Consider the following 56,196-nt stretch of genomic DNA (forward strand, 5'->3'; position numbering starts at 1 on the left):
AGGCGGTTGCCACGGTCGAGGCGCTGTCGATGGAAAAATCCGGCGAGGCGCTGGTGCGCTTCACCGCCTGCTTCTCGGACGGCAAGCAGCTTTATGCCGTGCGTTACGCCACCGACCACAAGCCGCCGACGCTTTATGCAGCCCCGATGGCCGGCCCGGCGGGTGCCAAAAGCGGCTATTGTCTGGTCTCCGAACCGTTGAACGACGAGGCCGATACTTGGGTGGAAATCCCGGATGGCAGTGCCGTCAAGGTCTGTCCGGACGGCATGCAGGCGCTGCTGTTCCAGCCGAAACTGCTCGCCGAGGCCGCCTGACCGTCACGCCACGGGTAGCGTGATCCCGAGCTCCAGCCGCAGCTTTTTCGTCAGCCCCGCAGCGACCAGCTCGTAGGAGCGGGTTACATAGTGCACCACTTCGTCCTCGGAAAGCGGTGCGCTCGCCCTGATCTCAACCCATTTGCGCTTGGCGAAATAGGGGGCTTGGCCGATCCCTTCGAGTGCGGTCAGGATCTCGAAACTTTCCTCTGAACATTTCACCACGATGCGGGCCTCGTCGCCTTCGCTCAGAAGCGTGAATACCTTGTCGCCCACCTTGGCAACGTGGCTGTCCCACTGATCGACGAAGGTCGTGCCCGGCAATCTCTTCACCAAGGCATCGAAGCCTTTGCGGGTAAACAGGCTCATCGGTGTGGCTCCTGTGTCAGCTCGGAAGCTTGGACGCGATCAGCGTCGCCAGCCGTCCGGCAACCTCATCCTTTGCAAGATCGGGCCATTCGTCGATGCCCTGAGCGGAAATGATTTTCACGCTGTTGCGGTTGCCGCCCATCACGCCGGTTTCCGGCGAAACGTCGTTGCCGACGATCATGTCGGCGCCTTTCCGCTCCAGCTTGGCGCGGCCGTTTTCTTCGACATTCTGCGTTTCGGCCGCAAAGCCGACAACCAGCTTCGGGCGCATCGCATGGTGGCCGACGGTTTTCAGGATATCCGGATTTTCCGCCAGCTGTAGCGGGGAAGGGGCCTCGCCCGGCTGTTTCTTGATCTTCTGGTCAGCGGAAGACACCACGCGCCAGTCGGCGACGGCCGCCACCATGACGGCGATATCTGCGGGCAATTGCGAGGTGACGGCTTGAAGCATCTCGCTTGCCGTCTCCACATGAACGGTGGTCACGCCGACAGGGTCGGGGATCGTCACCGGGCCGGAAACCAGTGTAACCTTGGCGCCAAGCTTTGCCAGCGCTGCCGCAATAGCATGTCCCTGACGGCCGGAAGACCGGTTGGCAATGTAGCGCACCGGGTCGATCGGCTCATGGGTCGGGCCGGAGGTAACGATCGCCGTTCGGCCTTCAAGCGGCTTTGCGCCCGCATTGAGCAGGTCGATCACCGCGGCTGCGATCTGCAGCGGTTCGGCCATCCGCCCGACACCGGCCTCGTTGCTTTCCGCCATTTCGCCAGCCATCGGGCCGATGAAGGAAATGCCGTCACGCTTGAGAACCTCGACATTGCGGCGGGTCGGCGCCGCATCCCACATCTTCGGGTTCATCGCAGGGGCGACGAGAACCGGCCGGTCGGTGGCAAGCAGGACCGTGCTTGCCAGATCGTCGGCCAGGCCATGCGCCATCTTCGCCATCAGGTTGGCCGTGGCGGGTGCGACGAGAACGAGATCGCACTCACGCGCCAGCCTTATGTGCCCGACATCCTGCTCGTCCTCGCGCGAAAACAGTTCCGTGTAGACATGGCCTGAAGACAGCGCGCCGACGGCTAGCGGCGTGACGAATTCCTGCGCCGATTTCGTCATCAGCGGCCGCACCTCCGCGCCGCGTTCGCGCAGCCGGCGGATCAGGTCGAGGCTCTTATAGGCCGCGATGCCGCCCGAGATGATGAGGAGAATACGCTTGCCGGAGAGTTCCATAGTCTTGCCTGCCATTGAAGTGCCCGGAAGCTAAGACCTTGCCCTCAAAGTTGCAATCGCCTTTCCAGTTGCGTGGTGAACGGGATTGCGTGCGCTGGGGCTCTGGTTTAGCATTTGTCATGGCCGGATGCGGCCAGCCGCCCGCGGTATTTTGCCATGGTGAACGCATCCACCGACCATCATCTTCGACCATCCGGCCAATGATGACGAACGGATCAGCAATGCGGGCCCTGATTTGGCCGTTCGTCCATTGAAAGGATGATGTCATGCGCGATTTCCGCGATGCAAAACTGATGGCAAAAGCCCTGCGCGAGGCGCTTGCCGAACAGAATATCGAACTCTCCCACAGCAAGGCGCTGGAACTGGTCTCGGCCCAATTCGGCTATGACGACTGGAACGTTCTTGCCGCAAAGATCGAGGCAGCCGAACCGACAGAGCGAAAAGACCCGATCTCCATCCAGCCCGCCATCCCGATCTTCCGCATTTTCGATGTGACGAAGGCGATGGAGTTCTATCGGGATTTCCTAGGCTTTGCCGTGGATTGGGAACATCGCTTCGCGCCCACTGCACCGCTTTATTGCCAGATGTCGCGCAGTGGCATGCTGATCCATCTCTCCGAACATGCCGGCGACGCCTCGCCTGGCGCGCGGGTTTTCGTTCCAATGTCGGGGGCCGCTGCATTCCAGAAAGAGCTGATCGGAAAGAACTACCCCTATATGCGCCCGGGATTGGAACAGGCGGACTGGGGGCTGGAAGTCACGGTCATCGACCCGTTCAGCAATCGCATCACCTTCTGCGAGCGCGAGATAAAGCAAAGCTGATCAGTTTGCCTGAACAAGCCCGAAAAGATTGAGGGCGATCGGGGACCGCTGTTCCTTCATCACGGCGATCCCCAGTCGCGCCACCAGCGGCGGCCCTTCTATCGGCCGAAACACGACGCCATCGATTTCGATCTTCGCCAGCGATTTCGGCACGATCGACACGCCGAGCCCAGCCGCGACCAGATTGACGACCGAGGGAATTTGCGGCGCTTCCTGTGTCACCGTCAGCTCGAAACCGGCTTCCTTGCAGGCCTGCAGGATGTCGGTATAGAGGCTGAGGCCCATATTGCGCGGAAAGATGATGAAGGGCTCGCCGGCAAGGCTTGAAAGCTTCACGCGGCTTTGTGCCGCAAGCCTGTGGCCGGCGGGAAGCGCCACCAGCATCTGTTCGTCGGCCATGCGTTTCAGCCGCACGTCTTTCGGATCTTCCAGCCCCGGCCGGATGAAGGCGACGTCGAGCTCACCCCGATTGAGTTTTTCCATCAGCCAGTTGCTGTTCATCTCGATCAGCGACAGGGCAACCTCCGGCCATCGCGCCCGAAACTGCCGGATAATGGTCGTCACGGCCGGGTTGAACGTCGCCGAAGCCGTAAACCCGAGTGTCAGGCGTCCCGTTTCGCCACGCGCGGCCCGTTGAGCGGCCAGTTTTGCGTGGTCGGCGGCGGCAAGCGAGATCCTCGCTTCGGCAAGAAAGGCGATACCCGCTGCCGTGAGTTCCGCGCCATGCGCCACCCGGTGAAACAGCTGCGAGCCAATTTCCGTTTCCAGGTCACGGATCTGCTGGCTGAGCGGCGGTTGACCGATGCCGAGTTTTGCCGCTGCTCTGGTGAAATTCAGTTCTTCCGCGACTGCGACGAAATAACGAAGATGTCGAAGCTCCATATCCAAAACCTATCACGAACGCGTCCTCCATATATTGGACACATGAACGCATGCTGGCTAGATTCCGGGCATTCCAGAAGGTCTTTTTGTCATGCCGTCCGCCGCTGCCAGCCGTCCGTTAGATTCCGAAATCGATATCTTACAACATACCGATGCCCCGCCTCAGACTGATCCTCCCAAGCAATATCTGACGCGCGGTACGCCAGGCTACCGAAAGGCTAGCCTGGCACTTTTCATGTCCGGTTACTCGACCTTTGCGCTGCTCTATTGCGTGCAGCCGTTGATGCCGATCTTCGCCGACGAGTTCAAGGTCAGCCCGGCGATGAGTTCGTTGTCGCTGTCGCTGTCGACAGGCCTGCTTGCAATCGCCATCTTCTGTGCTGCGGCCATCTCCGAACGTTTCGGTCGCCGCAGCCTGATGTTCTGTTCGTTGATGGGCGCCTCGCTCTGCACGCTCGCCTGCGCCATCATGCCCAGCTGGAACCTCATCCTGGTCATCCGCGCGCTGGAGGGCCTGCTGCTTGGCGGCGTCCCGGCAGTCGCCATGGCCTATCTGTCGGAAGAGATCGATCCAAAGGGCATCGGCGCCGCAATGGGCCTCTATATTGCCGGCAATGCGCTGGGCGGCATGTCGGGCCGTGTCTTCACCGGCATTCTTGCCGAGTATCTATCCTGGCGCGTGGCGCTCGCCGTCATCGGCGCTTTCGGCATTGCGGCCGCTATCGGTTTCTTCACCATGCTGCCGCCGTCGCGCAACTTCAAGCCGCGTCGGTCGAACGCCAGCTATCACGTTTCGGCCTGGCTCGGTCACGTCAGACGAGGTCCGCTGGCGCTGCTCTTTCTCATCGGCTTTCTGCTGATGGGCTCCTTCGTCACCATCTACAATTATTCAGGCTTCCGGCTGGTGGTCGAACCCTATCACCTCAACCAGACCGAACTCGGCCTGATCTTCACCGCCTATCTCTGCGGTGTCGGCTCGTCCTGGGTCGGCGGCACGCTGAGCGACCGCTTCGGCCAGTTCCAGGTGATGATGGCTGGCATCATTCTGATGTTTGCCGGGCTGATGACCACTCTGGCATCACCGCTCATCCTCATCATCCTCGGCATCGCCATGCTGACGGCGGGCTTCTTCATGGCCCATGCGGTGGCAAGCGCCCTGATCGGACGCCTGGCGGGAGCCAACAAGGGCCATGCCTCGGCGCTCTACCTGCTGGCCTATTATCTGGGCTCCAGCATCGCCGGTTCGATCGGCGGCAAGTTCTGGAGCGCCGGTGGCTGGTCGGCGGTCATCACCTTTACCGGCATCATGCTGGCGCTCGCTCTGGTGGCCGGACAGACCTCGTATTATCTGAGCCAAAGGAGCCGCTCGGTCAGCTCTTCGCTGCCGGTGCCTGGACCGGCTGAGTAACGAGCTTGAATTCCGCCATTTCCTTTTCGCTCAGATAATAGAGCCGGTCGGGCGGCGTCTCCAGCGCATGCAGCCACAGGCCGGAGCCGATGCCCATCTCTTCCAGATGCCGGGCAACCCGCGCCGTCGTCGATTGCGCGCTCGACATCGCCTGTTCAGCCGTTGGCCGCTCGCGGCTGCCGTTGAACACCTGATGCACGCCGATAACGGCATCCTTTTCTGCGACACGCTCGGTGCCGCCGGCAAAGGCGATAGGGCAGGAGGAGGCGCAAAGCCCGCGCGACGCGATCCGGGTCTGCAACCTCTTCTCCCGGATCAGCTTCGACATCGCAATTGCGTCATCCACCGAACCGCCCGGCGAATTCAGCTGCACGGTCTTCACATACTCCCCACGCGCCTCGATTTCCTGCGCAAACCGGCCCGCCGCACCCGGATCGATCGTCCCTTCCGCCATCAGCATCCCGCCGGGTTTGAGGTCGAAGGTCATCGCCTTGCGCAAAACCTCGCTCGGGCTGGCGGGCTCGATCGGCGGCGCGGCGGGACGCCCGTCGGTCAGGGCCGGCGGTAGCACGGGCTGGTCGTCATGCATCGGGTCGAAACCCGGAAGTTCCGCGTTTGCAGTGGTGATCTCGCGCACATCGATCACCAGAAAACTCGCGGATGCGGCCAGAAGCGCATAGAAGACACAGCGCATCAGCACGCCATCGTCGATCCGGCGGATGGCTTCACCGATCGTCATGCAGCCTGTCCCTCTCTCTGTCCCTGCCGCGTGAGCGCGGGTCGAGATTGGTGATGTTGTTCGGCTCTTCTGCGGTGCCTTCGCTCTCTACCTTTTTCTCCTCTCCCTCGGCTCGCGCGATGGCAGCCTCCAGATCGACGCCGTTGGCCGAAAGCGCACGCTGGATTTCGAGCGCCCGCATCAGTTCCGCCGCGGAGATGCGCTCGGCATAGGGCAGTTTCTCTTCCTGGCGGCGGATGGAAGCGTGTGCGACGGCGAGAATGAAAACCATCACGCCGGGAAGAAGATCGATCGAGATCGCGCCTGCCCAGGCAGGAATGAAATCTTGCGCATAATGCAGCACGGCTTCAGCCGAAGACAAAGGCACGAACCGGCGCTCTCCAACCGGCGCACGCGCGAGAATTTCGTCGGCGGCCTTGGCAAGCGCCTTCGACTGTGCGGCAACCGAGGTCCTGACCGTCGCCATCACCTGATCCTGCCGGTTGACCAGATTGGCATCGCTGCCATCCGCAACAGGCGCGATGAAGCCGAGTGAGAGATCATCGGCCGCGCGGCGGATCGATGGGGCGATCGATGTCTGGGCGAGCGAGCTGATGACGCCGGTCAGTGCCACGGCTTCCGTCGAAAACTGGTCGGCGCGTGGCGCAATCAGGCCGGGTGCAGAGATCAGCGAGCGCATCGTTTCCAGCCGCTTCTGTCCCTGCTCGAAAAGCTCGGACACCTGCTCGCGCGAACCGTTGATATTGGCCTCGAGCGATTTCATCTGCCCCGACATCTGGCTTAGAAGCTGAACGACGCTGCCCGAACCCGTCGTACCGGTCAGCGAGCCGGATTGCCGCTCGACGGCGGCAAGCTGGGTAAATCGCTCCGAGGCGCGCTGGATGTCCGGCAGAAGGCTCTGCACGGCAAGCGCATTCTGGTGGGCGCGGTCGAGATCGGCAGCATAACCTTCGACCGTTTCGGAAAGATGCTGCTCGACGGCGGCCGAGCCGGCAAGTGCCGCGGCATTCAGCCAGCTCGACATGGCAAGGATCATCGCAGCACCAGCCGCCATCACGAACAGCATTGCGGTCTTGCCGGTTCGGCTGGTGATATGCGGGTAAAACCGCGCCATGTAGGACCAGAAGGCATAGATGCCGACCGAGACCGAAACCGAATAGATGATCGCGGCGAAGAACACGCCGGTCGGCGATCCGTCGAGGATCGAGCGGACGCCGAGATAGGTATAGACGCCCGACGCCAGCGCCAGAACGGCAAGCGCGAAACGGGTCATGGTTTCGACGGTTGCGATACCGTCCTTCAGGCGTTGCGTAGGACCCAAGGCCATCGGCAATCTCCGGGAAGAGGAATGTATTCCTTAAAGAGCTATGAAGAACCCGGCGGAATCAAGACGGGACCGTGATGCGGCAATGGCAGAAGGCCGAGAAAATCCGGCTTTCCGGTCAAAAATCCGTTCAGGCCTCAATCCCCTGCATGCCGAAACCACCGAGCGCGAAAAAATCGTCGATCGCGTGAATGGGCGAGATCGCGATCAGCCTTGCCAGAAACGCGTCGGAAGCAAGCTCTTCCTCGATCGCCTCCACCTCGGCGGAAAGCGCCCGGTCGACCGTGTAGAATGCCGCGTGTTTGCGCACCACTTCGTAGATCAGCTCGACTGCACCACCCGGCTTGTCGCCATGAATATCCATCGCCTGCGCCGCCAGAAGCGCCTCAAGCCCGGCAAGACGTCTCACCGCCCGCACCTGTCGCTCGAAACGTTCGACCACGAGCGGCAGAAATGCCGCCTCATCCTCCATGCCGCCGGCAACCACGATCGACTGCGCCGAGACCGGATTGCTCATCGATAGAACGCGCGAATAGATATCGCCGGCAAGCTTGATGATCGGCCCGAAGCCGGTGGCGATCGCGCCCGGTGGCACAAGATTGACCGGCAGGTCGCGCCGCTGACCGTTGCCCAAAAGAACGCAGCGGTTGAAGGAATTGCGCGCCGCATGCGCCATGCACAGCACCGCCGATTCCATAAGCACCGTCACGTCGAGCGGCAGCGATCCGCCCGAGGTCAGCACCCGGCCATCGGCGATCACCGGATTGTCGTCGGAGCGTCCGGTCGCGGCGAGTATCTTGTGGCCGGAAGTCAGTACGCTTTCGAATACGGCACCGAAAACTTGAGGGATCATTCGAAGGCTGAGCGGATCCTGCACATGGGTACCGCTCGGCCAAGCCCAGCCCTGCGAGGCATTCAGCAGCCAGGAGCCGATCATCGCTTCTCGCGCCGTGCCCACATGGGTGACGGCAAGCCAGGGATCGCGCGAGGCACCCATCGCGCCAGCCGCCGCAAGCCCGGTCGCAAGCAGCACGCGCAGCGCGCCGGCCGCGGCTCTGACAGTACGCGCGGCTGCGGCAAAACTGACGGCATTGACGCTGAGCGAAGCGAGACTGTCACGCGGCGCCATGCGCTGCGGTGCAATCCCGGCAGCCGAAAAGGCCTGCAGCGCCGGCATCCGCTTGCCCTGATAGACAGCCTCGCCGACGCCGGTCAGGACGGCGCCGATCTGCCCCATCAGGCCAATGTCTGCGCAACCGATCGAACCCGTGCGGCGAACGACTGGAATGACATCGGCCTCAAGCAGCGCGAGATAACTCTCCACCAATTCCGTCGTGCAGCCGACATAACCGGTCAGCGCGGTATTGACCCGCATTGCAATGGCGTTGCGCACCACCTCTGTCGGAAACGGATCGCCGGTGCCGAAATGATGGGCGCGCACCAGACCGAGATTGAACTGGTCCAGTTCGTCGCTCGACCATTCGACATCCTTCATTGCGCCGACGCCGGTGGTCGCCCCATAGACCGGCATTCCGTCCGCGATCGCCTGTTCGAGCACCGATCGTGCCGCCCGAACCCGCGCCATGCCGTCCGGTTCGGCGCTGACTGCGGCGCGGCCATCGCCGATTACCAGAAGTTCCGCAAAACCGAGCGGTTGCCCGGTCAACTGGATGGGAAATTTCGCCTCGGACATCTGCTTTGCCATTCTCCCAGATTATTGGAAATGCGGCCGCGGGATATCCCGAAATGCGAACGGATATGTCGCGCGAAAACCCGTCAGAGCGTCACGGCGATATAAACGAGCGCTGCCGCAATCACCCACAGCGCCCATCGGCCGTAACGGCTGTGCCGTGCTTCCGCTTTCCCGATCGCTTCCGCCGTCTCGGCATCGAAACGCAGGCCGTTTTCGCTCATATGGACCAGTTCCTGGTGGAACTTGCCCGTCTGGGCCGCAATCTCCGGTGCCGCCTCTGCAAGCTTGACGATCGCCTTCAAGCCATCCTTGACGTCGGACGCGATACGTTTCGGTCCGAGATTGTCGCGGATCCAGTCGCCGACGACAGGCTCGGAAGCCTTCCACATGTTGAAGCGCGGGTTGAGCATGCGCGACACGCCCTCGACCACCACCATCGTCTTCTGCAACAGGATCAGTTCCGGCCGGGTCTGCATCTCGAAAAGATCGGTCACTTCGAACAGCAGCGCCAGAAGCCGCGCCATCGAGATCGTTTCCGCCGGCTGGCCATGGATCGGCTCGCCGATCGCCCGGATCGCCTGGGCAAACGCTGCGACATCGTGATGACCGGGCACATAACCGGCTTCGAAATGCACTTCGGCAACGCGCATGTAGTCGCGAGTGATGAAGCCGAACAGGATTTCGGCGAGGAACCGCCGTTCCTTTTTGCCGAGCCGCCCGGTTATGCCCATATCGACAGCAACGATCGTGCCGTTGGCTTCAACGAACAGATTGCCCGGATGCATGTCGGCATGGAAGAAGCCGTCGCGCAGCGTGTGGCGCAGAAAAGACTGGATCAGCACTTCGGCAAGCTTTTCCAGGTCGTGACCGGCGACACGCAGCGCCTCGACATCGTTCATCTTGATGCCGTCGATCCACTCCATGGTGATCACGTCGCGGCCGGTCCGTTCCCAGTCGACGGTCGGCACCCGAAAGCCCGGATCATCCTTGGTGTTTTCGGCAATCTCGGAAAGGGCCGCGGCCTCGAGGCGCAGGTCCATTTCCATCTTGGTCGTCTGTTCCAGTGTGCGAGTCACCTCGATAGGGCGAAGGCGGCGGCTGGAGGGCAGCAGCCGCTCCTGCATGCGGGCAACCACATACATGCCCTCGATATCATGGGCAAAACGCTGCCGCACGCCCGGGCGCACGACTTTAACGGCAACCTTCTTGCCCTTGACGGTCGCCGGATGAACCTGCGCGATGGAGGCGGCAGCAATCGGCTCTTCAAACGCCGTATAGAGGTCTTCGATTGGCCGGCCGAGCGAGGTCTGGATCGCGTTCTTGGCGGCATCCGTCGGGAAAAACGCCATCCGGTCCTGGAGCATGGCAAGATCGACAGCCCAATCGACGCCGACGACGTCCGGGCGGGTGGCAAGAAACTGGCCGATCTTCACATAGGATGGGCCGAGCCTGTCGACGGCGCGCGTAAGCCTTTCGCTGCGCGCCTGCTTCTTGGCGCGAAAGCGCGCCAGCGGCTCCAGCATCGATTTGGCAAAGCCGACAGCCGGCGGCATGTCTTCGGTCGGAAGCGCGGAAACCACGCCTTCGCGGACAAGGACCCAGCCGACACGGGCGAGCCGGAAATAGGCGCCGATCGTGCTCATGCGCTCAAAGCTTCCAGCCGGAATGCAGCGCGGCGATGCCGCCGGTGTAATTGGTATAGCTCACGCGTGAAAAACCGGCGGTGCGGATCATCGTGGCGAAATTCTCCTGGTTGGGGAATTTGCGGATGGACTCCACCAGATACTGGTAGGGCTCGGCGTCGCCGGTGATCATCTTGCCGAATTGCGGGATCGCCTTGAACGACCACTCTTCGTAAAACTTGTCGAGCAGCGGCATTTCGACTTCGGAAAATTCCAGAACCAGAAGACGCCCGCCACGCTTCAGGACGCGATAGGCCTCGGACAGCGCCACATCGATGCGCGGCACGTTGCGGATGCCGAAGGCGACGGTATAGGCATCGAAGGAATTGTTTTCGAAAGGCAGCGATTCCGCGTTGGCCTCGACGAAATCGAGATTGTCGGAAAGCTTCTTCTTCGCCGCGCGTTCTGCGCCGACGGCCAGCATCGAGCCGTTGATATCGAGCACGGTCGTATGCGCCTTGCGGCCGGAAGCCTCGACGATGCGGAAGGCGATATCGCCGGTGCCGCCGGCAACGTCGAGCGTCTTGTAGCCTTCTTCCTTGCGTGGAGAGAGCGAGGCGATCATCGCATCCTTCCAGACGCGGTGCATGCCGGCCGACATCACGTCGTTCATGATGTCGTAGCGCTTGGCGACCTTGTGGAAGACGTCGTTGACCAGGCCCTGCTTTTCTCCGTCGGCCACCTGGCGGAAGCCATAGGAGGTTTCCATTCCGCCATGGGCGCCGGTTCGGGCTTCGGTCATCGGTTACTCCTTAACGTCTTGTCCTTGAGCCTTCGATGGTAGCGAAACCGATTGTGGATCGCTATGTGGTGGATGGCCCGGTCGGTAAATCAATTGTCCGTCCGGTCTATAGATCACCGGCGCGGTTGTTGAAACAGGAAGTTAGGTATCCATGCCCGAATTGCCAGAGGTCGAAACCGTCAGACGCGGGCTTGCCCCGGTCATGGAAGGCGCGCTCGTGACGCAGCTTCAGCAGAACCGCCCGGATCTGCGCTTTCCGCTGCCGGAAGCCTTCGCCGAAAGGGTCTCCGGCCGCCGCATCATCTCGCTTGGTCGCCGTGCGAAATATCTGCTGATCGATCTGGAAGACGACCTGACCCTGATCAGCCATCTCGGCATGTCCGGCTCGTTCCGTATCGAGGATGAAGTTCAGGGCGACTTTCACCATGCTCGCTCTAAGGACAGCAAGCACGATCACGTCATCTTCCATGTCGAGCGCGACGGAAGAGGGCAAAAGGTCATCTATAACGACCCGCGCCGTTTCGGCTTCATGCATCTGTGGAAGCGCAGCGAACTCGATCTCTACCCGGCCTTTGCCGAGCTCGGCCCGGAGCCGACCGGCAATGCGCTCGATGCCGATTATCTGGCTGGACGCCTGAGCGGCAAGAGCCAGCCGCTGAAAGGCGCGCTGCTCGATCAGACGGTCATCGCCGGTCTCGGCAATATCTATGTCTGCGAAGCCCTGTGGCGATCGCACCTGTCGCCGAAGCGCCAGTCGGGCACGCTGGTCACGCCCAAGGGCAAACCGAAAAAGGAATTGCTGGCGCTGACCGAGGCTATCCGCGCCGTCATCGCCGACGCGATTGCCGCTGGTGGATCGTCGCTGCGCGACCATATCCAGACAGATGGATCGCTCGGTTATTTCCAGCATTCTTTCTCCGTCTATGATCGCGAGGGCGGGGCTTGCCGCATGCCGGGATGCAACGGTACCGTTACCCGCATCACGCAATCCGGCCGATCAACCTTCTATTGTCAGGTCTGCCAGACTTAAGCCGATAACGACTTGGGAGGACACTTCTATGGCTCTTGAAACCGATTTTGAAACCATCCTGACGGAAACCCGTGGCGCGGTGGCGATCATCACGCTGAACCGCCCCAAGGCACTCAATGCGCTGAATTCGGTCGTCATGGGCGAACTGACGGCGGCCCTGAGCGCCTATGACAAGGACGAGAGCGTTGCTGTTGTCGTCCTCACCGGCTCCGAAAAGGCCTTCGCCGCCGGCGCCGATATCAAGGAAATGCAGTCGCTCGAATTCGTCGATGCCTATGTCGGCGATTTCATTTCAGGCTGGGATGCCGTGGCGACTTTCCGCAAGCCGCTGATCGCTGCCGTCTCGGGCTTTGCACTGGGTGGCGGCTGCGAGCTCGCCATGATGTGTGACTTCATCATCGCCTCGGAGACGGCAAAGTTCGGTCAGCCGGAGATAACCCTCGGCGTCATTCCGGGCATGGGCGGCTCGCAGCGCCTCACCCGCGCCGTCGGCAAGTCCAAGGCGATGGATATGGTCCTGACCGGCCGGATGATGGATGCAGCGGAGGCGGAGCGCGCGGGACTCGTATCGCGTGTGGTCGAGGCCGAAAAACTGATGGACGAGGCACTGGCTGCCGCGGCGAAGATTGCGGCCTTCCCGCGTGCCGCCACGCTGATGGCCAAGGAGGCCGTCAACCGGTCGTTTGAGGCCACACTCACCGAAGGGCTGCGTTTCGAACGTCGCATATTCCAGTCGCTGTTTGCCACCTCCGACCAGAAGGAAGGCATGGCCGCCTTTGTCGAAAAGCGCAAACCCGCCTTTTCCAATAGGTAGAGGCTTAAAAAGCGCGTTGACTGGGGCGGGTATTCCCGCTATATGCCCGCCCACAGTTGGGAAAGCCTCTTCACGGCTTCCTCTATTGCTCCCGAATTGCTGGATGATGGGTCGCAGGACCGGCGGCAACGGTGGAGTGTTGGTTCGAATTCGTAGAGAGGCATGAAATGGCCAATACAACTTCGGCGAAAAAAGCGACCCGCAAGATCGCTCGCCGCACCGCAGTCAACAAGGCTCGCCGTTCGCGCGTTCGCGGCTTCATCCGTAAGGTTGAAGAAGCCATCGCAACCGGTGATGTGGCTGTTGCTGCAGAAGCACTCAAGGCTGCTCAGCCTGAGATCGCTCGCGCCGCTACCAAGGGCGTTCTTCACAGCAACACGGCATCCCGCAAGGTGTCCCGTCTTGCTGCTCGCGTGAAGGCACTTTCCGCCTAAGCCGGCTATCAATATCAAAGTTTTAAGAAAGCCTGGTCTAACGACCGGGCTTTCTTTGATTCTGCCTTTTCAATCAATCGTTGTCCGGCTCAATAACGGTTTCGTGTCATATGCGTGACAAGAAAAATGAAGCTTTATTAGTGACTTACGGCGAGTAGTTGCCTTTTTGCCTTCAATCGGCATGGGGCAAATGACGACAAAATTGAGTCAAGCGAATTTTTATTTTTCTTCTGAATCGCGATGGTTGTGACTGGCCAAATTTGAATCCCATTGATTCAACAGCGATTCTTTTCTCGCGCTCCTGCGACATTCAAAACACGCGCCAAGAGTCAACGCCCGGCGCTTAATTTTGGGTAAAAAACGCTGTTGATCTTGCCGGGTGATCCTGCCTAAATGGCTTCCAGCAAGGGGCTCGGGGACAACTTCAGGAGCTTTCGCTGGCAGTCTCAATCACGAGAAGGTCGCGGTGGTTCCATGTTCTTTGCTGCGGGATAAATACTCCCGTTTTCCATAAACTCAGGGTTGCAAACCGAAAAGTGTATGCTTTCCGGCGGCAGTCCTTTTGTGTCCGCGGATCACCTCGGTGGTTTTGTCGGACATCGATGAATGATGTCTCGTACGAGGATGAGGCATCAGGAGATCCCATATTGACCGGTCTGAATGAGGCGGACCGGAAGATGAGTTTCGTTCTGGCGGACGAAGCTGGGAACAATGAGGAGACGAATTAGGGTCCTTCCTTCACGGGAAAGGCCTCAGTGAAATTTAAGACTATGTCTGGCGAAATAAGTTCGCCGGGCTTCCATTCAGAAGGCGGCAAATTAATGCAGATCAATACCGTATCGACACGGGCACTTGGTGATAGCGACCGTGCGCGGCAGGGATTCGATACAGTTTGCTCCCAAGCGGCAGGGGAAACAGCGGAAATGCAGCATGATGCTCTTTTCGAGCGGTTCAGCACGCGATTGAAGGCGCAGGTTGGTCAGGATGTTTATGCAAGTTGGTTCGCGCGTCTTAAGCTTCATTCTGTATCCAAGAGCGTTGTCAGGCTCACCGTTCCGACGACTTTTCTGAAATCCTGGATCAACAACCGTTATCTTGACCTGATCGAGTCTCTCTTCAAGGAAGAAGACAAGGAAATTCTCAAGGTGGAAATTCTGGTCCGTAGCGCAAGCCGGGTCGTGAAGGCTCCGGGCGCTGTTGAACAGCGGCCTGCACCTGTCGAGAACAACACGACGGCCAATTTCAATCGCGCTTCTCAGCCGCGTGAAATCGGCAAGATCGCGGCCTTCCCGGCACCTGTGGCTGCGGCATCGTCTGCAACGCGCAGCGGACAATCCGGCCAGCTCTTCGGTTCACCTCTCGATAGCCGTTACACGTTCGAGACCTATATCGAAGGCTCTTCCAACCGCGTGGCGCTTGCCGCGGCCAAGACGATTGCGGAAGCCGGTGCCGGCGCCGTGCGCTTCAACCCGCTTTTCATTCATTCGAATGTCGGCCTGGGCAAGACGCATCTTCTTCAGGCGATCGCCAATGCTGCCGTCGGCAGCAATCGCAATCCGCGTGTCGTTTATCTGACGGCTGAATATTTCATGTGGCGTTTCGCAACCGCGATCCGCGACAATGATGCCCTGACGCTGAAAGATAGCCTGCGCAATATCGATCTCCTGATCATCGACGACATGCAGTTCCTGCAGGGCAAGATGATCCAGAACGAATTCTGCCACCTCTTGAACATGCTGCTCGACAGCGCCAAGCAGGTCGTGGTTGCTGCGGACCGTGCACCTTGGGAACTGGAATCGCTCGATCCGCGCGTCCGTTCGCGTCTCCAGGGCGGTGTTGCCATCGAACTGGAATCCCCGGAATACGAAATGCGTCTGGAAATGCTGAAAGGTCGCCTGAGCGCGGCCAAGCAGGATGACCCGTCGCTTGATATTCCGGCCGAGATTTTGAGCCACGTCGCCCGCAACGTCGCCAGCAGCGGCCGTGAACTGGAAGGCGCTTTCAACCAGCTCCTGTTCCGTCGTTCCTTCGAGCCGTCGCTCTCCATCGAGCGTGTTGATGAGCTTCTGGCCCATCTCGTGGGCGCCGGCGAAGCCAAGCGTGTCCGCATCGAGGATATCCAGCGCATCGTTGCCCGTCACTATAACGTGTCGCGCCAGGAACTGGTGTCGAACCGGCGTACCCGCGTCATCGTCAAGCCGCGCCAGATCGCCATGTATCTGGCCAAGACCATGACGCCGCGTTCCTTCCCGGAAATCGGCCGTCGTTTTGGCGGACGTGACCATACGACCGTTCTTCACGCTGTGCGCAAGATCGAGGAGCTGATCGGTGACGACAGCAAGCTTGGCCACGAAGTCGAGCTCTTGAAGCGTCTGATCAATGAGAACAATGCTTGATCGGCTGCTGAGCCAAATTTGAAGATCGGATGGGTCGTTCCGCAGGGAGCGGCCCATTTTTTCTTTCGCGAGCCAGGGCGATATAAAGATGGTCTCTTGACGAGTTGAGCCTGCGCGCCGAACCTCTGGAAAAATACCGGTGATAGAGCAAGAGGCTCCGCATGTTCCTGTTATCCATTGCAATAGCCTTTGCTGCTTTCGGCACGAAATTGCGTCTGGCTTTGCGGTGAGGGGACAATGTCTAGCCAGGACGACCCGACATCGCTCTTCTACTCCGACAATGCGGCCTCATATGCGGCGGCACTGTCAGATGCGAGCCTGAAACGGCTGGATACCTTTCTCGCAGCGCTCCCCGCGGCAGCAAGCATCCTGGAACTCGGCTGCGGCAGTGGCCGCGATAGTGCCGTCATGATCGCTCGCGGTTTTGATGTTTTGCCCACCGATGGCATCCCGGAGATGGCGAGCGAAGCTTCATCGCGTCTTTCTATTCCCGTTCCGGTCCTGCGTTTCGAAGAGATCGATATGGTCTCCGCCTTCGACGGTGTCTGGGCCAATGCCTGCCTGTTACATGTCCCGCGTAGCGAGCTTGGCGGCATTCTGCAAAAGATCCGTACGGCCCTGCGCCCGGGCGGTGTGTTCCATGCGAGTTTCAAGGCAGGCAAAGCCGAGGGGTATGACGCTCTCGGTCGCTTTTTCAATTACCCGTCAAGGGATTGGCTTCACTTGCAATACGAAGCCATGCACTGGGAATCGATAACAATAGAAGAGCAGTCAGGCAGCGCTTACGATTGCAAGCCAACCGAATGGCTCTACGTAACTGCCGTTAAGCCTTGATGGAGAGCGAACCTTTAGTAAAGCGTTGCCTGGCTTGGTCGGAGTAATTCTTTCGAAACATCTAGTCCTCCCCCTTTGCTTTAGAGAAAGGCGCTACATGTTTGTTCGAATCTCTGGAGGAAGACCATGAACGACGAAGCGCGCGCTCGGATTGCGGCGAACGACAAGCTGTTGAAAGCCGTTATCACCCTGCTGGCCATCAAGGATCCCGGTTTGCTGGATGAACTCGATATTATCTTCGCAATTGCCGAAGAGGAGGGCAGCACCTTGGCGGAAACGGATCGACGAACGCGGATCCACCTCAAGCAGGAGCTGGAGCTTATCCGCAATCTGGCAAGCACCGCTCTGGAAACGACACACTGAAGAGGCGTTGCACGCCTCTTCAGTGTGATAAAGTTGGATATCAGGCGTCGCTGGCAGCAGCCTCAGCCTTGGGACCGCCCTTGGAAACACCAACCATGGCCGGGCGCAGAACGCGATCGCCGATCGTGAAACCTGCCTGAACCACCTGCACGACCGTGTTGTTCGGAACGGCCTGGTTCGGAATTTCAAACATGGCCTGATGGAAGTTCGGGTCGAACTTTTCGCCTTCGGCATCGATCTTCTTCACGCCGTGACGCTCAAGTGCGGAAAGCATCGCACGCTCGGTCATTTCCACACCTTCGAGAAGGGTTGTCAGCGTGGCATCGGCGCCATCGCGCTGGTCGGCCGGAACTGCATCAAGTGCACGGCGCAGGTTGTCGGACACCGCCAGCATGTCGCGGGCAAATCCGGAAACGGCGTAGGACTTGGCGTCCTTGACATCGCGCTCTGTACGACGACGCAGATTGTCCATCTCGGCGGCAAGCCGAAGGAAGCGGTCGCGCAGCTCGGAGTTTTCGGCTTTCAGTACATCGAGCGGATCCGGCTCCGCCGCGACTTCGGCAGCATTCTCCTCGGCGGCACCGTCAAAATCGGCTGCTGCAGCTTCGACCTCGTTTTCCGCGAAAGCTGCGTCAGGTCCGGTTTTCTTGGTTTCGTCGGTCATGACGTTCTCCGATTGATCTGTATCTTGAATTTGCGCTCGATATCGAGGTTTGTGGCCAAAAAATCAAGGCTTGGAGGACGAAGGACCTGACTTACATCGAACCGCGCGACAGGCGGGCGATCAACTGGGCCGTATAATCGACCATCGGCACGACGCGCGAGTAGTTGAGCCGTGTCGGACCGATCACCCCGACTGCTCCGACAATCCGGTCCTCGCCATCGCGATAGGGGGCGACGATCAGCGATGAGCCGGACAGTGAAAACAGCTTGTTTTCTGATCCGATGAAGATCCGAACCCCGGACCCGGCTTCGGCAAGCTCCAGAATTTCGATCAGGCTATCCTTCTTTTCCAGGTCGTCGAAAAGCAGCCGCAGCCGGTCCAGATCCGAAGCCTCGCCCAATCCTTCCAGAAGATTGGCGCGTCCGCGAACGATGAGTTGGGTCGGCTTACCTTCCTCACTGTCACCTGACCAGACTGCAAGGCCTTTCTCGATCAGATCCTGCGCCAGCGCATCGACTTCCGTCTGCACCTCCTGCTTCAGTTTCTTGATCTGGCCTCTGAATTCCGGAAGCGTCTGGCCGGTCAGGTGCGCATTGAGAAAATTGGCCGCTTCGGTCAGCTGTGAAGAGGTGACCCCTGCGGGAAGATCGATGATGCGGTTTTCGATCTGGTTGTGATCGCCGACAAGTACCGCCAGCGCCTTGGTCGGTTCCAACCGGATGAATTCGACATGCTTGAGGATCGGATCGCTTTTGGTCGTGATGACGATACCGGCTCCGCGCGAGACGCCCGACAACATCAGGCTTGCATCCGTCATCAGGTTTTCCAGCGTCTGGTCCCTGTCGTTCGGACGTATCTGCCGATCGATGCTGGCGCGTTCCTCGTCGGAAAGATTGCCGGTCTGCATGAAGGCATCGACAAAGAAACGCAGCCCGCTCTGTGTCGGCAGGCGGCCGGCGCTGATATGCGGCGAGTAGATGAGGCCAAGCTGTTCGAGATCGCTCATCACATTGCGCACCGATGCCGGCGACAGCGACATGGGCAGAAGGCGGGAGAGATTGCGCGAACCGAGGGGCTCGCCGTTCTCCAGATAGCTTTCCACGATCCGGCGAAAGATCTCTCGCGAGCGTTCGTCGAGCATCGAACCGACATCCATGCCTCTACCCGCAGAAAAACTCATGTCCTTAACGTCACCTCGATTTGGTCTTCTTCGAAATATAGTCATTGCGGACGGTGCCTCAAAAGAGAAATCGTAGTCGTTACGCCAATTGTCACGATGAGGCGTGGAGAAGGCTTTTTCTTTGCAAATGAGGCCCGGCCCCCTTAGAAGGCGGGAAACACCGTAACGGATGAAATCGGCGACCGTTCGCCGGCCGTCCGATGCGGAAAAATCAAAAGATCGGCGCGTCCCAGGGCCTGTTGTCCAAAGACGCGGTGCGCTGATATCAGGGAGTGATCTATGCGGCCTTCAGGCAGACCAGTAAACCAGATGCGCAAAGTGTCTTTCGAGCGCAATTTCTCCAAGCACGCCGAAGGCTCCTGTCTGGTGAAGTTCGGCGACACGCATGTTCTGTGCACGGCAAGCCTTGAGGAAAAGACCCCGCCGTGGCTGCGCAACACCGGCAAGGGCTGGGTCACCGCTGAATACGGCATGCTTCCGCGCGCCACCGGCGACCGCATGAAGCGCGAAGCCGCATCCGGCAAGCAGGGAGGCCGCACGCAGGAAATCCAGCGGTTGATCGGCCGCTCATTGCGTGCCGTCGTCGATCTCGAAGCACTCGGCGAAAAGCAGATCACCATCGACTGCGACGTCATCCAGGCCGATGGCGGCACCCGAACCGCCGCCATCACCGGCGGCTGGATCGCGCTTCACGATTGCCTCAAGTGGATGGAAACCCGCTCGATGATCAAGCTCGACAAGGTCCTGAAGGATCACGTCGCGGCAATCTCCTGCGGTATCTTCGCCAACCAGCCGGTCATCGATCTCGACTATCTCGAAGACTCCGCCGCTGAAACGGATGCCAATTTCGTTATGACCGGCTCCGGCGGCATCGTCGAGGTTCAGGGCACGGCCGAAGGCAAGCCGTTCAGCCGCGAAGAGCTTTTGCAGCTTCTGTCGCTGGCGGAAGCCGGCACGCAGGAACTGGTCGCGCTGCAGAAGGCTGCAATCGGCGCCTGAAAGGGGACGCGGTGATCGACGGCATACTCGAAACCGCACTTTACACCGACGACCTCGACGCGGCGGAAGCATTCTATGCAGGCGTGCTTGGACTTGAAAAAGTCCTGCGCGCCGGCAACCGCCACGTCTTCTTCCGCTGCGGAGAGACGATCCTGTTGATCTTCAATCCGAAGGAGACGGTGAAGCCACCGTCTCCAGATGCCCTCCCGGTCCCGCCGCATGGCACGATCGGTCCCGGTCACCTCTGTTTCCGTATGGATGCGGAGGCGATTGACAGGATGGTCGAAAAGCTCAACAAGGCAGGCATTGTGATCGAAAGCGATTTCCGCTGGCCGAACGGCGCCCGCTCGATCTATTTCCGTGATCCCGCCGGCAATAGCCTGGAATGTGCAGAGCCCATGCTCTGGAACCTAAAATAGGAATTTTCATGCGCAAGCTCGATACCAAGACGATCGTTGTCGCGAGCCACAATGCCGGCAAGATCCGGGAGATCGCTGAGCTGATCGGCCCGTTCGGCTTCTCGGCAAAGTCGGCTGCCGAGTTGAAGTTTGAGGAACCGGACGAAACCGGCACTACATTCGAGGAAAACGCCACGATCAAGGCGCTCGCATCGGCCAAGGCGTCCGGCCTTCCGGCCCTGTCGGATGACAGCGGCATCGTCATCGACGCACTTGGCGGCGCACCTGGCGTCTACACGGCCAACTGGGCCGAGCGCGAGGACGGCAGCCGCGATTTCCAGATGGCGATGGAAAAAGTCGAAAAGGCGCTGCAGGAAAAGGGAGCAACCACGCCCGATAAGCGCAGCTGCCGTTTCGTCAGCGTGCTCTGCCTCGCCTGGCCGGATGGCCATACCGAACTCTTCCGTGGTGAGGTCGAAGGCACGGTCGCCTGGCCGCCGCGCGGCACCGCCGGCTTCGGTTACGATCCGCTTTTCCAGCCTGAGGGTTATGAAACGACCTTCGGCGAAATGACCAGTGACGAAAAGCATGGCTGGAAGCCGGGTGACGCGCATGCCCTGTCGCACCGCGCCCGCGCCTTCAAGCTCTTCGTCGAAACCTGCCTGGAGGCCTGATCTTTCGTGAACGCCGTAGCCTCCAACCTGCCCGATACGCTGCTCCCCGATACGGGGGAGCCGGGCTTCGGCGTATATGTCCATTGGCCCTTCTGTGCTGCCAAGTGTCCCTATTGTGACTTCAATAGCCATGTCCGCCATCAGCCGGTGGACCAGGCCCGCTTCACCGCCGCTTTCCTCAAAGAGATGGAGATGATGCGGAAGATGAGCGGTCCGAAAGTGGTGACCAGCATCTTCCTTGGCGGCGGCACGCCATCGCTGATGGACCCTTCGACCGTCGAGGCGATCCTCAACGGTATCGCACGCCACTGGAACGTGCCGGATGGCATTGAGATCACCATGGAAGCCAACCCCTCCAGCGTTGAGGCGGAACGTTTTCGTGGCTATCGCGCCGCCGGCATCAACCGTGTCTCCATGGGCGTCCAGGCACTCAACGATGCCGACCTGAAGTTTCTCGGCCGCCTGCATGACGTTGCCGATGCGCTGAAGGCGATCCGCCTTGCGCGTGAAATCTTTCCACGCATGTCCTTCGACCTGATCTACGCCCGGCCGAAACAGACGGTCGAGGCCTGGGAAGCGGAACTCAAGCAGGCAATCTCCTACGCTGTCGACCACCTGTCGCTCTACCAGCTGACGATCGAGGAGGGGACACCCTTCTACGGCCTGCACAAGGCAGGCAAGCTCATCGTCCCCGACGGCGACCAGTCGGCCTTGCTCTACGAGGCGACACAGGAAATTACCGCACGCCACGGCATGCCGGCCTATGAAGTGTCAAACCACGCCAAGCCGGGTGCCGAGAGCCGTCACAACCTGACCTATTGGCGCTACGGCGATTATGCCGGCATCGGCCCCGGCGCGCACGGTCGCCTGACCCGTGGCCGCAACAAGATTGCCACCGCCACCGAGCGCCGACCGGAAACATGGTTGGAAATGGTTGAAGCCGAAGGTCACGGCATGATCGACCAGGAAACGCTTGGTTATGATGAGCAGGCCGACGAACTGCTGCTGATGGGGCTGCGTCTGACCGAGGGCGTCGATCTCGCCCGCTGGCAGGAACTCTCGGGCCGTGATCCGGATCCTGTGCGCGAACAGCGCCTGCTGGAACACGGCTTCATCGAGCGGCTCGGGAATTCCAGGCTACGCTGCACCCCGAGCGGCATGTTGATATTGGACGCGGTCGTTGCCGACCTCGCCTGCTGATATCCATCTTTAATAAAGAGAAAGAAAGCGGCGCTTAGGCCGCGCTATTGGCCTGCTCTTCGTTGAGGAAGGCGTAGATCGCGGAGGCGGAATCCGTCTGCCGCAGCTTGGCGGCAAGATCCTGGTCGCGCAGGATGCGGGCAATGCGCGAAAGCGCCTTGAGATGGTCGGCACCAGCACCTTCCGGTGCAAGAAGCAGAAACACAAGATCAACCGGCTCGTCGTCCAGCGCCTCGAAATCGACCGGGCTTTCCAGTCGTGCAAAAATACCGCTGATCGTGGAAATGCCGGCGAGCTTGCCATGCGGAATGGCAATGCCATGTCCCACGCCCGTCGATCCCAGCCGCTCGCGCTGCAGGATAACGTCAAAGATTTCCCGTTCGGAAACGCCCGTCAGCTTGGCGGCCTTCGCTGCCAATTCCTGCAGGAGCTGTTTCTTGGAGGTCGCTTTTAAGGCAGGGATAATCGCATCTTGATGCAGCAGATCTGCCAATGCCATTCGTTTCTTCCTTTGTGCCGCGAAGGCAGGGGAAGCGTCGTTGCCGACGCCTCCCGAGTTTCTTTAGTTCTTGATATTGGTGGAGTCGATCCAGCCAATATTTCCGTCGTGGCGCCTGTAAACGATGTTCAGCTTCTCGTCACCGGGGCTCCGGAAAAGAAGCACAGGTTCGTCCGTCATATCCAGTGCCATGACGGCCGTTGCAACTGTCATCGTGCGCAGTTGCTTGGTGGATTCGGCAACGATGGTCGGAGCGAAATCGTCCGGAACTTCGTCGCCCTCGTCAGGCACGCGGTCCATGACCGTGTAGGCCACTTCTGCAAAACCGTTTTGCTGGTCCTTGCCAGCATGGTGATCCTTCAGGCGGCGCTTGTAGCGACGCAGACGCTTTTCGATACGCTCGGCGGCAGCGTCGAAACTGCCCTGCGGATCGTTTGCTTCGCCTGCGGCATGAAGCACGATCCCCGTATCGAGATGCACTTTGCAATCAGCAGAAAAACGTGGGCCGGACTTCTCTACGATAACCTGGCTCGAATAGCCTCCATCGAAGTATTTGGTTATGGCCTCCCCGATATGGTCCTCGATCTTCTGTCGGAAAGAATCACCGATTTCCATATGCTTACCGGAAACACGCACACTCATGGAATTATTCCTTCTTGTCGTGACTTGCGTGTTCCAGTCTACGCCAAGCCGCTCTCTCATCCAAGCCGTCCGAACCGATTGCAGCAAAATAGCGCTACCCGTCCTGCCTGCGCGGAAATATCGGGAAGCCCCCGCCAGCGGCGGCGCTTCTAGCCTTCGTTGGCGGGGAAGTCAACGTATCGACCTATGGATGTATTGTCGGGATGCTTACAATGCAGCAGCCTTGGCCACGGCGCGCTTCTCTCTGCGGCGCTGCACCGAAGATGGAATGTTCATGGCTTCCCGGTACTTGGCGACTGTGCGGCGTGCAAGATCGACGCCCGCCTGCTTGAGGCTGGTCACGATGTCGTCATCGGACAGAACGGCGTCCGGAGTTTCCTGGGCGATCAGCATCTTGATCTTGTGACGAACCGCTTCCGCCGAATGGCTGTCGCCGCCTTCATCTGCCGATCCGATTGACACGGTGAAGAAATATTTCAGCTCGAACATGCCGCGCGGCGTCAGCATGTATTTATTCGAGGTGACGCGGCTGACCGTCGACTCGTGCATCTTGATGGCTTCCGCGACGGTCTTCAGATTGAGAGGCCTCAGATGGTCGACGCCATGCATCAGAAATGCATCCTGCTGGCGCACGATCTCCGTCGCCACCTTCATGATCGTCTTGGCGCGCTGGTCGAGGCTGCGGGTCAGCCAGTTGCCGTTCTGCAGGCAATCCGAAAGAAACGCATAGTCCTCGCTGTTTTTCGGGCAGGTTTTCGAGACCTGCTGGAAATAGGACTGGTTGACCAGTACTCGGGGAAGGGTGTCGGGATTGAGCTCGACAGCCCAGCCGCCGCTATTGGCCGGGCGCACCACGATATCCGGTGAAACGACATCGGCCACTTGAGTGGCGAAATCTGCACCCGGCTTTGGGTTCAGCTGGCGGATTTCGCCGAGCATGTCGATCAGGTCTTCGTCATCGACGCCGCACAGTTTTCTCAGAGATGCAAAATCGCGCTTCGCCAGAAGGTCGAGATGGCGGACCAGTGCCTCCATGGCAGGGTCGAGCCGATCCTTCTGGCGGAGCTGGATGGCCAGACATTCACCGAGCGTGCGCGCAAAAATGCCGGGCGGATCTAGCGTCTGCAGGCGTTCGAGAACCTGTTCCACATGTCCGGCGTCAATGCCAAGCCGTTCAGCGATGTCGCCTAGGTCAGCCTGCAAATATCCGGCATCATCGAGCTCGTCGTTCAGTTGCTGGGCAATCAGGCGGTCCTGCGGGTTCTTCAGGAGGAGCGGGATCTGCTGGCTGACATGTTCGCGCAGGCCAACTTCGCTCGCGATGAAATCGTTGAAGTCGTAGTCGTCGCCGCCTTCGCCACCCGCTGTCGATTTCCACTGTCCGAGAAGTTCGGGTGCATCGCCGCGCCGCTCTGGCTGATCGTCGGGAAACACGTTCTCGGCGCCGCCATCCAGCCCTTCGCCGAATGTCTCAGTGATGACGATACCCTGCTCGTCTCGCCATGACGCAGCCTCGGCATCGGCCGCGACGGCGATGTGCTCCGCGGTCTCGCCATGGCCTAATTCTGCGCCACTTTCACTGTCGGTTGACGAAATTTCCAGCAGCGGGTTCTTTTCCAGCTCTTGGGCAATGAATTGGTTGAGTTCGAAATGCGTCATCTGCAGCAGCTGGATCGACTGCATCAGCTGCGGAGTCATCACCAGCGATTGGGTCTGTCGCAGAAATAGGCTGGCGGATAAACCCATGGTGGACGCTAAACTCCCGAAATCTCCGGCCGCACACTCATTGTCCAGCCGTCATCAGCGTATCTGGCACAAGAATTGCTTTTTTGAGAGATTTGGTCAAGCGCCGCGACAGCGGAATTGTGACGCTATTTTAAAGGCTGAACTTGTCGCCAAGATAAAGTCGACGCACATCCTGATTGCTGACAATGTCGGAAGCCCGGCCATGGGTCAGCACTTCGCCCGCATGGATGATATAGGCCCGATCGATAAGGCCCAATGTCTCGCGGACGTTGTGATCGGTTATCAGTACGCCGATACCGCGTGCCGTCAAGTGCCGCACAAGGTTCTGGATATCGGAGACCGAGATTGGATCGACGCCAGCAAAAGGCTCGTCGAGCAGCATGAAGGACGGATCTGTTGCCAGCGCTCTGGCAATTTCCAGACGACGACGTTCACCGCCCGAAAGTGCCACTGCTGCCGACTTGCGAAGCTGGCTGATATGAAACTCTTCCAGCAGCTCGTCGAGCTTTGCCTCGCGCTTGTCCCGGTTCGGTTCGTGAACCTCGAGCACGGCACGAATGTTTTCTTCCACCGTCAGTCCACGGAAGATCGAGGCTTCCTGCGGCAGGTAGCCGACACCAAGCCGTGCGCGGCGATACATCGGCATCCGCGTCACTTCATTGCCGTTGATCGCGATCATTCCCTCGTCAACGGGAACGAGGCCGGTGATCATGTAGAAACAGGTTGTCTTTCCCGCGCCGTTGGGGCCGAGCAGGCCAACGGCCTCGCCGCGGCGCACGACAAGCGAAACGCCGTTGACCACACGTCTCGTGTCGTAGGTCTTGGAAAGGCCATGCGCGACAAGCGTCCCCTCATAGCGCGCCTTGTCGCGTGCGATGAACGGTTCGGGCGAGGGGGCTTTCCTTGCCGATAACTGGGAGAGAAAAGGAAGTTTCACGTTACAGAACTATTGTTGTGGCCGCGACTTCGGGTCGAGCATGATTTCAACGCGCCCGCCGCAGCTGTCGAGCTTTGCCTGGCCGCTCTCCATATGGACGGTCAGCTTGCATCCCTTGAACACATTCGGCCCATCGGACAGCACGACTTGCTTACCGGACAGAACAAAGGTCTGGCTCGCCATGTCGAACTGGCCGGTCTCGGCGGTCGCCTGCTGCTTGCCGGAGCTCAAGAATACGGTGTCGTCGAGGAAGATCTTGTCGATATCCGCGTTGCCGCTGGAAATGGAGGCTGAACTGCCGTCGGAATTGGCCTTTTCCTTATACTGCACGGTCATCTTGCCGGCCTTCAGCGTGGTCGTGCCCTGCACGACATTCACGTTTCCGGTAAAGAACGCCTTCTTTTCCTGATCCTTGATTTCAAGCTGGTCGCTCTGGATCTGGATCGGCTGGTCGTTCGAGAGTTTCAATCCATCCATGCTGCTCGTTGTGGACTGAGCATGAGCGGAAACGCTGAGGCAGAATAACACGGCCACCGCGCTTGCGGCAGGAATGCTGAGTGAAAGACAACGATGCATCATGGCGGCCGGGCCTACTTGCCTTTGTTACGGATGGCTGCGGGATCGAGATCAACCCGAACCTTGCCGGTGAAATTGAGAGTATGCCCCTTATCGATGATCTTCATCGAATCTGCAACAATGGAGCCTCCACTCATCGAGATATTCACCGCATCGGGCGTATTCATGGTCCCACCCGGTATATCGAGATTGGCGGATTTGAAGTGTGCGGTAATGCCGTTGCTCAGATTGACATCGAACGGCGCAGTCAGCTTGAGGATGTCGGCACCGCGATCGAGGTCCGCACTGGAAGCGGTCACACGCGCAATCAGTTCGTCGTTGATCGGTACGGCCGCCTTGACGTCCTTGAGCGTGATCAGGTTCGGGTTCTGGATATCCTGAAGCGCCTTGTTGGCTAGCATCGAATAGCTGATGCCATCGCTGTTTCGGCCGGAAACTGCGGGGCGCTCCATGACGATCTTGCCGTCTTCTATCTTGGCGCTCTCGATCGACAGGTTTTCCGGCAGGTAGGTGCGAATGATCGCCACGCCGACGAAAAGAAGCGAAATCACGCCGGCAGCGACCGGCAGGAGGATTTTCAGCCTGCTGACGCGCGAAGAATGGGAAAGCGCCGCATCGTAAGCGCTTGTCGGCGCCTGCATCGATGTCAACATGTTTCCTGTCTTTCGGATATGCTGCAGCATGAAACTCCGTTTCGCCCTTTCCGGCAATCTTGCGGGCCGCGCCTAGGGCATGGCACGCGATCGTCGACCGCCAATATGGTTTTTATTCTTCAACAAACAATAATGGCGAACATAAAAACGTGATACGAAGCGCTGCAATCGGCCAAAAACAGGCCTATGTAAAGCGCTTTAGGCATTGAGGGAACGTTTATGGACCAAATGGCAATCGCGGATCGGCGTCAATTGCGGCGCAAGCTCAGCTTCTGGCGTGTCGCGGCGCTGGTCTTTTTTGCTGCCATCGGTTTCGTATCTTACTGGGCGATTGCGGGCGAACAGTCCGGCTCCACCGCGCCACACATTGCCCGAGTGCGCATCACCGGCATGATCGTTGATAATCGCGAATTGCTGGAGCGCCTCGATCGGATAGCGGAAAATACGCAGGCCAAGGCGTTGATCGTGTCGATCTCCTCGCCCGGCGGCACCACCTATGGCGGCGAGCGTATTTATCAGGCCATCCGTAAAGTGGCGGAAAAGAAGCCTGTCGTTTCCGACATTCGCACCTTGGCTGCCTCCGCCGGTTATATGATCGCCACGGCAGGCGACACGATCGTTGCCGGAGAAAGCTCGATCACCGGCTCCATTGGCGTCATCTTCCAGTATCCGCAGGTCGATGAGGTGATGAAAAAGATCGGCATTTCGCTTGAGGAGATAAAGTCAGCACCGCTGAAGGCCGAGCCATCGCCTTTCCACCCGGCCAGCGAAGAAGCCAAGACCATGATCCGCAACATGATCATGGATAGCTATGGCTGGTTTGTGGATCTCGTTGCCGAGCGCAGAAATCTTCCGCGCGACGAGGTCTTGAAGCTTGCTGACGGTACGATTTTCACCGGCAGGCAGGCCCTGAATGTCAAGCTTGTCGACAAGCTCGGCGGTGACGATGATATTCTGGATTATCTCGATACCCGTGATGTTTCTCGCGACCTGCCGATCGTTGAATGGAAAAACCAGGAATCCTCTTCCTCGCTCTGGTTCGCCCAGGCGCTGACCGGACTTTTCCGTTTTGCCGGTATCAATTTGCCTCTGACGCCCGATGCGATTGATGGTTGGGGTCCCGGCAAGTTGTTCCTTGACGGTCTTGTCTCGGTTTGGCAGGTTGGCAAGGGTTGAAAATCTAATTTTTTCAGGGGGCAACCGTGATTAAGTCTGAATTGGTACAGATCGTTGCAGCACGCAATCCGCATCTCTACCATCGCGACGTCGAGAACATCGTCAATGCCGTGCTCGATGAAATCACGGATGCGCTTGCTGGTGGTAACCGGGTCGAGCTGCGTGGCTTCGGCGCGTTTTCGGTGAAGAACCGCCCATCCCGTTCCGGGCGCAACCCGCGCACGGGCGAAAGTGTCTTCGTTGAGGAGAAGTGGGTTCCCTTCTTCAAGACCGGAAAGGAACTGCGCGAGCGCCTCAACCCGGGCATGGCTGACGAGGACGATTGAGCGCGGATATTGCCGCAGGGGCTTGAAACTGCGGCGTCCGGACCAATCTGGTGCCGATGAACGAGAAATTGCCGGAGTGACCCATGACGAAGCTTAAGCGCATTGTTTCGCTTGTCGTTTTCGTGCCCATTGGCATCGTCCTGATCGTACTGGCCGTTGCGAACAGGCAGGATGTTACCCTGGCGCTCAATCCGTTCCGCCCGCAGGATAGCGTCCTGTCCGTGTCCGCGCCCTTCTTCGTTTTTGTTTTTCTGGCTTTGCTGGTCGGCATGGCAATCGGCGCATCTGTGACCTGGTGGAAGCAGGGCCGGTACCGCCGTCAGGCCCGTGTCGAAGCCAAGGAAGCGGTGAGGTGGCAGAAAGAGCATAAGGCGATCGTCGCACAGCGACGCTGACATAGCCGTCTTTCAACGACCTCCTGTCAGGTGCTTTTGCCTTCACGAGTTTCTGAGGCATTTCTGATCATGCCGCGATCTGGCTTCGTTACGATGCCGGATGGGCTTTGCCGACGGCGCATCAGATGCTATCTGCTCCCGCATGAGAGCGAAGGATCAATCGTTGAAGAGTAGAGACAAGCGGACCGGCAACAAGGCGGCCTCCAGGAGTGCTGCCGCTGGGGATAAGCGTGGCGGGAGCAAGCCCAAGCCATCGGCCGCGCCGGATCGACAGAGAATGAGCGAGCCGCGTGCCAAGGAGATGAGGTCCAGGGACGTCACTTCGGCCGATGCCAAGTCTGCCCCCCAGCCTGCTGCACAGACGCGACCGTTGCTCCTGCGCTCCGGTGATCTGCCCAATGAAAATGTTCCGATCATTCTCGAATCGAAAAATGCCGGCGATTTCCATCTGGTCGATAGCGGCAAGGGTCTGAAGCTCGAAAAATACGGTCCTTATTTTGTCGTCCGGCCCGAGGCGCAGGCGCTCTGGCAGCCGTCTCTTTCGGCTGATGTCTGGAACAGGGCAGATGCGGTCTTCACCGGCAATACCGATGAAGACGGCATGGGTCGCTGGAAATTTCCGCGAGAAGCGCTCGGTGAAACCTGGCCGCTGTCGCTATTGGACATCGATTTTCAGGGCCGTTTTACCGCATTCCGCCATATGGGTTTCTTCCCCGAGCAGATCGTCCACTGGACCTGGGTGAGGGATCAGGTCGAAGCGGCAAAAGCCAAGGGGCGCACACTCAAGGTTCTAAACCTCTTCGGCTACACCGGTGTTGCCTCGCTTGTGGCAGCAGCTGCCGGCGCAGAGGTAACCCATGTCGACGCCTCCAAGAAGGCAATCGGCTGGGCGCGGGAAAACCAGGCTCTTTCGCGCCTCGACAAGGCGCCGATCCGCTGGATTTGCGAAGACGCGATGAAATTCATCCTGCGTGAGGAGCGCCGCGGTAGCACCTACGACATCATCCTCACCGATCCGCCGAAATTCGGCCGTGGCCCGAATGGCGAGGTCTGGGAGCTTTTCGAGCATCTTCCCGTCATGCTCGACGTTTGCCGCGAGCTTCTGTCGAAGAATTCGGTCGGTCTGGTGCTCACGGCCTATTCCATCCGGGCAAGCTTCTATTCCATCCACGAACTGATGCGCGAGACCATGCGCGGCGCAGGCGGCACGGTGGAATCGGGCGAACTCGTCATCCGCGAAACGGGCATGGACGGCCAGAGCCGCGGCCGCGCCCTTTCCACATCCCTCTTCAGCCGCTGGGTTTCCCAATGACAGACGATTTCAGAAAGCAGGGTGCCCGCAAGGTCGGGCAGGTGAAGGAAGTCACCTCGCTCGCAAACCCGATCATCAAGGACATCAAGGCTCTTTCCAACAAGAAGGACCGGGAAGCTGCCGGCATCTTCATGGCCGAAGGCCTGAAACTGGTCATCGACGCGCTGGAACTCGGCTGGGAAATCCGCACCCTGATCTACGCCAAGGCCGCCAAGGGCAAGCCGCTGGTCGAGCAGGTGGCGACCCGCACCGTGGCCAATGGCGGCCTCGTTCTTGAGGTCTCTGAAAAAGTTCTCTCCTCGGTTACCCGCCGCGACAACCCGCAAATGGTCGTCGGCATCTTCGAACAGCGCTGGAAGCGCCTTGAAGATCTGGCGCCTGAGAAGGATGAGACCGTGATGGCGCTCGATCGGGTCCGCGATCCCGGCAATCTAGGCACGATCATCCGCACGGCGGATGCCGCCGGTGCTTCCGCCGTCATCCTCGTCGGAGATTGCACCGACCCATTCTCGCTGGAAACCGTCCGCGCCACGATGGGCTCGGTCTTCGCGCTACCCGTGGTCAAATGCTCGGCGGAAGAGTTTCTCGGCTGGCAGAAACGCTCCGGCGTCAATGTCGTGGCAACCCATCTCGCCGGTGCCGTCGATTACCGCACGGCTGATTACAAGTCGAAGCCGGTCGTTATCCTCATGGGTAATGAGCAATCGGGCCTGCCGGATAATCTCGCCAACGCTGCAAACCGCACTGTTCGCATCCCTCAGCAGGGCCTTGCCGACAGTCTCAATCTCGCCGTCGCAACCGCCGTCATGCTGTTCGAAGCCCGCCGCCATCTCCTCGCCCTGGAAGACAGAACATGACGCAAGCCGCATCAGCCCTGTCCCGCCCGCTGATTGCAGGGATCGTCATCGTTGTCGCGGTCATCCTCGATCAGGTGATCAAGATTGCGGTCGAAGCCTATTTGCCCATGCATGAGGCGGTGCCGGTCATCCCGTATCTGGCGCTTTTCCGCACCTATAATCTCGGCGTTGCCTTCTCGCTTCTCTCCGGCATGGAGCGCGAGTTCATCATCGGCATGCGCATCGTCATCGTCGGTATCGTTCTCTGGCTCTGGCGCAAGACACCGGCATCACGAACCTTCGCCAATGCCGGTTTCACCCTGATCATCGCCGGAGCCATCGGCAATCTCATCGATGGTTTGGTCTATGGTCACGTCATCGATTACATCCTGTTTCATACAGAGACGTGGTCATTTGCCGTCTTCAATCTGGCTGATAGCTTCATAACTATCGGAGCGGGCTTGGTTATTCTGGACGAGCTGGTCGGGTCGAAGTCGCGCGATTAAGGCCCTGTTAAGCCGTCCTTCTAAGGATTGCGAAGGAAAGCCCGTGTAGGCTTAAGCCCATGCGCACCCTCGCCGAGTTGCACGACCGACTAACCAAGGCTTTCTCCCAGCCCCCCGCTCCCGAGGGGCATGCGGAGCCGTTGTCGGAACTCGTCGTCGAGCCACCCGCAGAGATCGACTTTTTGGCGGCCTCCACACCGCAGCATCTAAGTCCGCTCCAAAACCTGATCTTTCAGTTGAAGCGCTGGTCGCCGGGCCGCCACTCGCTGAAAAGCCGTCTGAAGGAATCCGAAGCCACAAGCGAAGCGAAATCTCGACGCCTTGCCACGGTCGTTCACGAGATCCGCACGCCGCTGAACGGCATTCTCGGCATGACGCATCTGCTCAGCCAGACGAAGCTCACAGCCGAACAGCAGAATTACCTGAGCGGCATCCGCCAATCCGGCCATCTGTTGGCGCAGCTGGTCGATGATATCCTCGATCTCTCCACCATGGAGGCCGGCCGTTTCCGGCTTAACACACGAGCCGAAAACCTTCGCCAACTACTGGAAAGCGTCGTCGAGATGCTTTCACCGCGCGCTCACGAAAAACGCATCGAGATCGCCGCCACCTTTGCCGCGGATCTTCCCGAACTGCTGGATTTCGATCCCGCCCGCCTTCGCCAGGTTCTTTTCAACGTCATGGGCAATGCGGTGAAATTCACCTCCCATGGCGGTGTTCTGGTGCGCATCGGCCTTGCCGACAACAATGTGGAAATCGCAGTCATCGATACCGGTCCCGGCATGACGCCTCAGGAGCAGGCGACGATCTTCGGCGAGTTCGAGCAGGTCGGATCGGTCGAAGCGCGTAGCGGCGGAACGGGCCTGGGTCTCGGCATCGCGTCCCGCATTCTCAATGAATTCGGCGGTTCTCTTTCCGTGAAGAGCCGAAAAGGGGAGGGGAGCACCTTTACCATCCGTTTCCCTGTCCGTCTTGCCGAAGATGTTGCTGCCGGCGAAACCGACCGGAGCGGCATGCTGGCGCGCTCCCGCGTCGTCCTCATCGCGCCACAGGGGCCAACGGCTCAGGCCACGGTCGCAACGATCGAAGCCCTGGGCGGCCGTTGCCGCCATCTATCGACCACGCAGGATGTATCGATGCTGATCGACCGGGCGGCCGAAGGAGCGATGCCGTTCACGGATCTCATCGTCGATCACCGACTGGCGTCGGATTATGCCTGCGAGCCGCTTCATAAACCATTGCACCGCATTCTCCTCGTCAATCCCGAGGAAAGGGCATCGCAGCCTCAGGATCTGTTCGATGCCTGGCTGATCCGCCCCTTGCGGGAGCGGTCACTCGTCGATGTCTTGAGTGGTCGCATGCGTGGGTTCGGCCGTGGTGCCAGCCCATCGCAAATCCTCTCCGCTCATCCCGCTGCGGACGACCAGCCGTTGGAGGGTGCAATCCATAGCGAACTTGACGTCGTTCTTGCCGAAGATGATCCGGTCAGTGCCATGCTGCTGCGCGCCATGCTTCAGAAGAACGGTCATAAGGTTCGCTGGGTCACCGATGTTCAAAGTTTCGAAGATCTTGTTCGCGCATCCGGCACCCGGCCAGACCTCATCATCACCGACCTGAACATGCCGGGCGGCGATCCGCTGGATGTCCTGGTCTCCCTCCGCGAAGCCGAAAGAGCGGCAAACAGTCTCACCGTTCCCGTCATCGTCTTGACTGGCGAAGACCGTGATGCAGCCTTGCAAAGTGCCTTGACGGCCGGCGCCCAGAAGGTGCTGCAAAAACCCGTGGAACCGGATCGGTTATTCGACGACATTCGCCACGTCGTTTCGGAGAATAGGGCACGCCTGCGTCTGCGTTGACGGCTTCATGGCAGAAGCCTATTGTGACAAAAGATGTCACGTTCTTGTTGCAGAGACGTGATTAATGGCGGTGATCCAACCGGGACGGGTGACTCACCATGGCAATCGAACTCCTGAACCGCGAATTGACCCTCGATCATCCCTCGAAACCGGCGCTTTCCAACGGGAATGCAGATGTGTTCGGCCGTATAGGCTCGCTGGAGACGCGGCTTGCGCGCAACAGCCGGGAGATTGATGCTGCTCAGTCCGTTCGTTATCGCGTTTTCGTCGAAGAGATGAACGCCATGCTTCCACCGGAAGCTATGGCCCGCAAGCGCGACTTCGACGGCTATGATGATATCTGCGACCATCTTCTGGTGGTCGATAACGCCATCGAAGGCGAGATCGAGGACCAGATCGTCGGCACCTATCGCCTGCTGCGCCAGGAGGTCGCGATGGCGAATGGTGGTTTCTATTCGGCGTCAGAGTTCGATATCGAACCGCTCCTCAAGCGCCATCCCGACAAGCAGTTCATGGAACTCGGCCGCTCCTGCGTTCTGCCCGATTACCGTACGAAGCGGACAGTGGAGCTTCTCTGGCAGGGCAACTGGGCCTATGCGCTGCGGCATGGCATGGGTGCCATGTTCGGATGCGCCTCGTTCCCCGGTGTCGATCCGCAGGAACACGCGCTCGCCCTTTCCTTCCTCCACCAGAACTCGCTGGTGAAGGACGAATGGATGGTGTCGGCCAAGCCGGATCTCTATTGCAAGATGGATATGATCCCGGCGGAAGACATCAATCCGCGTCAGGCCCTGTCCGCCATGCCGCCGCTGGTAAAAGGCTATCTGCGTCTCGGCGCGATGATCGGTGACGGTGCCGTAGTCGACCAGGCCTTCAACACGACAGACGTCCTGATCGTCCTGCCGATCGCCGTCATCTCCGGTCGATATATCAACCATTTCGGCGCAGATGCGGGCCGTTTCGCCAGCTGACAAGGCTATCGGGCGAGCCTGATCGGGCCGTTATACCGTGCGATGGTCTCGTCCGAGGTGAGGAGAAGCATGCCTTCGGACGTAGCTTGCGCGATCAAAATTCGGTCGAACGGGTCCTTGTGGATGGGCGGCAGGGCTTCGAGCGCGAAGGCGTGACGGGAGTTTACCGCCAGTTCCTGAAAGCCATTATCCAGCAGTGCTCGGTGAAGCACGCGTGGCTCGATATTGAACCCGTCTCTGTTTAGCGCACGCTTGATCGTCAGTTCCCAAATGCTTGCGGAACTGAAAAACGGAGTGTTATCTTCATCCTCAAGGATGGAGCGCATCTCGCCGGTGAGCTTTCGGTCATCCTCCGCGAACCAGGCAAGGATGTGGGAGTCGGCAAGCACTCTCATTTTTTTCACCGTAGAACATCTCTTCGATTTCTTTGGCGAACATCGTGTCGAAATCATCCGGGATTTGCGCGTATCCCTTTAGGAACCCGGCTTTGCGCTTCGTCTTGGGCTCTTCCTCCAGCGGAACCACCTTCACCATCGGCTTCCCGGCCTTGGCGATGACGAACCCCTCACCGTTCGCGGCCTCCTCGACGAGGCGCGAAAGATGTGTCTTTGCTTCGTGAATATTGACCGTCTTCATGGCAGATGCCTCGAGTGGACTTAGTTCATTGAACTTAGTCCACTCGACGGGTCATATCAAGAAATGCTTACGACCCTGCATTGTAGGCGGCGATTGCTGCCATATTGACGATCTCGCTGTCCTTGGCGCCCATCTGGGTGATCTGCACCGACTTGTCGAGACCGACGAGAAGCGGGCCGATCAGCGTCGAGCCGCCGAGTTCCTGCAGCATGCGCGTGGCGATCGAAGCCGAATGGATCGCCGGCATGACCAGCACATTCGCCGTGCCGGAAAGGCGGCAGAACGGGTATTGCTCCATGCGCGTGGCATTGAGTGCCACGTCCGCGGCGATCTCGCCGTCATATTCGAAATCGACACGGCGGCTGTCGAGGATTTTTACCGCCTCGCGCACGCGCTCGGAACGCTCTCCGACCGACTGGCCGAAGTTGGAATAGGCAAGCATCGCCACGCGAGGTTCATAGCCCATGCGGCGCGCAACGCGCGCGGCTTCGGTCGCGATATCGGCAAGGTCCTCTGCATTCGGCTGGTCGTGAACCGCGGTGTCTGCAACGAATATCGTCCGGCCACGGGCAACGACGAGCGAGACACCGATCACCCGGTGACCGGGCTTGGTGGAGATGCAGCGCCTCACATCTGCAAGCGCCGAAGCATAGTTGCGGGTCGTGCCGGTCACCATCGCATCCGCATCGCCGACGGCGACCATCGTTGCGGCAAAATGGTTGCGGTCATTGTTGATCAACCGCTGCACGTCACGCAGCAGGTAGCCCTGACGCTGAAGCTTGGCATAGAGGTGATCGGTATAGGCCTCGGTCCGCTTCGAGATACGGGCATTGACGATTTCAATGCCCGGCCGATCGAGATCGATCCCGGCCTTCTCCGCTGTGGCGCGGATCACGTCGTCGCGGCCGAGCAGGATGGCTGTGCCAAGCTCCTGGTTGCAGAAGGAGATCGCGGCACGCATCACCTGCTCTTCTTCCGCTTCGGCAAAGACCACCCGCTTCGGGAAGCGTCGTACCCGGTCATAGATGCTCTGTGTCGTGGCTGCGATCGGATCGCGCCGCGCGGCAAGTTCGCGCCCGTAAGCAGCAATGTCGGTTATCTCGCGACGCGCCACGCCACTTTCCATCGCAGCCTGCGCAACCGCCATCGGAATAGCCGAGATCAGGCGGGGATCGAACGGGACGGGAATGATATACTGTGCGCCGAAACGCGGACGCACGCCCTGATAGGCGGCAGCCACATCATCCGGCACAGCCTCGCGGGCAAGATTGGCAAGCGCCTGCGCTGCGGCGATCTTCATCGCATCATTGATCTGGCGGGCGCGAACATCGAGCGCGCCGCGGAAGATGTAGGGGAAGCCAAGCACGTTGTTGACCTGGTTCGGATAGTCCGAGCGGCCGGTCGCCATGATCGCATCGTCACGGATACGCGCCACTTCCTCGGGCGTGATTTCCGGATCCGGATTGGCCATCGCAAAGATGATCGGCTTGGGCGCCATGGAGCGGATCATCTCTTCGGTAAAGGCGCCCTTCTGCGAAAGACCGAAGACCACGTCGGCGCCATTCATTGCTTCCTCCAGTGAACGGCGGTCCGTCTTGGCGGCATGAGCGGACTTCCACTGGTTTATGCCCTCGGTTCGGCCCTGGTAGATCACGCCCTTGGTATCGCAGAGAATGATGTTTTCCGGGGCAAAACCCATTGCCTTGATCAGTTCGATACAGGCGATCGCAGCGGCACCCGCGCCGTTGCAGACGAGCTTGGTGGTCTTGAGGTCGCGGCCGGTCAGTTCCAGCGCATTGATGAGGCCGGCCGCGGCGATGATCGCCGTGCCGTGCTGGTCGTCATGGAAAACCGGGATATCCATCAGCTCGCGCAACCGGCTTTCGATGATGAAACATTCCGGCGCCTTGATATCTTCAAGGTTGATGCCGCCGAAGGACGGGCCGAGATAGCGCACGCAGTTGATGAACTCGTCGACATTTTCGGTATCGACTTCAAGATCGATCGAGTCGACATCGGCAAACCGCTTGAACAGGACGGACTTGCCTTCCATCACCGGCTTCGAGGCCAAAGCGCCGAGATTGCCGAGGCCGAGGATCGCGGTGCCGTTCGAGATGACCGCCACCATGTTGCCGCGCGTCGTGTAGTCATAAGCGGTAGCGGGGTCTGCGGCGATTGCCTTTACCGGCACGGCAACGCCCGGGGAATAGGCCAGCGACAGGTCGCGCTGTGTCGCCATCGGCTTGGTCGGGGTGATTTCGAGCTTGCCGGGGCGGCCATCGGCGTGAAAGTCGAGCGCCTCCTGCTCGGTTACCGATGTTCGCGTGCTTGCTGTCTTGTCGTTCACGACCATATCCTCCAGCTTCCTGTGGGCAGCCTCGGGTGAAGCCGCTGCAAATGTTGTATTCAAAGGGGCTTCACCGATAGTGTCGCGACTTTCCATGCGCAATGAAAAATCGGCCCAGTGACCCAGTTTGAACGTTTGTCTATAGACGCCCTGACCACCGACCAGCTCGCTTCGGAGGAAAGCCGTGCCACGGCTACCCCGATGATGGAGCAGTTTATCGAGATCAAGGCGAACAATCCCGGTTCGCTGCTCTTCTATCGCATGGGCGATTTCTACGAACTGTTTTTCCAGGATGCGATTGACGCATCCCGGGCGCTCGGCATCACGCTCACCAAACGTGGCCAGCATATGGGCCAGGATATCCCAATGTGCGGTGTCCCTGTTCATGCGGCGGATGACTATCTGCAGAAGCTGATTTCGCTCGGTTTCCGCGTCGCTGTCTGCGAGCAGGTGGAAGATCCTGCGGAGGCCAAGAAGCGCGGTTCGAAATCCGTGGTGAAACGCGATGTCGTGCGCCTCGTCACGCCGGGCACGATCACTGAGGAAAAGCTGCTTGTCGCCTCGGAATCCAACTATCTGATGACGCTCGCCCGCATCAAGGGCGGTGCCGAGCAGGCGATGGCGCTTGCCTGGATCGACATCTCGACCGGCGTTTTCCGCCTCGCCGAAACCACGCTTTCGCGTCTGCTCGCCGATATCCTGCGCATCGAGCCGCGCGAACTGATCATGCCGGATACGATGTTCCACGATCCGGAACTGAAGCCGGTCTTCGATGTGCTCGGCCGCGTGGCCGTGCCGCAGCCGGCGGTGCTGTTCGACAGCGCCACGTCGGAAGGCCGCATCGCCCGTTATTTCGGCGTCGGCACGCTGGAAGGCTTTGGTTCGTTTTCCCGCGCTGAATTCGCCGCCGCCGCCGCCGCTATCGCCTATGTCGAAAAGACCCAGATCTCGGAACGTCCGCCGCTCGGGCGGCCGGAACGCGAAAGCGGCGCTTCGACGCTGTTCATCGATCCCGCCACCCGCGGCAATCTCGAACTGACGAAGACGCTCTCGGGCGAGCGCGAGGGCACGCTGCTTAAGGCCATTGACCGCACCGTCACCGGCGGCGGTGCCCGGTTGCTGGCGGAGCGGCTGATGTCGCCGCTGACAGATCCGGATCGTATCAATCTCCGGCTCGATTCCATCTCCTTCCTGATTGACGAACCATCGCTGTGTTCCGATCTGCGCTCATCGCTGAAACATGTGCCCGACATGCCGCGTGCGCTGTCCCGCCTTGCGCTTGACCGCGGTGGCCCGCGTGATCTCGGTGCAATCCTCGTCGGTCTCCAGGCGGCGCGTGGTGCGGCGGCATTCCTCGATGGTTCGATGCTTCCCGAAGAACTGTCGACGGCCCTTGTCGATCTCAAGGCGCTGCCGGTCACAGTCGAAAGTCTGCTCGGCAATATGCTGGCTGAAGACCTGCCGCTGCTGAAGCGCGACGGCGGTTTCCTGGCAGATGGCGCCAATGCGGAACTTGATGAGGTTCGCGCCCTGCGTGACCAGTCCCGTAAGGTGATTGCCGGCCTGCAGCTGCAATATGCCGATGAAACCGGCATCAAGTCACTGAAGATCAAGCACAACAACGTGCTGGGCTATTTCATCGAGGTGACCGCCGGCAATGCCGGCCCGATGACCGATACGCCGGAAGCCAAGGCCCGTTTCATCCATCGCCAGACCATGGCGAATGCGATGCGCTTCACCACGACCGAACTTGCCGATCTCGAAAGCCGCATTGCCAATGCCGCCGACAAGGCGCTGACCATCGAACTCGAAGCCTTTAACCGCATGGTCGCAGCCGTCACGGCGGAGGCCGAGGCGATCAAGGCCGGTGCCCGTGCGCTGTCGATCATCGATGTCGCCGGCGGTCTAGCCATGCTGGCCGAAGAATGGGATTACCGTCGCCCGATCGTCGATGACAGCCGCATGTTTGCAATCGAGGGCGGCCGCCATCCGGTGGTTGAGCAGGCACTTCGCCGCCAGTCGTCCGGCCCGTTCATAGCCAACGAATGCGACCTGTCGCCGAAAAACGGCGGCGAATTCGGCGCGCTCTGGCTGCTTACCGGCCCGAACATGGGTGGTAAATCGACCTTCCTGCGCCAGAATGCTCTGATCGCCATTCTCGCCCAGATGGGCTCTTTCGTTCCGGCCGCTGCCGCCCATATCGGCGTGGTCGACCGTCTGTTCTCGCGCGTCGGCGCGTCTGATGATCTTGCCCGCGGCCGCTCCACCTTCATGGTCGAGATGGTCGAAACGGCAGCCATCCTCAATCAGGCGACCGATCGCTCGCTGGTCATCCTCGACGAGATCGGCCGCGGAACCGCGACGTTCGACGGTCTGTCGATCGCTTGGGCCTCGGTCGAACACCTGCACGAAGGCAATCGCTGCCGCGGTCTGTTCGCCACCCATTTTCACGAGCTGACCGTGCTTTCGGAAAAGCTTGGCCGCCTGTCCAACGCCACGATGAAGGTGAAGGAATGGGATGGCGAGGTCATCTTCCTGCACGAAGTCGGCCCCGGTGCCGCCGATCGTTCCTACGGCATCCAGGTCGCCCGCCTTGCTGGCCTGCCCGATAGCGTCGTCACCCGCGCCCGCGACGTGCTGACCAAGCTGGAAGATTCCGACCGCAAGAACCCGGCTAGCCAGCTTATCGACGACCTGCCGCTCTTCCAGGTCGCTGTGCGAAAAGAAGAGACACGCGGTGGATCTTCCAAGGTCGAAGAAGCGTTGAAGGCAATCAACCCGGATGACATGAGCCCGCGTGAGGCGCTCGAAGCACTTTATGCGCTGAAGAAGCAGGCCGCCGAAAAGGCCTGAGCCGGGCAGTTAAAGGAGTTCACGCGTGAGCGTTGCCTTCATGAAGGAAGAAAGTGCCGAGACGGCCGCCGAAACGGTGCTGCCCGACCGGCCGATCTCGCCACATCCGAACCTGGTCACGCAAGCCGGGCTGAAGGCGCTTGAACAGCAGTTGCAGGCGGCGCGTGAAGCCCATGAGGCGGCAAACGCGATCGATGATATCAATGAGCGCCGCCGGCAGGCCGCTGGGCCGGCACGCGATATCCGCTATTTTGCCGAACGCGTTCATACGGCCCAGCTTGTACCGGCACCTGCATCGCATGAAACCGTTTCGTTCGGCAGTACCGTTCGCTTCAGCCGCGATGATGGTCGCGAGCAGACCTATCGCATCGTCGGCGAGGACGAGGCCGATCCCAAGACCGGCACGATTTCCTATGTGTCGCCGGTCGCCCGCGCGCTGAATGGCAAGTCCGTCGGTGATCTGGCCACCGTCGGTAACCAGGAAATCGAAATTATCGCCATTTCGTAATCCGCTTTGCTGCGTATGCAGCGGCTGCGCTTGTGAAGACCTGCGACTGCGGCTATCTGATGCGTCTTCATTCAAACAGAGGCGCATCCCGGCATGAAACCAGCTTATCTCGTCACCCATTCCGGTGGCTTCCATGCCGATGAACTTCTCTCCAGCGTCATCCTGACCCGGCTTTTCCCCGAGGCGAAGATCGTTCGCAGCCGTGCGCCGGAATGGATCACGCCTGGTTCCGATCGCATCATCTATGATGTCGGCGGCGCCTATGATGCGCAAAAGCAGATCTTCGACCACCACCAGCGCGGCGCGCCGCTGCGCGAAGATGAGGCGCCCTACAGCTCCTTCGGCCTGATCTGGAAACATTACGGCCGTGATTATCTGGCCGCGATGAATATTCCCGAGGCGCATGTGGATGCCCTGCACGCATCCTTCGACAAGAGCTTTGTCCTGCCGATCGACCTGATGGATAACGGCGCACTGAGCCCGTCGAGCGCCGGTCCGCTTGCAGGCCTTACTCTTTCGAGCCTGCTGGAAACGCTCAAGCCGAACTTCGACGACAAGGGCGATGGTGCTGATGACCGCGCCTTCCATGCGGCTCTCGCCATCGCCCGCGCTTTTGTCGAGGCGGGTATTGGCAAGCGCGCCGCCAAGCTGAGGGCTGAAACGCTGGTGCTCGAGGCAATCGAAAAGACCGGCGAGGGACGCATTCTCGAACTTCCCATGGGCATGCCCTTCCGCCCCGCGATTATCAAGGCCGGTGCCGATCATCTCCTCTTCGTCGTCCATCCGCGCGATGGCAAGGATTGGTGTGTTACCGGCATCCGCAAGGCGGATGACGGGTTCGAACTGCGCGCCGACCTGCCGAAATCCTGGGCGGGCCTGACGAACGGCGAGCTTGAGGCCGCTTCCGGCGTCAAGGGCGCCACCTTCTGCCATAACGGCCGCTTCATCGCGGCAGCCACCAGCCGCGAGGCGGCGCTTCAAATGGCAGAGATCGCGGTCAGGGAAGCGCTTGCCGCGGAAGCGGGCGGTTCCGCTTAAGCGGCTTGTCGTGAACATGGTATAGTTTCGCAGAACCTGTTCCGGTCGCTCCGGCGTTTTTCTGGATATTCCGTTGCTTACCATCCCTTTGCCCTTCATCGCCGGATTGATCTTCGCGCTGGTTCTTCATCACAGCCTGAAGGGCGTGGAAGCGCCGGGAAGCCGCCGTTATTTCGTGGCTTTCCTCATCCTTTATGCGTTGCAGGGCGTGGTTGTCGGCCTGCATTTCGGCTACGGCGTCAAGGCGCTTGCGCCGATCCAGCCGATCACCGCCTCGGCCATGCCGCCGCTCGCCTTCCTGGCATTTCGCGGCTTGACGGATGCGGCGATACCAACGCCCTGGCTCCATCTCTGGGCACCGATCTCCCTTGGGCTTTCGGTCGCCTTTCTGCAAATGCTGGTCGATCCGCTGCTGCTGGTTATCTTCCTGGTTTACGGTGCCGCCCTCTGGCGCCTGACACGGACCAGCGATGACGAGGTGATGGCCGAAGCGAGCCTCCAGCGTATGCGCCCGGCTTTGCGAGCAGCCCGTCTGACGGCGATCCTGATGTTCTTCTTCGCCGTAAGCGATGTCGCCGTGGCCGTCTATGCAAGCTTTGCCGGTGCCGAGGGCGTTCCTTTCGCTGTGGCGATCATGAACATCGTCGCGCTCGCGGCAACGGGCATCTATTACCTTCTGCCTGAAACGGACCAAGCCGCCGTTTCACCGAAAGCGCCGGCGTTGCCCGATCCCGCGGATAAAGCGATCGTTGAGCGCGTCACAGCAGTCCTTGGCGAGGGCGAACTTTACAGGGACGAAAACCTCAGCCTCGCGAAAATCTCCCGCAAGGCGAAAATTCCGGCGCGCGACCTGTCTTCTGCCATCAACCGTGCCACGGGCCTCAACGTCTCCCAGTTCGTCAACAACCGGCGCGTCGGCGAAGCCTGCCGCCTTCTGGACGAGACGAGACAATCGGCGACGGCGATCATGCTCGACGTCGGATTCTCGACAAAATCGAACTTTAACCGGGAGTTTCGCCGCGTAACGGGCATGAGCCCGCGCCAGTGGCGCGCGAGGTCGAAAGCCGAAACCACCGGCTCTTGAACTTCATGCTGCAAGGCAACAACTTGGAAACGACCTCTTGTCATAATCGGTGGTCAAGGTGACCAGAAATCGGTAAAGCCGACCGGCAAACTGGCATCGGCAGGGATGATATGGCCAGACACGAAATCAATTTCTCCGAACTTCTCGATGTAGATGCCCTGAAGGCCGAATGCTGCGCGGTGATGAAGACGGATCGCCCGCTTCTGGAGCTGCGCTCGGCGCTTCTGCCCATCATGCGCCGTGCCAGCAACGAAGGCCGCCAGAAGGCGCGTGAGCTGCTCGAAAAAGACGGCAGCGGACTCAATTGCGCCGAGCGCATTTCCTGGGTCCAGGACCAGATCATCTGCGTCCTGCACGAGATTGTCGCCGCCGCCGTTCATCCGGAAGGCAAGGATATCACGATTGCCGCCGTCGGCGGTTATGGCCGCGCCACGCTCGCACCGGGATCGGATATCGATCTTCTCTTCCTTCTGCCGGCGAAAAATTCCGACGAGATGCGCAAGGCCGTCGAGTTCCTGCTCTATATTCTGTGGGATATGGGCTTCAAGGTCGGCCACGCCACCCGCACGGTCGAAGAGTGTATCCGTCTTTCCAAGACCGACATGACCATCCGCACCGCGATCCTGGAAAGCCGGCTGATCTGCGGTTGCGCAACCCTTTTTGCAGATCTCGAGACCCGTTTCGACCATGAGGTTGTCGCCGATACCGGTGCCGAATTCGTCAGCGCCAAGCTTGCCGAGCGCGATCAGCGCCACCAGAAATCCGGCGACACCCGTTATCTGGTCGAGCCGAACGTCAAGGAAGGCAAGGGCGGTCTGCGCGACCTCCATACCCTGTTCTGGATCGCCAAATATTATTACCGGGTCAAGGATGCCGCCGATCTGGTCAAGCTCGGTGTCTTCTCCCGTGGCGAATTCCGCCTGTTCGAAAAGGCGGATGATTTTCTCTGGGCGGTTCGCTGCCACATGCATTTCCTCACCGGAAAATCGGAGGAGCGCCTGTCCTTCGATATCCAGCGCGAAATCGCCTCTGCTCTCGGCTATCATACCCGTCCCGGCCTTTCCGCCGTCGAGCGTTTCATGAAGCATTACTTCCTGGTCGCCAAGGATGTCGGCGATCTGACCCGCATCTTCTGCGCAGCACTTGAGGAACAGCAGGCCAAGGCCGCACCCGGGCTCGCCAACCGCGTCATCTCGCGCTTCACCAAGCGCCTGCACAAGATCCCCGGCACGACCGATTTCGTCACCGATCGCGGCCGCATCACGCTCGCCTCGCCGGATGTCTTCACCCGCGATCCGGTCAACATCATCCGCTTTTTCCATGTCGCGGATATTCATCAGCTCGAACTGCATCCCGATGCGCTGAAGCGCATGACACGCTCGTTGACGCTGATCGACAACAGCGTGCGTGAAAACGAGGAAGCCAACCGGCTGTTCCTGTCGATCCTGACCTCACGCCGCGACCCGGCGCTGATGCTGCGCCGGATGAACGAGGCTGGCGTGCTCGGCCGTTTCATTCCCGAATTCGGCAAGGTCGTGGCGATGATGCAGTTCAACATGTATCACCACTATACGGTCGACGAGCACCTGATCCGTTCGGTCGAGGCCCTGTCGGAGATCGATAAGGGCGAGATGCTCGAAATGCATCCTCTCGCCACCAAGATCATGCCGGGCATTGAGGAGCGTGAGGCGCTTTATGTCGCCGTGCTTTTCCATGATGTAGCCAAGGGCCGTCAGGAAGACCATTCGATCGCGGGCGCCCGCATGGCGCGCAAGCTCTGCCCGAGGTTAGGTCTGAACCATAAGCAGACCGAAATCGTCGTCTGGCTGATCGAGCAGCATCTCGTCATGTCGATGACCGCCCAGACCCGCGATCTGCATGACCGCAAGACGATCAGCGATTTCGCCGATGTCGTGCAATCCATGGACCGGCTGAAACTGCTTCTGGTCCTGACGATCTGCGACACGCGCGCCGTTGGTCCAGGTGTGTGGAATGGCTGGAAGGGTCAGCTTTTGCGCACCCTTTACTATGAGACCGAAATCCTCCTCTCCGGCGGCTTTTCCGATCTGCCGCGCCGCGAACGCGCGACCGTCGCCGAAGAAGCGCTTTTCGATGCGCTCTCCTCCTGGGAAGAGAAGGAGCGCAAGACCTATTCGTCGCTCCACTATCAGCCCTATCTCCTGGCCGTTTCGCTGGACGATCAGGTTCGCCACGCAACCTTCATTCGCGATACCGATCGCGCCGGCCATGCGCTTGCAACCATGGTGCGCACGGACGCCTTCCGGGCGATCACCGAAATCACGGTTCTCGCGCCCGACCATCCGCGCCTTCTGTCGATCATCGCCGGAGCCTGTGCAGCCGCCGGAGCCAATATCGTCGATGCGCAGATCTTCACCACCACGGATGGACGCGCACTCGATACGATCCTGATCAATCGCGAGTTTGCGGTAGACGAGGATGAGCTGCGCCGTGCCGGCACGATCGGCCGCATGATCGAGGACGTCCTGTCGGGCAAGCGCCGCCTGCCGGAAGTCATCGCCACCCGCGCGAAATCGCGCAAGAAGACCAAGGCTTTCGATATCCCGCCTTCGGTCACCATCTCGAACGGTCTCTCCAACAAGTTCACCGTCATCGAGATCGAATGCCTCGATCGCACCGGTCTCCTGGCGGATATCACCGCCGGCCTTGCCGACCTGTCGCTGGATATCCAGTCGGCCCGCATCACCACCTTTGGTGAAAAGGTCATCGATACCTTCTATGTCACCGATCTGGTCGGCCAGAAGGTGACCAATGACAACCGCCAGAACACCATCTCTGCGCGGCTGAAAGTGGTGATGACCGATCAGGACGAGGAAGCCAAGAAGAACCCGGCACCGGCCAATGCCGCAGAGGAACAGTCGCTACGCAAGAGCAAGGCGCGCGCGTGACGGATATCGCCATATGAGCCTCGTCAGGAAATTCGCAACGGTTGGCGGCGCGACGCTCGGCAGCCGCATCTTCGGTTTCGCCCGTGAAACCGCAATGGCGGCAGCGCTCGGTACGGGGCCGATGGCAGACGTCTTTTACGCCGCCTTCCGCTTCCCCAACCTGTTTCGCCGTCTGTTTGCCGAAGGCGCCTTCAATGCCGCCTTCGTGCCGCTCTTCTCGAAAGAGATCGAACAGAATGGTGTCGAGGGCGCCAAGCGTTTTTCCGAAGAGGTGTTCGGCGTCCTGTTTTCGGCGCTCCTCCTCATCACGATCGCCATGGAACTCGCCATGCCATGGCTGGTGCGATGGATTATCGCTCCGGGTTTTGCAGACGATGCGGAAAAGACCTCGCTGACCATCCGCATGGCCGCGGTCATGTTCCCTTATCTGATGTGCATGTCACTGACCGCGATGATGAGCGGCATGCTGAATTCGCTGCATCACTTCTTCGCCGCGGCAATCGCTCCCGTCTTCCTCAACGTGGTGATGATCGCCGCTCTGGCTTACGGCCTGTGGATCGGTGCAGATCCCGAGCAGATCGCCTGGTATCTCTCCTGGAGTGTTCTGGTCGCCGGCGTTCTGCAGCTCGCCGTCGTTTATATCGGCGTGCGCCATGCCGGCATCAATATCGGTTTCCGCCGACCTCGCATGACGCCCAACGTCAAGCGGCTGCTATGGCTGGCGGTCCCCGCCGCGATTACCGGTGGTGTCACCCAGATCAACCAGATCATCGGCCAGGCGATAGCATCCGGCAAGGAAGGCGCGATCGCAGCTCTTCAATATGCTGACCGCATCTACCAGCTGCCGCTCGGCGTGGTGGGCGTCGCGGTGGGTGTTGTCCTGTTACCCGAACTGTCTCGAGCGCTGAAGGGCGGCAAGTTGGAGGAAGCGGCGGGTATCCAGAACCGCTCGATCGAATTCGTCCTGTTCCTGACCCTGCCTGCCGCGGTTGGTCTGTGGGTCCTGTCGGAAGCGATCATCCGCGTCCTTTACGAACGCGGGATGTTCTCGGCTGAAAACACCTCGGTCGTCGCCGGCATTCTGGCGATCTATGGCCTCGGCCTCCCCGGTTTCGTCCTGATCAAGGCGCTGCAACCCGGCTTCTATGCCCGCGAGGATACCAAGACGCCGATGCGAATTACCATGCTCGCGGTCGTGGTGAATTCGGGCCTTGCGATTTCGCTTTTCCCGATCCTTGCAGAACGCGGCATCGCGACTGCAGAAGCGGCGGCAGGCTGGATCAACACCGTGCTGTTGTTCACCATCCTGGTCTGGCGCGGCGATCTCACCTGGGAATGGCAGCTTGCCAAGCGCACGGCTTTGCTGCTCGTATCTGCTGGAGTTATGGCGGCGGCGCTGATCTATGCCTTGCCCTATGCCGGATCGTGGCTGGCGCCAGAAGCGCATCTGCTCAGTCAGGTCACCGCTCTCGGCGTTCTGATCGCGCTCGCCATGGTCGTCTATTTCAGCGTCGCCTTCCTGATCGGCGGTGCCGACCTCGGCATGATCCGCCGCAACTTGAAGCGAAAGCCGAAGGTATCATCTTAGAGCCTTTCCGGGTTAAATTGAACCATTCTGCCGGAGCAGGTTTCTGTCAGGGCAAAGGCGATTGGCGAAGGGCATACCCGAAGGTACGGTCGAGCCGATCGCCTTTGATCCTGGCGGAAAGATGCCCGGCCCTTCGGGTTGGCTGAAACGGGCCGGCTGATCGTCCGGCCGGCTTGGCCGTATGCTTTGGCTACGACGCGCGCCAGCCGGACGACCATCCGACTCCGTTTGAGCCAACAGAATGGTTCAATTTAACCCGGAAAGGCTCTAAGCCATCATCAAGGTCACCGCGATCAGGTGTCGCGGCCCTTGGATTTGCGCTTCAGATTGGCAAGGCTGCCCTTGCCCTTCTTGCCACAATGCGCCCAGGTGCGGCTCGGGCCGATATCGACATGCACGATGCCGTTGCAATAACGGCCGATACCGCCAATGCCCGGCGCGGTGCGGGCTGCAGCCAGAATGCGCTTTTCTGAGACACCCGGTACGCGGATGTCTGCGGCGAAACAGCGGCTATGTTGTGACTTGCCTGAACGTGGGCGGTGGCCCGAAGTCACCATCGGCTTCTTGCCGGTCTGCTTGGCGATATGGGCAAGGATCGCTTCCAGCTTTTCGGGAAAACAGCCGGTCCGGACGCTGACACGCTGTACCGTGTAGAAAGCGGAGTAATCGTGCTGAATTGCAGTGCTGCGGCGTTTGTCGTTCTTGCCTGCTGCTTCGGCGTTTACGTTCATACTGAATGCCAAAAGGCAGGCCAGCGCGACGCGAGAAAAGATGCGCATGGTTGTCCCCTAGGAAAAGACCAGTCGTCATGACGGTCGACTTCGTCGTGAAGGGGTATTTCATTCTGAAAAGTGACGTGAATAAGGTGGGATTTACCTCAAATTGAGATTAATGGGCCGTAAATCTTAATATCCGTTAATAAACTGTAGTTTTGATGCTTGTTATATTTGCTCGGCTGGCGCCAAAATTTCGTTATAAAACTGTTACATAGCGTTGGTGGAGCGGACCTGCGCGGATGCACCGGGGGTAACCATGAAAACCCCTAAAAAAATTGGGGTATGGGGCGGAAAAATCCCGAAATTACACTTCATAGTTGCCTATGCGCTTAATCTTAGCCCGATCAGCACGTGAAATTCCGGAGTTGAGAATGCCTTTACGATCGCTTTTTCTCGTGACGCTTGTGGTCGATGACTATGATCGAGCCTAGACTTTCTACTGCGATGGTCTTGGTTTTGACTGTATAGAGGACACGTCCCTTGCCGATGGCAAGCGTTGGCTCGTGGTAAAGCCGAAGGGCGGTGAGGGGCGGCTTTGCTGCTTGCTCAGGCCGCCGACGAAAGGCAGCGGGCGGCAATCGGTAACCAGACCGCAGGACGGGTCGGTTTCTTCCTGAAGACCGATGATTTTGCCCGCGACCACGCGGCAATGCTCTCCCGCGGCGTCAGGTTCATGGAGGAGCCGCGCCGGGAGGTTTACGGCACGGTGGCCGTGTTTGCCGATCCCTACGGCAACACCTGGGATTTGATTGAACATGCTCCGCGCTGAGGCCTTGATTTTGCCCTGCCCGACGTGCTTAGAGCGCGGCGTTAGCTACATGGCCCGCGGGGCGCGATTGCCGGAGACGTTCAAACCTGCCGGGAGCGCGTAACCTTGAGGTCTGAGGCCTTCCAACCGCCTGTTCGAGGACATCATGAACACTTTCAAGCCGCTCGTTTTCTCCGGCGTTCAGCCGACCGGCAATCTCCATCTCGGCAATTATCTGGGTGCGATCCGCAAGTTCGTGGCGCTGCAGGAAAACAACGACTGCATCTATTGCGTCGTCGACCTGCACGCGATCACCGCTCAGCTCGTGCATGACGACCTGCGTGGCCAGATCCGTTCGATCGCCGCAGCCTTCATCGCTTCCGGCATCGATCCGGTGAAGCACATCGTCTTCAACCAGTCGGCCGTGCCGCAGCATGCCGAGCTTGCTTGGGTGTTCAACTGTGTTGCCCGTATCGGCTGGATGAACCGCATGACGCAGTTCAAGGACAAGGCCGGCAAGGACCGCGAAAACGCCTCGCTCGGCCTGCTCGCCTATCCGAGCCTGATGGCGGCTGACATCCTCGTTTACCGCGCCACCCATGTTCCGGTCGGCGACGACCAGAAGCAGCATCTGGAGCTCGCCCGCGATATCGCCCAGAAGTTCAATATCGACTTCCAGGACAAGATCCGCACGACCGGCACCGGCGTCGATATGGTCGTCGGCGAAGAGCCGATCCATGGTTATTTCCCTCTGGTCGAGCCGCTGATCGGTGGTCCGGCGCCGCGTGTCATGTCGCTGCGTGACGGCACCAAGAAGATGTCGAAGTCCGATCCGTCGGATCTGTCGCGCATCAACCTGATGGACGATGCCGACGATATCGCCAAGAAGATCCGCAAGGCCAAGACCGACCCGGAAGGCCTGCCGAGCGAAATCGAAGGTCTGGCTGGTCGCCCAGAAGCCGACAATCTCGTCGGCATCTACGCAGCCCTTGCCGATCGCACCAAGGCCGATGTTCTGGCCGAATTCGGCGGCCAGCAGTTCTCCGTCTTCAAGCCGGCGCTGGCTGAACTGGCGGTCGAGGTTCTCGCTCCGATCGGTGCCGAAATGCGCCGTCTGCTCGACGACACCACGCATATCGACGCGATCCTCAAGGACGGCGGCGAGCGCGCCGGTGCCCGTGCGCAGAAGGTCATGGACGAAGTCTGCGACATCATCGGCTTCCTGCGCTGATTTTCGAGGCGTCATGAATAGGCAAACCCGTCGCTTAAAGCGGCGGGTTTTCATTTTTCTACGTTGGTATAAGGTCCGCGGCGAGACTGCTTCGGCAACACAGGGGGCGTTATGGTTTCCAAGAGACTTTCGCGGCTTGAAGGCCACAGGCGCAAGTTCATGGCGGTCATCGACGGCACGCCGGAATGCGAAAAGGCGGTCCATTATGCCGGCCGCCGCGCCAAGAATACCAATGGCGGCCTGGTTCTTCTCTATGTCATTCCCGAAGGCGATTTCCAGCAATGGCTGGGTGTCGAGCAGATCATGCGCGCCGAGGCGATGGAAGAGGCCGAAGCCGTGATGGCCAAGGCCGCCCACCGGGTGCGCGAGACGATCGGCATTGACCCGGAAATCGTCATCCGCGAGGGCAGCGCCCCCGAGCAGATCAACGGGTTGGTCGAGGAAGACCGCGATATCGCGATCCTCGTTCTCGCAGCCGGTTCGGCAAAGGAAGGACCGGGACCGCTGGTCTCTGCGGTTGCAGGTCGCGGTGCGGCCTTCCCCATCCCCGTCACGGTTCTTCCCGATACGCTCTCGGACGAGGAAATCGACTCGCTGGCGTGATCTCGCTCTTGACCATGGGCGGACAAAGGCGCACTTGAACCCAAAGATGAGAACGTTTATCTTATTTGGAAAAGTTCTAAACTGAGCGCCGCTCGTCGGCCAGGAGCAAGCCCATGTTCATCCAGACCGAAGCCACGCCGAACCCGGCGACCCTGAAGTTTCTTCCCGGCAAGGTTGTCATGGAAAAAGGCACGGCCGAGTTTCGCAATGAAGCCGAAGCTGCGGCCTCTCCTCTGGCCCTGCGCCTGTTCAACGTTCCCGGCGTTACCGGCGTTTATTTCGGCTACGATTTCATCACCGTCACCAAGTCCGATGCCGAGTGGCATCACCTGAAGCCTGCCATCCTCGGCTCCATCATGGAACACTTCATGTCCGGCCAGCCGGTCATGGGTGGTGGTTCTGCCATGGCCGAAGATCTGGACGAGGAAGGCGAGTTCTTCGATGAAGGCGACGAGACGCTTGTCGCGACGATCAAGGAACTCTTGGAAACCCGCGTCCGTCCGGCCGTGGCGCAGGATGGCGGCGACATCACCTTCAAGGGGTTCAAGGACGGTACCGTCTACCTCAACATGAAGGGCGCATGCTCTGGTTGCCCTTCTTCCACCGCGACCCTGAAGCATGGCGTGCAGAACCTGCTCAAGCACTTCGTTCCCGAAGTGCAGGCGGTCGAGGCCCTCTGATACCCGCAAGACCTGTTCATGATCGTTCTCGCTATCGACACTGCAGGCATCGATTGTTCTGCGGCGGTATTTGACAGTTCCGCCGGCAGATTGCTGTCTGCCGTTTCGGAAGGGATCGGCAAGGGGCATGCCGAGCGCCTGATGGCCGTTATCGATCAGGCGCTGGATGAGGCTGCTGTTGACCTTCACGCGGTTGGCAAGATTGCTGTCGTCATCGGCCCCGGTTCCTTTACCGGTATTAGGGTCGGGGTTGCCGCTGCTCGCGGCCTAGCTCTTTCGCTCGGGATCGAATGCGTCGGCGTATCGACGCTCGAAACGCTCGGCGCATCGCATCGGGCAGTGAGCGGTTCCGACAAGCCGGTGCTCGTCGCCATGGATGCCAAGCGTGAGGAAATCTATGCGCAGGCTTTCGCGGCCGATGGCACGGCCTTGAACGAAGCGGCTGCACTGTCTGCCGAAGACGTGGACAATCTTGCCGCATCTCTCTCTGCCGAGCTTACCGGTTCGTGGATCTCCAGGACGGGCGATCGCTTCGATATCGGCACTGTCGCACGCATCGGTGCATCGAAGGACGCTGCCGGAGCCCGGCCGAAACCGCTTTATCTGCGTGGTCCTGACGCAAAACCCCAGACGGGTTTTGCACTGGCGAGAGTGTGAGCCATGTTTGACGACTACCTGACCTGGAAGCCGTTTTTCGAAGTCGTGCCGATCGAGGATGTCGATTGCGACGAGATTTCTGAGCTGCACGGCCTGCGCTTTCCGCGCCAGTGGAGTGAGGCTGAATTCCAGGACCTTATTTCGCAGTCGAACGTCTTCGGCTTCATGGCGCGCCAGACCAACGCATTTTTTTCCAGGCCGCTCGGTGGCTTCGTCCTCAGCCGTGAGGCGGGTGGTGAAGCGGAGATCCTGACGGTCGCCGTGGCCGAAAAGTTCGGCCGCCAGGGGCTTGGCTGGCGCCTGATGCAGGCGGCGGTGCGTGAGGCGATCTCGCGTGGTGCCGACAGCATGTTTCTCGAAGTCGAGGCCGAAAACAGGCCTGCCGTCGGGCTTTATGGCAAGCTCGGTTTTGCCAAGGTGGCAGAAAGACCTGCATACTATCTGGGAGCGGATGGCCGACGGACCGCAGCGCTTGTCATGAGCCGTGATCTTCGCTAGTCCCTCAGCATACGTGAATATTTCGAAGGCCAGAACGTCATGAGAGACCTTTCCAAGACCCTGGAAGAGTTGTGTGCCGAAAAGGGCATGCGCATGACCGACCAGCGCCGCGTCATTGCCCGGATCTTGCAGGAATCGGACGATCATCCGGATGTCGAGGAGCTTTATCGCCGCTCGTCCAAGGTCGATCCGCGCATCTCGATTTCGACTGTCTATCGGACGGTGAAACTGTTTGAGGACGAGGGCATCATCGAGAAACATGACTTTCTCGATGGCCGCTCCCGCTACGAAACCGTGCCGGAAGAACATCATGATCACATGATCGACCTGAATACCGGCAATGTCATCGAATTCCAGTCCGCCGAGATCGAGGCGCTGCAGGAGCGTATCGCCCGAGAGTTGGGCTTCCGGCTGGTCGGCCACCGGCTTGAGCTTTACGGCATTCCGCTCGACAAGAACGATGATTGAACGGAACCGGTAGGGCAAAACAGTGATCACCTCCATCCGGATAGGCTTGGTTGTCGTCTGTCTCGTGATCGTGACACTGGTGCTTCTTCCGTTTCAGCTTCTGGGTCTCGCTTTCGACTGGAAGATCCGCCGTTACATCCCGCGCCTTTGGCACCGTTCCGCCTGCTGGCTTTTGGGCATCCGCATCCGTGTTCATGGCCATCTGGAGCGTCGGCGGCCGCTGATGCTCGCCGCAAATCATGCCTCGTGGAAAGATATCCTCGTGCTCGGCGCGGTTGCCGATGTCGTTTACATTGCCAAGTCTGAAGTGGCCAATTGGCCGGTGTTCGGCATTCTCGCCAGGCTGCAGAAGACGATTTTTGTCGTGCGCGAGGAAAAACGCCGCACCGGTGATCAGGTGAACGAGATTGCCGCACGGATGAATGCCGGCGAAATCGTCGTGCTTTTTCCCGAAGGCACGACATCGGACGGTAACCGCCTGCTTGAGGTGAAATCCTCGCTCTTCGGTGCAGCAGCAGCAGCCGTGCCGCACACGCCGGATGGTGTCGTGCATGTTCAGCCGGTCTCGATCGCCTATACGCGTATCCATGGCATGGCGATGGGGCGTTTCCATCGCCCGCTTGCCGCCTGGCCGGGTGATATCGGGATGATGCCGCATCTGATCGGCGTGCTGAAGGAAGGTGCATTCGATGTGGAGGTCGCTTTCGGCGATACGGTAGATTTCCGCATCGGCGACAATCGCAAGCACCTGAGCCAGAACATCACCGCCCAGCTCCGCCGCATGCTGATAAGGCATCTGCGGCAGCGGGAATATGATGCGGGGTGAGGGCTGTCTTTCTTCCATATTGGCAAGTGCACAGCAATCAAATGGGTGATTGCTTGCTTGTGCATGGATCCTCGGGTCAAGCCCGAGGATGACGGAGGTTTTGGTTTCTGTTGGAGGCCAAAGCAGGCCATGTGCCCTGAGTTACCGATTTCATCGGCATGGGAGTTGTTTTTGGGCACCTTTGCACCACCCATCGGCCGTCATCCTCGGGCTTGACCCGAGGATCCATGCACAAGCCCAAAAACCTCACGATTGACGGCGCATTTGCATCCCAACAACGATCCCATGCATGGCGGGACATCTCCGTATCATTCCCAAGCGCAGGCATGGGTAACTCTTTATCTGTATGACGCCGGCCCCTGAGCGATATCCGGCAGCATCGTAACGCCGCTGGAGGCTTCAATTCCGCCCTTTCTTGCGGTAAGGAAGCCCCATGAACGAACATGTCTCCATTACTGCACCGGCCGATGAGGCTGCACACTGTCCGGACGCACGTCCCAACACCCGCAAGGTCTTCATCAAGACCTACGGCTGTCAGATGAATGTCTATGATTCCACCCGCATGGGCGATGCGCTGGCGGGTGAGGGATATGTGACGACGGAAGACATGGGGGAGGCGGATCTCGTTCTTCTCAACACCTGTCACATCCGCGAGAAGGCGGCGGAAAAGGTTTATTCCGCGCTTGGCCGCCTGCGGGACATGAAGAAGGAACGCGCCGCCGAAGGCCGCGAATTCATGATCGGCGTTGCAGGCTGCGTCGCCCAGGCGGAAGGCGAGGAGATCATCCGTCGTGCACCGGCCGTCGATGTGGTCATCGGCCCGCAAACCTATCACCGCCTGCCGGACGCGCTGAAAAAGGCCCGCAATGGCGAGCGTGTCGTCGATACCGAATATGCCGTCGAGGACAAGTTCGAACACCTGCCGGCAACCGAAAAGAAGGTCATTCGCTCGCGCGGCGTGACCTCCTTCCTCACGGTGCAGGAAGGCTGCGACAAGTTCTGCACCTTCTGTGTCGTGCCTTACACGCGTGGTTCGGAAGTTTCCCGCCCGGTCGGCCAGATCATCGACGAGGCAAAGCGGCTGGTCGATGCAGGTGTGCGCGAAATCACCCTGCTTGGCCAGAACGTCAATGCCTGGCGCTCGCAAGACGAGAAGGGCAATCCGCTTGGTCTCGCCGAACTGCTCTATAGACTGGCCGATGTTCCGGGCCTTGCCCGCCTGCGCTACACGACCAGCCATCCGCGCGACATGGATGACCGGCTGATCGAGGCGCATCGCGATCTGCGCATCCTGATGCCCTACCTGCATCTGCCGGTACAGGCCGGTTCCGATCGTATCCTCAAGGCGATGAACCGCCGCCACACCGGCGCCGAATATCTCCGCCTGATCGAGCGTATCCGCAACGCCCGGCCCGATATCGCCATGTCGGGCGATTTCATCGTCGGTTTCCCCGGCGAGACGGATCAGGATTTCGAGGACACGCTGAGGATCGTCGAGGAAGTCAATTACGCCTCGGCCTTCTCGTTCAAATATTCGAGCCGTCCTGGCACGCCCGGTGCCGATCTGCCGGATCATGTGGCCGAAGAGGTCAAGACCGAGCGGCTGGAGCGGCTTCAGGCGCTGCTCTTGAAACAGCAGGCCGACTTCGCCACATCCTGTGTCGGAAAGACCATCGATCTGCTGCTCGAAAAGCCGGGCCGCATGCCGGGCCAGGTGATCGGACGTTCTCCATGGCTGCAGTCTGTGAATGTTGATGCAAAAACATCGCAAATCGGTGAGATTATCAGTGTACGAATCATCGGCACCGGTCCGAACAGCTTGTTTGCCGAGCGGACTGAGAGTTTAATCGAGGTCTAATTCAAGTTGAGGAGCTTGCTTACTTGAACGCATCAGAATTGGTTTCTTCGACAGCGCGCCAGCCCCGATCCGCAGCGACCGACGCCAACCACTTCGTCCTGACGTTCGAGAATAACCGATTAGCAAGCGAACTCTTCGGTCAGTTTGACCAGAACCTCAAACTTCTCGAACAGCGACTGAAAATCGATGCCCGCCCGCGTGGCAATTCGGTTTCCATTTCCGGTGATGTGGTTGCGACCAATCAGGCGCGCCGC

General features: G+C 59.7%; 56 protein-coding genes and 1 pseudogene (2 of these 57 cut by a window edge). 37 read left to right on the forward strand and 20 right to left on the reverse strand.

Going from position 1 to position 56,196, the window contains the following annotated elements; genetic code table 11:
* Window positions 1-314, forward strand: the 3' end of a protein-coding gene (locus tag JNB91_RS21485; protein ID WP_220327525.1) for a class II glutamine amidotransferase. It extends 493 nt beyond the left edge of the window; only the last 314 of its 807 coding nucleotides appear in the window; the start codon falls outside the window, past its left edge; its stop codon occupies window positions 312-314.
* Window positions 315-317: 3 nt separating this feature from the next.
* Here the strand turns inward: JNB91_RS21485 and JNB91_RS21490 are convergent, their stop codons facing one another.
* Both JNB91_RS21490 and coaBC read right to left on the reverse strand, forming a co-directional pair.
* Complete coding sequence (locus JNB91_RS21490) at window positions 318-683, reverse strand: MmcQ/YjbR family DNA-binding protein (protein ID WP_220327526.1); 366 nt, start codon at window positions 681-683, stop codon at window positions 318-320.
* Window positions 684-699: 16 nt separating this feature from the next.
* Window positions 700-1,908: a bifunctional phosphopantothenoylcysteine decarboxylase/phosphopantothenate--cysteine ligase CoaBC gene (gene coaBC, locus JNB91_RS21495; protein ID WP_220327598.1), complete on the reverse strand. Its 1,209-nt coding sequence runs from the start codon at window positions 1,906-1,908 to the stop codon at window positions 700-702.
* 266 nt (window positions 1,909-2,174) lie between these two features.
* On the opposite strand from coaBC, the gene JNB91_RS21500 reads away from it, so the two are divergent.
* Window positions 2,175-2,729, forward strand: coding sequence for a glyoxalase superfamily protein (locus JNB91_RS21500; RefSeq protein WP_220327527.1), 555 nt, complete (start codon window positions 2,175-2,177; stop codon window positions 2,727-2,729).
* On the opposite strand, the gene JNB91_RS21505 is transcribed toward JNB91_RS21500, so the two are convergent.
* Entirely contained in the window at window positions 2,730-3,611 is an 882-nt protein-coding gene (locus tag JNB91_RS21505; protein WP_220327528.1) for a LysR family transcriptional regulator, read from the reverse strand.
* Between the two features lie 91 nt (window positions 3,612-3,702).
* On the opposite strand from JNB91_RS21505, the gene JNB91_RS21510 reads away from it, so the two are divergent.
* Window positions 3,703-5,019, forward strand: coding sequence for an MFS transporter (locus JNB91_RS21510; RefSeq protein WP_220327529.1), 1,317 nt, complete (start codon window positions 3,703-3,705; stop codon window positions 5,017-5,019).
* Here the strand turns inward: JNB91_RS21510 and JNB91_RS21515 are convergent.
* The 5 genes from JNB91_RS21515 to ubiE form a co-directional block, all read right to left on the reverse strand.
* The gene (locus JNB91_RS21515) at window positions 4,982-5,758 is read right to left on the reverse strand and encodes a COG3904 family protein (protein ID WP_220327530.1); all 777 of its coding nucleotides are present in this window, start codon (window positions 5,756-5,758) and stop codon (window positions 4,982-4,984) included. The genes JNB91_RS21510 and JNB91_RS21515 overlap by 38 nt on opposite strands.
* Window positions 5,745-7,085, reverse strand: a complete 1,341-nt coding sequence (locus tag JNB91_RS21520; protein WP_220327531.1) for a hypothetical protein — start codon at window positions 7,083-7,085, stop codon at window positions 5,745-5,747. Before JNB91_RS21520 ends, JNB91_RS21515 begins: the two co-directional genes overlap by 14 nt.
* A 127-nt stretch (window positions 7,086-7,212) precedes the next feature.
* A complete protein-coding gene (locus tag JNB91_RS21525) occupies window positions 7,213-8,787 on the reverse strand; it encodes an aromatic amino acid lyase (protein WP_223218306.1) in 1,575 nt (524 codons plus the stop codon).
* Window positions 8,788-8,858: 71 nt separating this feature from the next.
* Window positions 8,859-10,418: a 2-polyprenylphenol 6-hydroxylase gene (gene ubiB, locus JNB91_RS21530; RefSeq protein ID WP_220327532.1), complete on the reverse strand. Its 1,560-nt coding sequence runs from the start codon at window positions 10,416-10,418 to the stop codon at window positions 8,859-8,861.
* Window positions 10,419-10,422: 4 nt separating this feature from the next.
* Window positions 10,423-11,199 (reverse strand): bifunctional demethylmenaquinone methyltransferase/2-methoxy-6-polyprenyl-1,4-benzoquinol methylase UbiE, encoded by a 777-nt coding sequence (gene ubiE, locus JNB91_RS21535; protein WP_220327533.1) that lies wholly within the window; start codon window positions 11,197-11,199, stop codon window positions 10,423-10,425.
* 151 nt (window positions 11,200-11,350) lie between these two features.
* Between ubiE and mutM the strand changes: the two genes are divergently transcribed.
* The 6 genes from mutM to JNB91_RS21565 all read left to right on the forward strand — a co-directional run bounded on the left by mutM (window position 11,351) and on the right by JNB91_RS21565 (window position 17,070).
* On the forward strand, window positions 11,351-12,229 hold the full coding sequence (gene mutM / locus JNB91_RS21540; RefSeq protein ID WP_220327534.1) for a bifunctional DNA-formamidopyrimidine glycosylase/DNA-(apurinic or apyrimidinic site) lyase: 879 nt from the start codon (window positions 11,351-11,353) through the stop codon (window positions 12,227-12,229).
* A gap of 28 nt (window positions 12,230-12,257) precedes the next feature.
* Entirely contained in the window at window positions 12,258-13,043 is a 786-nt protein-coding gene (locus JNB91_RS21545; RefSeq protein WP_220327535.1) for an enoyl-CoA hydratase, read from the forward strand.
* A gap of 167 nt (window positions 13,044-13,210) precedes the next feature.
* Window positions 13,211-13,477: a 30S ribosomal protein S20 gene (gene rpsT, locus JNB91_RS21550; protein ID WP_220327536.1), complete on the forward strand. Its 267-nt coding sequence runs from the start codon at window positions 13,211-13,213 to the stop codon at window positions 13,475-13,477.
* An 821-nt stretch (window positions 13,478-14,298) separates the two neighbouring features.
* Window positions 14,299-15,873 carry a chromosomal replication initiator protein DnaA gene (dnaA, locus tag JNB91_RS21555; RefSeq protein ID WP_220327537.1) on the forward strand — a complete coding sequence of 525 codons (1,575 nt, stop codon included), beginning with the start codon at window positions 14,299-14,301 and terminating at the stop codon, window positions 15,871-15,873.
* Between the two features lie 237 nt (window positions 15,874-16,110).
* Window positions 16,111-16,707, forward strand: coding sequence for a class I SAM-dependent methyltransferase (locus JNB91_RS21560; RefSeq protein WP_220327538.1), 597 nt, complete (start codon window positions 16,111-16,113; stop codon window positions 16,705-16,707).
* Between the two features lie 126 nt (window positions 16,708-16,833).
* The gene (locus tag JNB91_RS21565; protein WP_220327539.1) at window positions 16,834-17,070 is read left to right on the forward strand and encodes a hypothetical protein; all 237 of its coding nucleotides are present in this window, start codon (window positions 16,834-16,836) and stop codon (window positions 17,068-17,070) included.
* Window positions 17,071-17,110: 40 nt separating this feature from the next.
* Here the strand turns inward: JNB91_RS21565 and grpE are convergent, their stop codons facing one another.
* Window positions 17,111-17,734 (reverse strand): nucleotide exchange factor GrpE, encoded by a 624-nt coding sequence (gene grpE, locus JNB91_RS21570; RefSeq protein ID WP_220327540.1) that lies wholly within the window; start codon window positions 17,732-17,734, stop codon window positions 17,111-17,113.
* A gap of 91 nt (window positions 17,735-17,825) precedes the next feature.
* Entirely contained in the window at window positions 17,826-18,914 is a 1,089-nt protein-coding gene (gene hrcA, locus JNB91_RS21575; protein ID WP_220327541.1) for a heat-inducible transcriptional repressor HrcA, read from the reverse strand.
* A 279-nt stretch (window positions 18,915-19,193) separates the two neighbouring features.
* Here hrcA and rph point away from each other — a divergent pair, with 279 nt between their 5' ends.
* From rph to hemW, 4 genes are read left to right on the forward strand one after another with little or no spacing between them, the layout of a single operon-like run.
* Window positions 19,194-19,913 carry a ribonuclease PH gene (gene rph, locus JNB91_RS21580; RefSeq protein WP_220327542.1) on the forward strand — a complete coding sequence of 240 codons (720 nt, stop codon included), beginning with the start codon at window positions 19,194-19,196 and terminating at the stop codon, window positions 19,911-19,913.
* Window positions 19,914-19,924: 11 nt separating this feature from the next.
* Window positions 19,925-20,332 (forward strand): VOC family protein, encoded by a 408-nt coding sequence (locus JNB91_RS21585; RefSeq protein ID WP_220327543.1) that lies wholly within the window; start codon window positions 19,925-19,927, stop codon window positions 20,330-20,332.
* Between the two features lie 8 nt (window positions 20,333-20,340).
* On the forward strand, window positions 20,341-20,985 hold the full coding sequence (gene rdgB, locus JNB91_RS21590; RefSeq protein ID WP_220327544.1) for an RdgB/HAM1 family non-canonical purine NTP pyrophosphatase: 645 nt from the start codon (window positions 20,341-20,343) through the stop codon (window positions 20,983-20,985).
* Between the two features lie 6 nt (window positions 20,986-20,991).
* Window positions 20,992-22,185, forward strand: coding sequence for a radical SAM family heme chaperone HemW (gene hemW / locus JNB91_RS21595; protein ID WP_220327545.1), 1,194 nt, complete (start codon window positions 20,992-20,994; stop codon window positions 22,183-22,185).
* 34 nt (window positions 22,186-22,219) lie between these two features.
* On the opposite strand, the gene ptsN is transcribed toward hemW, so the two are convergent.
* The 6 genes from ptsN to JNB91_RS21625 form a co-directional block, all read right to left on the reverse strand.
* Window positions 22,220-22,684, reverse strand: a complete 465-nt coding sequence (gene ptsN, locus JNB91_RS21600; RefSeq protein ID WP_220327546.1) for a PTS IIA-like nitrogen regulatory protein PtsN — start codon at window positions 22,682-22,684, stop codon at window positions 22,220-22,222.
* Between the two features lie 63 nt (window positions 22,685-22,747).
* The gene (gene hpf / locus JNB91_RS21605) at window positions 22,748-23,326 is read right to left on the reverse strand and encodes a ribosome hibernation-promoting factor, HPF/YfiA family (protein WP_220327547.1); all 579 of its coding nucleotides are present in this window, start codon (window positions 23,324-23,326) and stop codon (window positions 22,748-22,750) included.
* A 207-nt stretch (window positions 23,327-23,533) separates the two neighbouring features.
* Window positions 23,534-25,072 carry an RNA polymerase factor sigma-54 gene (gene rpoN / locus JNB91_RS21610; protein WP_220327548.1) on the reverse strand — a complete coding sequence of 513 codons (1,539 nt, stop codon included), beginning with the start codon at window positions 25,070-25,072 and terminating at the stop codon, window positions 23,534-23,536.
* Window positions 25,073-25,202: 130 nt separating this feature from the next.
* Window positions 25,203-25,949, reverse strand: a complete 747-nt coding sequence (gene lptB, locus JNB91_RS21615; RefSeq protein WP_220327600.1) for an LPS export ABC transporter ATP-binding protein — start codon at window positions 25,947-25,949, stop codon at window positions 25,203-25,205.
* A gap of 69 nt (window positions 25,950-26,018) precedes the next feature.
* The gene (locus JNB91_RS21620) at window positions 26,019-26,585 is read right to left on the reverse strand and encodes an LptA/OstA family protein (protein WP_223218307.1); all 567 of its coding nucleotides are present in this window, start codon (window positions 26,583-26,585) and stop codon (window positions 26,019-26,021) included.
* A gap of 14 nt (window positions 26,586-26,599) precedes the next feature.
* Window positions 26,600-27,268 (reverse strand): LPS export ABC transporter periplasmic protein LptC, encoded by a 669-nt coding sequence (locus JNB91_RS21625; RefSeq protein ID WP_220327550.1) that lies wholly within the window; start codon window positions 27,266-27,268, stop codon window positions 26,600-26,602.
* A 189-nt stretch (window positions 27,269-27,457) separates the two neighbouring features.
* Between JNB91_RS21625 and sppA the strand changes: the two genes are divergently transcribed.
* The 8 genes from sppA to olsB all read left to right on the forward strand — a co-directional run bounded on the left by sppA (window position 27,458) and on the right by olsB (window position 34,616).
* Window positions 27,458-28,414: a signal peptide peptidase SppA gene (gene sppA, locus JNB91_RS21630; protein WP_220327551.1), complete on the forward strand. Its 957-nt coding sequence runs from the start codon at window positions 27,458-27,460 to the stop codon at window positions 28,412-28,414.
* Window positions 28,415-28,440: 26 nt separating this feature from the next.
* On the forward strand, window positions 28,441-28,740 hold the full coding sequence (locus JNB91_RS21635) for an integration host factor subunit beta (protein WP_112454414.1): 300 nt from the start codon (window positions 28,441-28,443) through the stop codon (window positions 28,738-28,740).
* A gap of 83 nt (window positions 28,741-28,823) precedes the next feature.
* Window positions 28,824-29,135, forward strand: a complete 312-nt coding sequence (locus tag JNB91_RS21640; protein WP_220327552.1) for a DUF1049 domain-containing protein — start codon at window positions 28,824-28,826, stop codon at window positions 29,133-29,135.
* Between the two features lie 163 nt (window positions 29,136-29,298).
* Window positions 29,299-30,447, forward strand: a complete 1,149-nt coding sequence (locus tag JNB91_RS21645) for a class I SAM-dependent methyltransferase (protein WP_223218308.1) — start codon at window positions 29,299-29,301, stop codon at window positions 30,445-30,447.
* Window positions 30,444-31,304, forward strand: coding sequence for a TrmH family RNA methyltransferase (locus tag JNB91_RS21650; RefSeq protein ID WP_220327554.1), 861 nt, complete (start codon window positions 30,444-30,446; stop codon window positions 31,302-31,304). The genes JNB91_RS21645 and JNB91_RS21650 overlap by 4 nt, the downstream gene beginning before the upstream one ends.
* On the forward strand, window positions 31,301-31,789 hold the full coding sequence (gene lspA, locus JNB91_RS21655; protein ID WP_220327555.1) for a signal peptidase II: 489 nt from the start codon (window positions 31,301-31,303) through the stop codon (window positions 31,787-31,789). The genes JNB91_RS21650 and lspA overlap by 4 nt, the downstream gene beginning before the upstream one ends.
* Window positions 31,790-31,848: 59 nt before the next feature.
* Entirely contained in the window at window positions 31,849-33,645 is a 1,797-nt protein-coding gene (locus JNB91_RS21660; protein ID WP_220327556.1) for a hybrid sensor histidine kinase/response regulator, read from the forward strand.
* A gap of 98 nt (window positions 33,646-33,743) precedes the next feature.
* Window positions 33,744-34,616: a l-ornithine N(alpha)-acyltransferase gene (olsB, locus tag JNB91_RS21665; RefSeq protein WP_220327557.1), complete on the forward strand. Its 873-nt coding sequence runs from the start codon at window positions 33,744-33,746 to the stop codon at window positions 34,614-34,616.
* 5 nt (window positions 34,617-34,621) lie between these two features.
* Here the strand turns inward: olsB and JNB91_RS21670 are convergent, their stop codons facing one another.
* The 3 genes from JNB91_RS21670 to JNB91_RS21680 all read right to left on the reverse strand — a co-directional run bounded on the left by JNB91_RS21670 (window position 34,622) and on the right by JNB91_RS21680 (window position 37,605).
* Window positions 34,622-35,011 (reverse strand): type II toxin-antitoxin system VapC family toxin, encoded by a 390-nt coding sequence (locus JNB91_RS21670; protein ID WP_220327558.1) that lies wholly within the window; start codon window positions 35,009-35,011, stop codon window positions 34,622-34,624.
* Window positions 34,962-35,252, reverse strand: a complete 291-nt coding sequence (locus JNB91_RS21675) for a type II toxin-antitoxin system Phd/YefM family antitoxin (RefSeq protein ID WP_220327559.1) — start codon at window positions 35,250-35,252, stop codon at window positions 34,962-34,964. Before JNB91_RS21675 ends, JNB91_RS21670 begins: the two co-directional genes overlap by 50 nt.
* A gap of 67 nt (window positions 35,253-35,319) precedes the next feature.
* Window positions 35,320-37,605: an NADP-dependent malic enzyme gene (locus tag JNB91_RS21680; protein ID WP_220327560.1), complete on the reverse strand. Its 2,286-nt coding sequence runs from the start codon at window positions 37,603-37,605 to the stop codon at window positions 35,320-35,322.
* Window positions 37,606-37,800: 195 nt separating this feature from the next.
* Here JNB91_RS21680 and mutS point away from each other — a divergent pair, with 195 nt between their 5' ends.
* The 6 genes from mutS to murJ all read left to right on the forward strand — a co-directional run bounded on the left by mutS (window position 37,801) and on the right by murJ (window position 47,597).
* A complete protein-coding gene (gene mutS / locus JNB91_RS21685; protein WP_220327601.1) occupies window positions 37,801-40,452 on the forward strand; it encodes a DNA mismatch repair protein MutS in 2,652 nt (883 codons plus the stop codon).
* A 25-nt stretch (window positions 40,453-40,477) separates the two neighbouring features.
* Window positions 40,478-40,960: a transcription elongation factor GreA gene (gene greA, locus JNB91_RS21690; protein ID WP_220327561.1), complete on the forward strand. Its 483-nt coding sequence runs from the start codon at window positions 40,478-40,480 to the stop codon at window positions 40,958-40,960.
* A 93-nt stretch (window positions 40,961-41,053) separates the two neighbouring features.
* A complete protein-coding gene (locus JNB91_RS21695) occupies window positions 41,054-41,998 on the forward strand; it encodes an MYG1 family protein (RefSeq protein WP_220327562.1) in 945 nt (314 codons plus the stop codon).
* A 73-nt stretch (window positions 41,999-42,071) separates the two neighbouring features.
* Window positions 42,072-43,082, forward strand: coding sequence for a helix-turn-helix domain-containing protein (locus JNB91_RS21700; protein WP_220327563.1), 1,011 nt, complete (start codon window positions 42,072-42,074; stop codon window positions 43,080-43,082).
* A gap of 110 nt (window positions 43,083-43,192) precedes the next feature.
* Window positions 43,193-46,009, forward strand: coding sequence for a [protein-PII] uridylyltransferase (locus JNB91_RS21705; RefSeq protein ID WP_220327564.1), 2,817 nt, complete (start codon window positions 43,193-43,195; stop codon window positions 46,007-46,009).
* A 13-nt stretch (window positions 46,010-46,022) separates the two neighbouring features.
* Window positions 46,023-47,597: a murein biosynthesis integral membrane protein MurJ gene (murJ, locus tag JNB91_RS21710; protein WP_220327565.1), complete on the forward strand. Its 1,575-nt coding sequence runs from the start codon at window positions 46,023-46,025 to the stop codon at window positions 47,595-47,597.
* A 293-nt stretch (window positions 47,598-47,890) separates the two neighbouring features.
* On the opposite strand, the gene JNB91_RS21715 is transcribed toward murJ, so the two are convergent.
* A complete protein-coding gene (locus tag JNB91_RS21715) occupies window positions 47,891-48,376 on the reverse strand; it encodes a YcbK family protein (RefSeq protein WP_220327566.1) in 486 nt (161 codons plus the stop codon).
* A gap of 368 nt (window positions 48,377-48,744) precedes the next feature.
* Here JNB91_RS21715 and JNB91_RS21720 point away from each other — a divergent pair.
* The 10 genes and pseudogenes from JNB91_RS21720 to JNB91_RS21765 form a co-directional block, all read left to right on the forward strand.
* Window positions 48,745-49,142 (forward strand): annotated as a pseudogene (locus JNB91_RS21720) (VOC family protein).
* Between the two features lie 145 nt (window positions 49,143-49,287).
* Window positions 49,288-50,352, forward strand: a complete 1,065-nt coding sequence (trpS, locus tag JNB91_RS21725; RefSeq protein WP_220327567.1) for a tryptophan--tRNA ligase — start codon at window positions 49,288-49,290, stop codon at window positions 50,350-50,352.
* A gap of 111 nt (window positions 50,353-50,463) precedes the next feature.
* Window positions 50,464-50,955, forward strand: coding sequence for a universal stress protein (locus JNB91_RS21730; protein ID WP_148145981.1), 492 nt, complete (start codon window positions 50,464-50,466; stop codon window positions 50,953-50,955).
* Between the two features lie 113 nt (window positions 50,956-51,068).
* Window positions 51,069-51,635, forward strand: a complete 567-nt coding sequence (locus tag JNB91_RS21735; RefSeq protein ID WP_220327568.1) for a NifU family protein — start codon at window positions 51,069-51,071, stop codon at window positions 51,633-51,635.
* Between the two features lie 18 nt (window positions 51,636-51,653).
* On the forward strand, window positions 51,654-52,292 hold the full coding sequence (tsaB, locus tag JNB91_RS21740) for a tRNA (adenosine(37)-N6)-threonylcarbamoyltransferase complex dimerization subunit type 1 TsaB (RefSeq protein WP_220327569.1): 639 nt from the start codon (window positions 51,654-51,656) through the stop codon (window positions 52,290-52,292).
* Between the two features lie 3 nt (window positions 52,293-52,295).
* Window positions 52,296-52,790: a GNAT family N-acetyltransferase gene (locus tag JNB91_RS21745; protein ID WP_220327570.1), complete on the forward strand. Its 495-nt coding sequence runs from the start codon at window positions 52,296-52,298 to the stop codon at window positions 52,788-52,790.
* Window positions 52,791-52,829: 39 nt separating this feature from the next.
* Complete coding sequence (locus tag JNB91_RS21750; protein WP_220327571.1) at window positions 52,830-53,258, forward strand: Fur family transcriptional regulator; 429 nt, start codon at window positions 52,830-52,832, stop codon at window positions 53,256-53,258.
* A 22-nt stretch (window positions 53,259-53,280) separates the two neighbouring features.
* Window positions 53,281-54,084, forward strand: coding sequence for a lyso-ornithine lipid O-acyltransferase (olsA, locus tag JNB91_RS21755; RefSeq protein WP_220327572.1), 804 nt, complete (start codon window positions 53,281-53,283; stop codon window positions 54,082-54,084).
* Between the two features lie 433 nt (window positions 54,085-54,517).
* Complete coding sequence (gene miaB, locus JNB91_RS21760; protein WP_220327573.1) at window positions 54,518-55,942, forward strand: tRNA (N6-isopentenyl adenosine(37)-C2)-methylthiotransferase MiaB; 1,425 nt, start codon at window positions 54,518-54,520, stop codon at window positions 55,940-55,942.
* A gap of 23 nt (window positions 55,943-55,965) precedes the next feature.
* Window positions 55,966-56,196 carry the beginning of a PhoH family protein gene (locus JNB91_RS21765; RefSeq protein ID WP_220327574.1) on the forward strand. The gene runs 828 nt beyond the window's last position, so the window shows 231 of its 1,059 coding nt (coding positions 1-231); the start codon lies at window positions 55,966-55,968; the stop codon falls past the right edge of the window.

The organism is Aliirhizobium wenxiniae, assembly GCF_019511445.1.
Taxonomy (GTDB): Bacteria; Pseudomonadota; Alphaproteobacteria; order Rhizobiales; family Rhizobiaceae; genus Neorhizobium; species Neorhizobium wenxiniae_A.

Excerpts from the sequence above, each read along its gene's own strand:
- JNB91_RS21490 (WP_220327526.1), bottom strand. The coding sequence starts at position 683 with ATGAGCCTGTTTACCCGCAAAGGCTTCGATGCCTTGGTGAAGAGATTG.
- coaBC (WP_220327598.1), bottom strand. The coding sequence starts at position 1,908 with ATGGAACTCTCCGGCAAGCGTATTCTCCTCATCATCTCGGGCGGCATC.
- JNB91_RS21500 (WP_220327527.1), top strand. The coding sequence starts at position 2,175 with ATGCGCGATTTCCGCGATGCAAAACTGATGGCAAAAGCCCTGCGCGAG.
- JNB91_RS21505 (WP_220327528.1), bottom strand. The coding sequence starts at position 3,611 with ATGGAGCTTCGACATCTTCGTTATTTCGTCGCAGTCGCGGAAGAACTG.
- JNB91_RS21510 (WP_220327529.1), top strand. The coding sequence starts at position 3,703 with ATGCCGTCCGCCGCTGCCAGCCGTCCGTTAGATTCCGAAATCGATATC.
- JNB91_RS21515 (WP_220327530.1), bottom strand. The coding sequence starts at position 5,758 with ATGACGATCGGTGAAGCCATCCGCCGGATCGACGATGGCGTGCTGATG.
- JNB91_RS21520 (WP_220327531.1), bottom strand. The coding sequence starts at position 7,085 with ATGGCCTTGGGTCCTACGCAACGCCTGAAGGACGGTATCGCAACCGTC.
- JNB91_RS21525 (WP_223218306.1), bottom strand. The coding sequence starts at position 8,787 with ATGGCAAAGCAGATGTCCGAGGCGAAATTTCCCATCCAGTTGACCGGG.
- ubiB (WP_220327532.1), bottom strand. The coding sequence starts at position 10,418 with ATGAGCACGATCGGCGCCTATTTCCGGCTCGCCCGTGTCGGCTGGGTC.
- ubiE (WP_220327533.1), bottom strand. The coding sequence starts at position 11,199 with ATGACCGAAGCCCGAACCGGCGCCCATGGCGGAATGGAAACCTCCTAT.
- mutM (WP_220327534.1), top strand. The coding sequence starts at position 11,351 with ATGCCCGAATTGCCAGAGGTCGAAACCGTCAGACGCGGGCTTGCCCCG.
- JNB91_RS21545 (WP_220327535.1), top strand. The coding sequence starts at position 12,258 with ATGGCTCTTGAAACCGATTTTGAAACCATCCTGACGGAAACCCGTGGC.
- rpsT (WP_220327536.1), top strand. The coding sequence starts at position 13,211 with ATGGCCAATACAACTTCGGCGAAAAAAGCGACCCGCAAGATCGCTCGC.
- dnaA (WP_220327537.1), top strand. The coding sequence starts at position 14,299 with ATGCAGATCAATACCGTATCGACACGGGCACTTGGTGATAGCGACCGT.
- JNB91_RS21560 (WP_220327538.1), top strand. The coding sequence starts at position 16,111 with ATGTCTAGCCAGGACGACCCGACATCGCTCTTCTACTCCGACAATGCG.
- JNB91_RS21565 (WP_220327539.1), top strand. The coding sequence starts at position 16,834 with ATGAACGACGAAGCGCGCGCTCGGATTGCGGCGAACGACAAGCTGTTG.
- grpE (WP_220327540.1), bottom strand. The coding sequence starts at position 17,734 with ATGACCGACGAAACCAAGAAAACCGGACCTGACGCAGCTTTCGCGGAA.
- hrcA (WP_220327541.1), bottom strand. The coding sequence starts at position 18,914 with ATGAGTTTTTCTGCGGGTAGAGGCATGGATGTCGGTTCGATGCTCGAC.
- rph (WP_220327542.1), top strand. The coding sequence starts at position 19,194 with ATGCGGCCTTCAGGCAGACCAGTAAACCAGATGCGCAAAGTGTCTTTC.
- rdgB (WP_220327544.1), top strand. The coding sequence starts at position 20,341 with ATGCGCAAGCTCGATACCAAGACGATCGTTGTCGCGAGCCACAATGCC.
- ptsN (WP_220327546.1), bottom strand. The coding sequence starts at position 22,684 with ATGGCATTGGCAGATCTGCTGCATCAAGATGCGATTATCCCTGCCTTA.
- hpf (WP_220327547.1), bottom strand. The coding sequence starts at position 23,326 with ATGAGTGTGCGTGTTTCCGGTAAGCATATGGAAATCGGTGATTCTTTC.
- rpoN (WP_220327548.1), bottom strand. The coding sequence starts at position 25,072 with ATGGGTTTATCCGCCAGCCTATTTCTGCGACAGACCCAATCGCTGGTG.
- JNB91_RS21620 (WP_223218307.1), bottom strand. The coding sequence starts at position 26,585 with ATGCATCGTTGTCTTTCACTCAGCATTCCTGCCGCAAGCGCGGTGGCC.
- JNB91_RS21625 (WP_220327550.1), bottom strand. The coding sequence starts at position 27,268 with ATGCTGCAGCATATCCGAAAGACAGGAAACATGTTGACATCGATGCAG.
- sppA (WP_220327551.1), top strand. The coding sequence starts at position 27,458 with ATGGACCAAATGGCAATCGCGGATCGGCGTCAATTGCGGCGCAAGCTC.
- JNB91_RS21640 (WP_220327552.1), top strand. The coding sequence starts at position 28,824 with ATGACGAAGCTTAAGCGCATTGTTTCGCTTGTCGTTTTCGTGCCCATT.
- JNB91_RS21650 (WP_220327554.1), top strand. The coding sequence starts at position 30,444 with ATGACAGACGATTTCAGAAAGCAGGGTGCCCGCAAGGTCGGGCAGGTG.
- lspA (WP_220327555.1), top strand. The coding sequence starts at position 31,301 with ATGACGCAAGCCGCATCAGCCCTGTCCCGCCCGCTGATTGCAGGGATC.
- JNB91_RS21660 (WP_220327556.1), top strand. The coding sequence starts at position 31,849 with ATGCGCACCCTCGCCGAGTTGCACGACCGACTAACCAAGGCTTTCTCC.
- olsB (WP_220327557.1), top strand. The coding sequence starts at position 33,744 with ATGGCAATCGAACTCCTGAACCGCGAATTGACCCTCGATCATCCCTCG.
- JNB91_RS21670 (WP_220327558.1), bottom strand. The coding sequence starts at position 35,011 with ATGAGAGTGCTTGCCGACTCCCACATCCTTGCCTGGTTCGCGGAGGAT.
- JNB91_RS21675 (WP_220327559.1), bottom strand. The coding sequence starts at position 35,252 with ATGAAGACGGTCAATATTCACGAAGCAAAGACACATCTTTCGCGCCTC.
- JNB91_RS21680 (WP_220327560.1), bottom strand. The coding sequence starts at position 37,605 with ATGGTCGTGAACGACAAGACAGCAAGCACGCGAACATCGGTAACCGAG.
- mutS (WP_220327601.1), top strand. The coding sequence starts at position 37,801 with ATGATGGAGCAGTTTATCGAGATCAAGGCGAACAATCCCGGTTCGCTG.
- JNB91_RS21695 (WP_220327562.1), top strand. The coding sequence starts at position 41,054 with ATGAAACCAGCTTATCTCGTCACCCATTCCGGTGGCTTCCATGCCGAT.
- JNB91_RS21705 (WP_220327564.1), top strand. The coding sequence starts at position 43,193 with ATGGCCAGACACGAAATCAATTTCTCCGAACTTCTCGATGTAGATGCC.
- murJ (WP_220327565.1), top strand. The coding sequence starts at position 46,023 with ATGAGCCTCGTCAGGAAATTCGCAACGGTTGGCGGCGCGACGCTCGGC.
- JNB91_RS21715 (WP_220327566.1), bottom strand. The coding sequence starts at position 48,376 with ATGCGCATCTTTTCTCGCGTCGCGCTGGCCTGCCTTTTGGCATTCAGT.
- trpS (WP_220327567.1), top strand. The coding sequence starts at position 49,288 with ATGAACACTTTCAAGCCGCTCGTTTTCTCCGGCGTTCAGCCGACCGGC.
- JNB91_RS21730 (WP_148145981.1), top strand. The coding sequence starts at position 50,464 with ATGGTTTCCAAGAGACTTTCGCGGCTTGAAGGCCACAGGCGCAAGTTC.
- JNB91_RS21735 (WP_220327568.1), top strand. The coding sequence starts at position 51,069 with ATGTTCATCCAGACCGAAGCCACGCCGAACCCGGCGACCCTGAAGTTT.
- tsaB (WP_220327569.1), top strand. The coding sequence starts at position 51,654 with ATGATCGTTCTCGCTATCGACACTGCAGGCATCGATTGTTCTGCGGCG.
- JNB91_RS21745 (WP_220327570.1), top strand. The coding sequence starts at position 52,296 with ATGTTTGACGACTACCTGACCTGGAAGCCGTTTTTCGAAGTCGTGCCG.
- JNB91_RS21750 (WP_220327571.1), top strand. The coding sequence starts at position 52,830 with ATGAGAGACCTTTCCAAGACCCTGGAAGAGTTGTGTGCCGAAAAGGGC.
- miaB (WP_220327573.1), top strand. The coding sequence starts at position 54,518 with ATGAACGAACATGTCTCCATTACTGCACCGGCCGATGAGGCTGCACAC.